41 protein-coding genes (1 of these 41 cut by a window edge) are annotated in these 57,671 nt (G+C 37.2%); 24 read left to right on the top strand and 17 right to left on the bottom strand.

Translation table 11 applies throughout. The features are described 5' to 3' along the window. Positions 1-1,317: the 5' portion of a PDZ domain-containing protein gene (locus CLV62_RS04390; RefSeq protein ID WP_110309577.1), read on the bottom strand. Its footprint begins 120 nt before the window's first position; 1,317 of the gene's 1,437 nt are visible here — the first part of the coding sequence; it begins with the start codon at positions 1,315-1,317; the stop codon falls past the left edge of the window. 338 nt (positions 1,318-1,655) lie between these two features. Here CLV62_RS04390 and CLV62_RS04385 point away from each other — a divergent pair, with 338 nt between their 5' ends. From CLV62_RS04385 to lpxA, 7 genes are all read left to right on the top strand, one after another. Continuing rightward, on the top strand, positions 1,656-2,258 hold the full coding sequence (locus CLV62_RS04385) for a riboflavin synthase (RefSeq protein ID WP_110309576.1): 603 nt from the start codon (positions 1,656-1,658) through the stop codon (positions 2,256-2,258). 313 nt (positions 2,259-2,571) lie between these two features. After that, positions 2,572-3,828: a dicarboxylate/amino acid:cation symporter gene (locus CLV62_RS04380; protein WP_110309575.1), complete on the top strand. Its 1,257-nt coding sequence runs from the start codon at positions 2,572-2,574 to the stop codon at positions 3,826-3,828. Positions 3,829-4,086: 258 nt separating this feature from the next. Further along, positions 4,087-5,358 carry a phosphoribosylamine--glycine ligase gene (purD, locus tag CLV62_RS04375; RefSeq protein ID WP_110309574.1) on the top strand — a complete coding sequence of 424 codons (1,272 nt, stop codon included), beginning with the start codon at positions 4,087-4,089 and terminating at the stop codon, positions 5,356-5,358. 145 nt (positions 5,359-5,503) lie between these two features. Next, positions 5,504-6,511, top strand: coding sequence for a hypothetical protein (locus CLV62_RS04370; protein ID WP_110309573.1), 1,008 nt, complete (start codon positions 5,504-5,506; stop codon positions 6,509-6,511). Between the two features lie 120 nt (positions 6,512-6,631). Further along, positions 6,632-7,687: a UDP-3-O-(3-hydroxymyristoyl)glucosamine N-acyltransferase gene (gene lpxD / locus CLV62_RS04365; protein WP_110309572.1), complete on the top strand. Its 1,056-nt coding sequence runs from the start codon at positions 6,632-6,634 to the stop codon at positions 7,685-7,687. A 38-nt stretch (positions 7,688-7,725) separates the two neighbouring features. Continuing rightward, positions 7,726-9,111, top strand: a complete 1,386-nt coding sequence (locus tag CLV62_RS04360; protein WP_110309571.1) for a bifunctional UDP-3-O-[3-hydroxymyristoyl] N-acetylglucosamine deacetylase/3-hydroxyacyl-ACP dehydratase — start codon at positions 7,726-7,728, stop codon at positions 9,109-9,111. A 15-nt stretch (positions 9,112-9,126) separates the two neighbouring features. Further along, positions 9,127-9,909: an acyl-ACP--UDP-N-acetylglucosamine O-acyltransferase gene (gene lpxA / locus CLV62_RS04355; protein WP_110309570.1), complete on the top strand. Its 783-nt coding sequence runs from the start codon at positions 9,127-9,129 to the stop codon at positions 9,907-9,909. Positions 9,910-10,022: 113 nt separating this feature from the next. Here lpxA and dnaG read toward each other — a convergent pair whose 3' ends face one another. The 6 genes from dnaG to CLV62_RS04325 all read right to left on the bottom strand — a co-directional run bounded on the left by dnaG (position 10,023) and on the right by CLV62_RS04325 (position 17,926). Continuing rightward, positions 10,023-12,023 (bottom strand): DNA primase, encoded by a 2,001-nt coding sequence (gene dnaG / locus CLV62_RS04350; RefSeq protein WP_110309569.1) that lies wholly within the window; start codon positions 12,021-12,023, stop codon positions 10,023-10,025. An 87-nt stretch (positions 12,024-12,110) separates the two neighbouring features. After that, complete coding sequence (locus CLV62_RS04345; protein ID WP_110309568.1) at positions 12,111-12,851, bottom strand: hypothetical protein; 741 nt, start codon at positions 12,849-12,851, stop codon at positions 12,111-12,113. Between the two features lie 85 nt (positions 12,852-12,936). Further along, a complete protein-coding gene (gene rplS, locus CLV62_RS04340) occupies positions 12,937-13,293 on the bottom strand; it encodes a 50S ribosomal protein L19 (RefSeq protein ID WP_110309567.1) in 357 nt (118 codons plus the stop codon). A gap of 170 nt (positions 13,294-13,463) precedes the next feature. Next, a complete protein-coding gene (locus CLV62_RS04335) occupies positions 13,464-15,131 on the bottom strand; it encodes a nucleoside kinase (RefSeq protein WP_110309566.1) in 1,668 nt (555 codons plus the stop codon). Between the two features lie 170 nt (positions 15,132-15,301). Then, a complete protein-coding gene (locus CLV62_RS04330) occupies positions 15,302-17,182 on the bottom strand; it encodes a YgiQ family radical SAM protein (RefSeq protein WP_110309565.1) in 1,881 nt (626 codons plus the stop codon). A 147-nt stretch (positions 17,183-17,329) separates the two neighbouring features. After that, positions 17,330-17,926, bottom strand: coding sequence for a porin family protein (locus CLV62_RS04325; protein WP_110309564.1), 597 nt, complete (start codon positions 17,924-17,926; stop codon positions 17,330-17,332). 222 nt (positions 17,927-18,148) lie between these two features. Here CLV62_RS04325 and porW point away from each other — a divergent pair, with 222 nt between their 5' ends. Together porW and CLV62_RS04315 are read left to right on the top strand one after the other, a co-directional pair. Beyond that, a complete protein-coding gene (gene porW, locus CLV62_RS04320) occupies positions 18,149-21,640 on the top strand; it encodes a type IX secretion system periplasmic lipoprotein PorW/SprE (protein ID WP_146212699.1) in 3,492 nt (1,163 codons plus the stop codon). A 194-nt stretch (positions 21,641-21,834) separates the two neighbouring features. Beyond that, positions 21,835-22,269, top strand: a complete 435-nt coding sequence (locus CLV62_RS04315; RefSeq protein WP_110309562.1) for a hypothetical protein — start codon at positions 21,835-21,837, stop codon at positions 22,267-22,269. A 30-nt stretch (positions 22,270-22,299) separates the two neighbouring features. Here CLV62_RS04315 and prmA read toward each other — a convergent pair whose 3' ends face one another. Next, positions 22,300-23,151 (bottom strand): 50S ribosomal protein L11 methyltransferase, encoded by an 852-nt coding sequence (gene prmA / locus CLV62_RS04310; RefSeq protein ID WP_110309703.1) that lies wholly within the window; start codon positions 23,149-23,151, stop codon positions 22,300-22,302. 487 nt (positions 23,152-23,638) lie between these two features. On the opposite strand from prmA, the gene CLV62_RS04305 reads away from it, so the two are divergent. From CLV62_RS04305 to CLV62_RS04280, 6 genes are all read left to right on the top strand, one after another. After that, positions 23,639-25,039: a hypothetical protein gene (locus CLV62_RS04305; protein WP_110309561.1), complete on the top strand. Its 1,401-nt coding sequence runs from the start codon at positions 23,639-23,641 to the stop codon at positions 25,037-25,039. Positions 25,040-25,130: 91 nt separating this feature from the next. Continuing rightward, entirely contained in the window at positions 25,131-26,693 is a 1,563-nt protein-coding gene (locus CLV62_RS04300) for an OmpP1/FadL family transporter (protein WP_110309560.1), read from the top strand. A 309-nt stretch (positions 26,694-27,002) separates the two neighbouring features. Then, positions 27,003-27,821 carry a 3-methyl-2-oxobutanoate hydroxymethyltransferase gene (gene panB, locus CLV62_RS04295; protein WP_110309559.1) on the top strand — a complete coding sequence of 273 codons (819 nt, stop codon included), beginning with the start codon at positions 27,003-27,005 and terminating at the stop codon, positions 27,819-27,821. Between the two features lie 109 nt (positions 27,822-27,930). Continuing rightward, on the top strand, positions 27,931-30,003 hold the full coding sequence (locus tag CLV62_RS04290) for a DNA topoisomerase 3 (protein ID WP_110309558.1): 2,073 nt from the start codon (positions 27,931-27,933) through the stop codon (positions 30,001-30,003). Positions 30,004-30,548: 545 nt separating this feature from the next. Further along, entirely contained in the window at positions 30,549-31,082 is a 534-nt protein-coding gene (locus CLV62_RS04285) for an NUDIX hydrolase (protein WP_110309557.1), read from the top strand. Then, on the top strand, positions 31,079-31,966 hold the full coding sequence (locus CLV62_RS04280; RefSeq protein ID WP_110309556.1) for a hypothetical protein: 888 nt from the start codon (positions 31,079-31,081) through the stop codon (positions 31,964-31,966). Before CLV62_RS04285 ends, CLV62_RS04280 begins: the two co-directional genes overlap by 4 nt. A 74-nt stretch (positions 31,967-32,040) precedes the next feature. Here CLV62_RS04280 and CLV62_RS04275 read toward each other — a convergent pair whose 3' ends face one another. The 3 genes from CLV62_RS04275 to CLV62_RS04265 are packed head-to-tail and all read right to left on the bottom strand — an operon-like array spanning position 32,041 to position 34,722. After that, a complete protein-coding gene (locus CLV62_RS04275) occupies positions 32,041-32,628 on the bottom strand; it encodes a hypothetical protein (RefSeq protein ID WP_110309555.1) in 588 nt (195 codons plus the stop codon). Positions 32,629-32,662: 34 nt separating this feature from the next. Then, positions 32,663-33,622 carry a hypothetical protein gene (locus CLV62_RS04270; protein ID WP_146212698.1) on the bottom strand — a complete coding sequence of 320 codons (960 nt, stop codon included), beginning with the start codon at positions 33,620-33,622 and terminating at the stop codon, positions 32,663-32,665. A gap of 56 nt (positions 33,623-33,678) precedes the next feature. Next, the gene (locus tag CLV62_RS04265) at positions 33,679-34,722 is read right to left on the bottom strand and encodes a DUF2027 domain-containing protein (protein ID WP_110309553.1); all 1,044 of its coding nucleotides are present in this window, start codon (positions 34,720-34,722) and stop codon (positions 33,679-33,681) included. A gap of 152 nt (positions 34,723-34,874) precedes the next feature. On the opposite strand from CLV62_RS04265, the gene CLV62_RS04260 reads away from it, so the two are divergent. Next, positions 34,875-36,098, top strand: coding sequence for an S-adenosylmethionine:tRNA ribosyltransferase-isomerase (locus tag CLV62_RS04260; protein WP_110309552.1), 1,224 nt, complete (start codon positions 34,875-34,877; stop codon positions 36,096-36,098). Here CLV62_RS04260 and CLV62_RS04255 read toward each other — a convergent pair. The 3 genes from CLV62_RS04255 to CLV62_RS04245 form a co-directional block, all read right to left on the bottom strand. Next, positions 36,025-36,729, bottom strand: coding sequence for a polysaccharide deacetylase family protein (locus tag CLV62_RS04255; protein WP_110309551.1), 705 nt, complete (start codon positions 36,727-36,729; stop codon positions 36,025-36,027). The two genes, CLV62_RS04260 and CLV62_RS04255, sit on opposite strands and share 74 nt — an antisense overlap. Positions 36,730-36,810: 81 nt before the next feature. Beyond that, a complete protein-coding gene (locus CLV62_RS04250) occupies positions 36,811-40,311 on the bottom strand; it encodes a glycosyltransferase family 117 protein (protein WP_110309550.1) in 3,501 nt (1,166 codons plus the stop codon). Positions 40,312-40,715: 404 nt separating this feature from the next. Further along, positions 40,716-41,129: a GNAT family N-acetyltransferase gene (locus CLV62_RS04245; RefSeq protein WP_110309702.1), complete on the bottom strand. Its 414-nt coding sequence runs from the start codon at positions 41,127-41,129 to the stop codon at positions 40,716-40,718. Between the two features lie 263 nt (positions 41,130-41,392). Between CLV62_RS04245 and CLV62_RS04240 the strand changes: the two genes are divergently transcribed. The 4 genes from CLV62_RS04240 (at position 41,393) to CLV62_RS04225 (ending at position 46,465) form a co-directional block, all read left to right on the top strand. Next, complete coding sequence (locus CLV62_RS04240; protein WP_110309549.1) at positions 41,393-43,546, top strand: S9 family peptidase; 2,154 nt, start codon at positions 41,393-41,395, stop codon at positions 43,544-43,546. 290 nt (positions 43,547-43,836) lie between these two features. After that, positions 43,837-44,679: a helix-turn-helix domain-containing protein gene (locus CLV62_RS04235; protein ID WP_110309548.1), complete on the top strand. Its 843-nt coding sequence runs from the start codon at positions 43,837-43,839 to the stop codon at positions 44,677-44,679. Between the two features lie 24 nt (positions 44,680-44,703). Next, a complete protein-coding gene (locus CLV62_RS04230) occupies positions 44,704-45,051 on the top strand; it encodes a hypothetical protein (protein ID WP_110309547.1) in 348 nt (115 codons plus the stop codon). 280 nt (positions 45,052-45,331) lie between these two features. Then, positions 45,332-46,465 carry an NUDIX hydrolase gene (locus CLV62_RS04225; protein ID WP_110309546.1) on the top strand — a complete coding sequence of 378 codons (1,134 nt, stop codon included), beginning with the start codon at positions 45,332-45,334 and terminating at the stop codon, positions 46,463-46,465. A gap of 69 nt (positions 46,466-46,534) precedes the next feature. Here CLV62_RS04225 and CLV62_RS04220 read toward each other — a convergent pair whose 3' ends face one another. Continuing rightward, on the bottom strand, positions 46,535-47,461 hold the full coding sequence (locus CLV62_RS04220; RefSeq protein ID WP_110309545.1) for a YeiH family protein: 927 nt from the start codon (positions 47,459-47,461) through the stop codon (positions 46,535-46,537). A 77-nt stretch (positions 47,462-47,538) separates the two neighbouring features. After that, positions 47,539-48,435, bottom strand: coding sequence for a LysR substrate-binding domain-containing protein (locus CLV62_RS04215; protein ID WP_110309544.1), 897 nt, complete (start codon positions 48,433-48,435; stop codon positions 47,539-47,541). A 523-nt stretch (positions 48,436-48,958) separates the two neighbouring features. On the opposite strand from CLV62_RS04215, the gene CLV62_RS04210 reads away from it, so the two are divergent. The 4 genes from CLV62_RS04210 to trxA all read left to right on the top strand — a co-directional run bounded on the left by CLV62_RS04210 (position 48,959) and on the right by trxA (position 54,859). Further along, the gene (locus tag CLV62_RS04210; protein ID WP_110309543.1) at positions 48,959-49,579 is read left to right on the top strand and encodes an HAD family hydrolase; all 621 of its coding nucleotides are present in this window, start codon (positions 48,959-48,961) and stop codon (positions 49,577-49,579) included. Between the two features lie 72 nt (positions 49,580-49,651). After that, positions 49,652-50,587 (top strand): riboflavin biosynthesis protein RibF, encoded by a 936-nt coding sequence (ribF, locus tag CLV62_RS04205; RefSeq protein WP_110309542.1) that lies wholly within the window; start codon positions 49,652-49,654, stop codon positions 50,585-50,587. A 149-nt stretch (positions 50,588-50,736) separates the two neighbouring features. After that, complete coding sequence (dnaE, locus tag CLV62_RS04200; protein ID WP_110309541.1) at positions 50,737-54,471, top strand: DNA polymerase III subunit alpha; 3,735 nt, start codon at positions 50,737-50,739, stop codon at positions 54,469-54,471. 70 nt (positions 54,472-54,541) lie between these two features. Continuing rightward, positions 54,542-54,859 (top strand): thioredoxin, encoded by a 318-nt coding sequence (gene trxA, locus CLV62_RS04195; RefSeq protein WP_050710478.1) that lies wholly within the window; start codon positions 54,542-54,544, stop codon positions 54,857-54,859. 165 nt (positions 54,860-55,024) lie between these two features. Here trxA and CLV62_RS04190 read toward each other — a convergent pair. Further along, the coding region (locus CLV62_RS04190; RefSeq protein WP_170120011.1) for a T9SS type A sorting domain-containing protein at positions 55,025-57,671 on the bottom strand (2,647 nt) is incomplete at its 5' end.

The raw sequence follows: 57,671 nt of genomic DNA, 5'->3' as shown, positions 1-57,671 counted from the left end.
TTTATTGAAGGCGTAAAGATAACTAAAACATGGCGTATATATACTCTCTTTCTTAAATAATTCTGCGATCTCCGGATATCTGTTAATACTCCAGTACATACAATCGGGGAAACCGTTAGCATCTATAAAGCGTGTTTTAGGGTTTCTTAGAGGCATCGATTCTACAATAAAACGCTTATATCCTTTTTCTAGATCAGAATTATTATAGTCGAATTTGATCTTGCCTATCTTCGAGATACGGTCACCGGCTTTAATTCCGGCCAGAGCAGCAGGCGAATTAGCATCCACATCCGTAACAACCGCAATATCTTTAGAGTCAAAATTTAACCCGGTGTAATTAAATCCTTTTTTACTCACAACATATTTAGCTGTATTTTTAGCTGATGAGTATGGGTATTGCATCATCAGTAAAGGTGCATGCATTCTGGCATATTCCTGAATGTCATAATCCTCGGTAAGGAATTCTCTTGAACGGCAATCCCATATTTGAGTCATCTTTTCTTTATTAATATACTTTCTGTCGAAGAAGCGAACCCCTAATTCCAGTATATATTGTCCCTTAGCTTCCGCATTCGTATCATCAGCAGACAAAATAGGCAATTTTACCATTTCTTTAGTCTCACTATCATATCTCCATGAATACAGGCTTTTGCTTTTATTTGTAGTATTGTATTTCAGATTAGGCTGATATGTGTAATAAGTCTGAACAATAATATCAGGATCCTGAGAACTTCTAACCAATCCTCTATCGATTAAAGCTTTTTCAATTTGACTATTGATATAGTAATCAACATCAGGTACGGAAGTTTCTTCTTTTAGAAAATCAAAAGTATGATAATCTGAAAAATCAACATTTGTATTAGGTTCTACTTTTAGCGGTAGCGAAAATGAACGTTCATTCGTATCTTCGAGACTATAGAAAGCATAGGCATCTGCTAAATGAAATTCGCTCAGTGCACTTACACTTTTGCAATCGCGTTGTATTTCATGCTCTTTAAAGTAAGTATCTACGTTTCGGACTGTTAATCTGATATCAGATGTCGTAGCATCAAAAAGCCAAGAAGCTATAGTAGGATAATTCCTCAAGTAGGTTGCAGAACCATTTACTTCCATTATAACATCGCCCACTTGCAAACCCGCTTTAGAAGCAGGAGAGAATGGTTCAACCGAAAGAATTACAGGTTCTCCATATCCCCAACTCGCATTATTACTAATTTCGAAAGTGATCCCAAAGTCACACAATCTACCTTTTGACTGGGCATTTGCCCCTACTAAGATGGTAGAAATAAAAAATAGGATGAGACTAATTTTCTTCATTTATCGTTAAATTATATTCGTATAAACCTAATTAATTATGATCAGTGTTAAAAGTATCGGTGTCTAAATAATCTGCAAAGATAAGTTATTCATTCTATTAGCAAATACCAATCTTAATAATATTTATTTAATTCTCCTATATTTATTTTATTTCCTACTTTTGTAAGAGTAGAATCCGTAGATGAAAGTATTTAAAAATATACTCTCCCTCACCTCCAACCCTCCCCCACCGAGAAGGAGAAATGAGAGAAGGAGTTGTTTCTCTCATTGGGGTCTATTGCATTACCAAGGAATAAAGAGGTCTGAGACCTTCAATCAATCATTTAATCAATATTTATATGTTTTCAGGAATAGTCGAAGAAGCTGCAAAAGTAGTAGCTGTGCGTAAAGAAAGCGAGAATATCCATTTAACAATTAATTGCTCTTTTGTCAATGAATTGAAGATTGACCAAAGTATAGCTCACAACGGAGTATGTCTTACAGTTGTAGATCTTACCGAAGACACGTACACCGTAACTGCAATTAAAGAGACTCTGGAGAGATCAAATCTGGGTCTTCTTAAAATAGATGATAAAGTAAATCTTGAAAGAAGCATGCTTATGAACGGCAGGCTTGACGGACATATCGTACAAGGTCATGTTGATCAGACAGCACGCTGCACTAAGATAGAGGAAGCGGATGGCAGCTGGTATTTTACTTTCGAATATGATTACGACAAAGAAATGGCAAAAAAAGGTTATCTAACCGTAGATAAAGGGTCAGCTACGGTAAATGGAGTAAGCCTAACCGTTTTTAATACTACCGACAATTCGTTCCAGGTTGCCATTATCCCTTACACTTATGAGCATACTAATTTTCACCAATTTGAGGTTGGAACTATTGTAAATCTAGAGTTTGACATTATAGGAAAATATATCAGTAGGATAGCAGCTATAAAATAATGATTATCAGAATCTATAAAGAATCGGGAATTAGAGTTAAAGCCTAGCTAATCGAGCACAAGCAACAATTAGTTCCTACCAAGTAGGATTACTATAAAATAGAATTATAGCCAGACTTATTATGCAATAGATCGTAGCTTAAAACAAAAGAGGGGACTGTCCAAAAGACGAGTCCTTTCTTTCATTTAAGACACATCAAAATATCACATATTTCAAAAAAAACACTCCTAAAATAAGCAAAACAAGAGATAATAAAACATTTTTCATACTTTTACGGCAAATTCACATCAATACAAACACCCAATAATAAATAATGGCAGTATCACCGGAAAGCAAATCAAACAACAATCTTCTATTTTATTATATCATAATAGCATTAACTCTCGGAGTAATAGTGGGTCAATGCGTACACAGTTTCTGCTCTCTGAAAACTATACTTATAGTTTCTGATAACATTAAACTGTTAGGTACTATATTTATCCGCCTGATACAGATGATTGTTGCTCCATTAGTTTTTTGTACGATTATTGTCGGCATTTCGAAAATGGGAGACATGAAAATGGTAGGCCGTGTAGGCGGAAAAGCCATGCTCTGGTTTATATCGGCTTCACTTGTATCTCTCACAATAGGCTTGGTGTGGATAAATATACTAAGACCGGGAGACACAGCAACTCTTGATCTTAGCAATACGGCAAATGCGACCGATCTTATAGCGAACAGCCAAAAACTTACTCTTGCAGAGTTTGTAAATCATGTTATCCCAAAGAGTTTGTTTGAAGCACTGGCACATAACGAGATACTTCAAATATTAGTATTTGCAGTAATCTTCGGTGTGGCTCTCGCATCTTTTGGAGAGAAAGGTGAACCTGTCAGCAAAGCTCTTGACATCATATCTCATGTTATACTCAAAATAGTAGGGTACATTATGTGGATCGCTCCGATTGCAGTATTCGGGACTATTACTGCTGCCGTGAGTTCTCATGGATTATCCATATTTAAGTTATATGCTCATTTTTTACTCGCCTTTGTTATAGGAATGGTCTCCTTATGGATTATACTGATATTTATAGGCTATCTTATTTTAGGCAAAAGGGTATTCGCTCTAATCAAGGCTATAAAAAGTCCCTTACTTATAGCATTTTCAACGACAAGCAGCGAAGCAGTATTCCCCAAGCTGATTGACGAACTGGAAAAATTCGGATGCAACCCTAAAATAGTATCGTTCATTTTGCCTTTAGGTTACTCATTCAATCTGGATGGCAGTATGATGTATATGACTTTCGCCAGCATATTTATTGCTCAATTATATGGGGTTGAAATGGATCTCTCCACACAAATAATAATGTTGCTTGTACTGATGCTTACAAGTAAAGGTATAGCGGGAGTTCCGCGGGCATCGTTAATAATTATAGTGGCAACATGCGCCATGTTTGGCATCCCCCCCGAAGGAGTAGCCCTACTTATTCCAATCGATCACTTTTGTGATATGGCTCGCAGTATGACAAATGTTTTAGGTAATGGGCTTGCCACAACAGTAGTCAGCAAATGGGAAAAAGGTCTGGATTCTTAATTATTCTCCAAATAAGGTCTCAGACCTTGTAAATTGAGCAGTATTTTTTTTATCACCATTTTCTAGTCTTTGTATATATACAGATAATAATTAAGATTATTATCTTTGCCAACTCATCATTATAAAAAGAAGAAGAACATATTTACCATATTAAGTGATAGTAACTATTTATTGTTACATTTTACAACTATAACTATCTCTCGCTATTATGGTTACCAAAGTAACAAATAGGTCTGAGGCCTTAAAAACATATCTTTTATGAATATTCTATTATTGGGAAGCGGAGGACGAGAACATGCTCTAGCATGGAAAATACTACAAAGTCCAAAAATCAATAAACTTTATGTTGCTCCCGGAAATGCAGGTATCGGGCAGATTGCCGAAGTCCTGAATATTTCACCTATTGATTTTGCTTCTGTAAAAGCTGAAGTTATTGATAAAAATATCGATATGGTTGTAGTAGGTCCCGAAGACCCATTGGTTAAAGGAATCTATGATTTCTTCATCAATGACAATGATATTAAACACATTCCCGTCATAGGACCCTCGAAGCTTGGAGCAGAACTGGAGGGTAGCAAAGATTTTGCTAAACGCTTCATGATGCGTCACAACATACCTACAGCCCGCTATAAAAGTTTCACATCTGAAAATTTAGAAGAAGCCTACACATTCCTCGAAGAATTAAAGGTACCCTACGTACTTAAAGCCGATGGTTTGGCCGCCGGTAAAGGCGTACTTATTATAGATGATTTGAATGAAGCCAAAACAGAACTGAAAGCAATGCTTGGCGGAATGTTTGGTGATGCAAGCAATACGGTAGTTATAGAAGAATTCCTTTCAGGGATAGAATGTTCTGTGTTTGTACTTACAGACGGTCAATCCTATAAGATTTTACCTGTAGCCAAAGATTACAAACGGATTGGAGAAGGAGATACAGGTCCTAACACCGGAGGAATGGGAGCCGTATCGCCTGTTTCTTTTGCAGATGATACCTTTATGAAAAAGGTAGAAGAGCGTATAATAATACCCACGGTGAAAGGGTTACAATCTGATAATATTATATACAAAGGCTTTATATTCATAGGGCTGATTGAAGTACAAGGCGAACCGATGGTAATTGAATATAATGTCAGAATGGGAGATCCCGAAACTGAGGTTGTAATGCTACGCATAAAATCGGATTTTGTAGAACTACTCGATGGCGTTGCTAAAGAAACACTGGCATCAAAAAGTCTTGAGATAGACAATCGCTATGCAACAACTGTTATGCTTGTATCAGGCGGATATCCCGGAGATTATGAAAAAGGAAAAACCATTTCAGGGTTAGCATCGGTAAAAGACAGTATTGTATTTCATGCAGGAACTGCTACTACTGACAGCTCAATCGTCACTAATGGAGGACGTGTAATTGCCATAAGTTCATATGGGGACAGCAAAAACGAAGCCTTAAATAAATCGTTCGCTAATGCCGACAAAATAGATTTCGAAGGTAAATATTACAGGAAAGATATAGGTTTCGATCTGAAATAAGGTCTTAGACCTTTTTATTGCTTTGGTAAGCATAACAGCAATAGTCTGTTATAATCAGAAAGTATATCATTAAATACTTTCATTTACTGAAGTAAAAAAAGCAAACAAGTGATAACTGTTGACCGATAACTGATAACTGATTTTAATGGATGCCATAAGACAATATAAAAAAAGTATAGTTGAAAATAAGAACCTTGTTTTATTTTCAATTATACTGACATTCCTTATACGTTTTATTATATTTTACCTCGTCAAGGAAGCTCCCGGCAATGAAAACATTGGGACCGGATATCTTTGGACAGGCATTTTAACGCAACTTCTATCAAACGGAACCATATCATTTATAGTCAGTACATTTTTTGTATTTTCAATATCTTTTTATGCGTCCCAATTGAATGCCAAACACGGGTTAATACGCAACCGGACTTATCTTCTGTATGTATTCGGAAGTCTTATTTTCAGTTCGCATCCCGTATTTATATACATGACTCATTATTATGTCTCGGCATTTGCATTCCTTATATGTGTAGACATCCTTTATTCCTCTTATCAGGATAAATCAGGTGGCAGAAATGCATATGCATTGGGATTTGTACTTGGCATAAGCAGTCTTTTTTCCTTTTTCACATTAATGTATCTACCTTTATTCTGGATGGGCTTCCGGATGATGCGTATTTTCAATTTCAAAACATTCATCATTTCCATTTTAGGTATTGCCACAATATACTGGCTATCCTTTGCTTTTTTCTTATGGCAAAATAATATCGCTGGTTTTTTAGAGCCTTTCAATCATTTATATCCGATATTGAATGGTTCGATCGAAAATACGTCATTTACCGGAGAAAGTTTATTAGTTGCAATAGCCTTGATTCTTCTCATCATTATCTCTCTGGATTATCAGACCAACTCTTTTCGGGATAAGATCAGAATCAGAGCTAATATTCAGTTTTTACATCTTGCCTCCTTATTTTCGATCCTTACATTTTTCTTTATCATCTTTGACCCGACACTTAATTTATATATGATCTCTTGTAGTATGTCAATTTTATTGGCTCATTTTTTCACATTGGTGGAGCAGAAATGGAAGGTTATAACCTTCTATATTTTGATATTAGTATACTTCTTGTGTTGCTTTTTAAATTTGTTGAATTAAGTAATAAAGAGTATATTAGTGGATTGGCTCGTATTTTCTGGGTAAAAAAACATCATTATTGGAAAATTATTCCTTATTTCGCAGTTTAAAACAATTTTCATCGAAATATTCGACTCATTTATGCAACTTTCATTCACGGCTCAACAAATTGCTGATTTTCTGAAGGGTACAATCGAAGGTGACCCGACTGTTAAAGTTAGCGATTTTTCTAAAATAGAAGAAGGGAAACCCGGCTCATTATCATTTTTGGCCAATCCCAAATACACCAATTACATATATTCAACTGAAGCAAGTGTTGTTCTGGTTAACAACGACTTTGTTGCAGAAAAACCCGTAAAAGCTACTCTTATCAGGGTATTTAATGCATATGCAGGTTTAGCTATGTTATTGGATATGGTAGAGAAATCGAAACCGAGAAAAAAGGGGATCGAACCCATGAGCTTTGTTGCCGATAGCGCAAAACTAGGCAGTGACGTTTACGTAGGTGCCTTTGCATACATTGCGGACGGAAGCATAATAGGCGACAATACGCTTGTACACCCTCAGGTATATATAGGTGAAGGTTGTACAATAGGCGACAATACGATATTATATCCGGGAGTAAAAATATATCCGGGATGTAAAATCGGAAACAATTGTATCATTCATGCAGGGGCAGTAATCGGATCCGATGGATTTGGCTTTGCTCCCGAAGGAGATATATACAAGAAAATTCCACAAATGGGCATCGTTATTATTGAAGACGATGTCGAGATAGGTGCAAACACAACCATAGACAGAGCTGTGATGGATGCAACTATTATTCGTCACGGAGTGAAACTGGATAATCTTATTCAGGTAGCTCACAATGTCGAGATAGGTGCAAATACTGTTATGGCTGCTCAGTCCGGAATCTCAGGCTCGACAAAATTAGGAAAACATTGTGTGATCGGTGGACAAGCAGGCCTGGGAGGGCATATAACCATTGGCGACAATGCTAGTATAGGAGGACAAGCAGGTGTTATAAGCAATATTAAGGAGAATGCTCAAATACTCGGATCACCTGCTATTCCGGTGAAAGATTTTTTCAAATCGAGCATCATATTTCCAAAACTACCCGACATGTATCGCCAATTGAATCAATTGGAAAAAGAAATACAGCAATTAAAAGAAGAACAAAACAAACAATCTAAATAAAAAAACATCCTCTAAGATGTTATATATGAGGAATTATAATGGAGAAACAAAAAACACTTAAAGAGAGTTTTTCTTTACAGGGAAAAGGATTACATACAGGGTTACCTATTACGATTAAATTTAATCCTGCTCCGGAAAATCACGGATATAAGATCAAAAGAATCGATCTTGAAGGAGAACCTGTTATAGATGCTCTTGCCGAAAATGTAGGAGGAACACAGAGAGGTACGGTCCTTATCAAAGGCGATGTTCAGGTAAGCACTGTAGAGCATGCAATGTCTGCCTTATATGCATTGAGCGTTGACAACTGCCTGATAGAAGTAGACGCCCCCGAATTTCCTATTCTTGACGGAAGTGCAATACAATATGTTCAAGCTATAAAAAACGTCGGGTTGGTAGAACAAGAGGCCGATCGCGATTTTTATATTGTTCGCAGAAAAATGGAAGTTTGTGATGAAGAAACAGGTTCTAAACTGATTCTGCTTCCTGATGAAAATTTCTGCATTAATTCGTTCATTGAATTCGAATCGACATATATACCAAATCAGTCGGCATCTTTGGATGATCTGAATGATTTCGAAAAAGAAATAGCGAGTGCAAGAACATTTGTTTTTGTAAGAGATATTCAAAAATTATTAGAAGCCGGTCTTATAAAAGGCGGCGATCTGGATAATGCCATCGTAATATACGAAAGACAAATATCGCAGGAAGCGTTAGACAAGCTGGGTGATCTTCTTGGAGTAGCACATAAAAATGCTTCAGAATTGGGATATATAAATAATAAACCAATCCAATCTCCAAACGAGCCTGCCCGTCACAAACTATTGGATATTATTGGTGATATGGCTCTTATCGGTAAGCCGATTAAAGGACGTGTAATAGCTACACGCCCCGGTCATAAGATCAACAACCAGATGGCTCGTATTATCCGTAAGCAAATCAAGCTAAATGATGTGCAACCGCCTGTTTATGATATAACCAAAGAACCTGTTCTTGACATCAACAAAATAAAGGAATTATTACCTCACCGATATCCATTCTTAATGGTTGACAAAATCATCGAGATCGGACAACAACATATTGTAGGTGTAAAAAACATCACAACAAATGAGCCTTTCTTTCAAGGACACTTTCCTCAGGAGCCTGTTATGCCCGGAGTATTGCAAATTGAAGCAATGGCGCAAATTGGAGGTGTATTAGTTCTGGCCAGAGTAGATGAGCCCGAAAGATATTCGACTTATTTTCTAAAAATAGACAACGTAAAATTCCGTCAAAAGGTAGTACCGGGTGACACTCTGATTTTCAGACTAGACTTTACATCTGAAATCAGACGAGGTATCGCAAACATGAAGGGTTATGCTTTTGTTGGGGAAAAAGTAGTTTCAGAAGCTGAGTTCACTGCCCAAATCGTAAAAAATAAATAATTTAAAATTTGATCCATGTCAAATATCTCGTCTAATGCATTCATACACCCTAATGCCCAAATAGGCAAAGATGTAATCATCGAACCATTTGCTTATATTGATGACAATACGGTAATCGGGGATGGCACATATATAATGTCGAATGCAAATATCAGATCTGGAGCTCGTATCGGCGAAAAATGTACAATTTATCCCGGTGCAGTGGTATCAGGAATACCTCAGGATTTAAAATTTCACGGAGAAGATTCTATTGCTGTTATTGGCAACAATACAACAGTGAGAGAATGTGTCACGATAAGCAGGGGAACCGATTCGAAAGGAAAAACTATTGTAGGAGACAACTGTCTGCTTATGGCTTATAGCCACATTGCGCATGATTGTATACTTCAGAATAATATTATAATAGGAAATGCAACCCAACTTGCCGGAGAAGTAGAGATAGATGATTTTGCAATATTAAGTGGGGGCGTTCTGGTACATCAATTCACGCGTATCGGGAAACATGTAATGATACAAGGCGGAACTCGATTGGGTAAAGATATTCCTCCATATATCATTGCAGGTCGCGATCCTGTTGCTTATGCAGGTATCAATCTGGTGGGCTTACGCAGAAGAGGCTTTACTAATGAACAAATAAATCAGATACAGGAGATCTACCGCTTGATTTATCAATCGGGATATAATTTCTCTGATGCGACTGCAAAAATTGAGCAGGAATTAGAGAAAACAGCCGAATCTCAATTAATCGTAGAGTTCATCAAGAACTCTCCACGAGGAATTGTCAGAGGTTATCTATAAGGAGAAAGATCTAAATCATAGAATAAATAACCCCTCGGAAATTAAGTGTTTCCGAGGGGTTATTATTTTTACTATTACTAATGAGAGACATCTCAGACATCTACTTTTCAACCTTAGTAGCGAAGTATAACTCTCTCCCCCAATACTTTTGCTAAAGTCTTTTTTATTCCGTCAAGTTCTTTCAACTGCTGCATAAGAACTACAGAGCCATCGAAGTCTCCTGCTTTCTGTGCATGTTTCATCTTCTCTTTGATAGTTTTCATCTGGTAAGAGATAAAAGCATCTTTTAATTCGGTAAGCACACGAGGAACCGATGTCTCCAGATGCTTTTCCTCAGCCATCGGAGTTTCCTCTTTTTTAACGTCACCATACTGTTTTGTATGAACTTTGCTTAATTCGTATCGATCTTCCAGCAAATTGGCTGTTAAACGGCTTATTTCCTGCTTAGGATGAGCTAAGAAATAACGGGCAGGAACAAAATTCTGATCCGCCATCATACTGATGGCTTCATCTAAAATTTCTTTATACAATGTATTCTGAAACCAAAGCCCATCACGTTCTAAATCAAATTTAATATATTCAAGCACGGTTATATCTTCGTGAGGCTCCTCTCCGTCTTCCGGCTCTCGCTGAATCATCTGTAATGCACCAAATCGGACAACATAATACAAAATAGCCAGTTCGAACTTATCGAAAGGTGATTTTGGAAGTATTTGAGGTTGAAATTCTTCCGGAATATTTAATGGGGGATAATCATCCTCCATAGGTGGCATATTATTCTGCTGAGGCTGCTTTTGCCCTTCTTTTTCAAGATAAGCCAAACGCTTCTTATTGATCTCGTTTATCAAAACCCGCTCATCCACTCCTAACAGTACGCTACAATCACGAGTATATACAGAACGGATAATACCATCAGGAATAATAGATATACTATTCACAATATCGGAGATAAGCGAAGCTCTTTTTATGGGGTCCTCACCTGCATCATCTAATAACAACTGTGTTTTGAAGCGGATAAAGTCTACCTCATGCTGTCTGATATAACCGGTGAATGATTCTGCATTTTGCTTTTGAGAGAATGAGTCAGGGTCTTCACCATTCGGTAAAAGAACTACCTTTATATTCATACCATCCTCCAAGAGTAAATCAATACCTCTCAATGCTGCTTTTATACCCGCTGCATCACCATCATAAATAACGGTTATGTTAGGTGTAAACCGATGAATCAGTTTTATCTGCCCCAGAGTCAATGCAGTACCCGACGAAGACACTACGTTCTCAATTCCGGCCTGATGCATCGAAATAACATCGGTATAACCCTCTACCAGAAAACAACAATCGGCTTTCGAAATGGCTTGCTTAGCAAAGTAAATACCATACAACTGATCGCTCTTGTGATAAATATCACTTTCGGGAGAGTTTACATATTTACCTGTATTCTCTGCCTTCTTAAGAATACGTCCACCAAAGGCTACGACCTTTCCCGACAAAGTATGTACAGGAAACATGACACGTCCACGAAAGCGATCGACCATATAGTTATCGCCTTCTATAGTCAATCCCGTTCTAACCAGATAGTCTTTATTAAATCCGCTTTTCAGTGCATCCTGCGTTAAAGCATCTCTTTGTTCGAGACTATATCCGAGTTGGAATTTTTTGATAATATCGTCTCTGAAACCCCGTTCTCTGAAATAACTCAGTCCTACAGTTTTTCCTTCGCTATGCTGATGAAGTGTATTTATAAAATAAGTCCGTGCATACTCATTCAGGATAAAAAGACTTTCACGCTCATTATAAGCATTTTTTTGCTCTTCGGTAAGTTCTTTCTCCTGTATCTCGATGTTATACTTTTTTGCCAGATAACGAAGAGCTTCATAGTATGAAAGTTGCTCGTGCTTCATGATAAAATGCACGGCACTTCCTCCCTCTCCACATGCAAAACATTTGCATATATTTTTGGAGGGAGAAACATAAAAGGAGGGTGTTTTATCGGAGTGAAACGGGCACAATCCGACAAAATTTATTCCTTTTTTCTTAAGCGTAACAAATTCTGCAACAACATCTTCGATGCGTGCAGCCTCCATTATCCTATCTATCGTAAGTTGATCTATCATCTTTTTTCCTCCAAGGAACGAAGTTAAGCAATAAACATCAAAAGTTAAGGTTAATAAATTATATAAGAGGGATCGCTTTTATACATTTTATTTATCCTTTGGCTTAATATATTTTATGTCTAATATGTTTCCAATTTTTACTATCTGTTTAGTTCTTCTCAGTTCATCTTGTTCTTCCTCCAAATTAGTATTAAGCCTCAGAGGATTACCTATTCTCTCATCCCAATCTTTTTTTGATAATGGTTTTAATTCTTCTCTTTTTAGAATATTTATAAGATCTTCTATGATAGACTCATAATCCGGATTACACCATTTGTATGGAACAAAACTAACAGCTTGATTTTGGAAGAACAGTTCTCCTATATTATATTTCCCGCTCATATTTTTCTCCTTCTTCTCCAAACAGCTTTCTTCATTAATGGTATAGAAGGTCTCAATAACATCGTAAGTCACATTTTTTTCTTTTTGTTTGTATATCGTTTGAGGATATAGTATAATATCAAAACCTTTATAGCTCCCCTTTAAAGTGAGATTCTCGGTAACTTCAAAACCTGCTTTGTCGAAATATAGATATTTAGCAGAGCTTAGTCTCTTCATTATCTGTTTAGGTTTGTAGTATTCTTCACTAAAGATAACCAAAGAAAAAATAAAACCATATAATAACCAAACAATTAGGGCAAACCAAAATGCAAATTCTACAGTATTATTGATTGTAAATAACAGAAATAGCACAAACGTAATTATACCTCCTATAAAAACAAAATTTTTCCTGATATTGTATTTTTTTAGACATTTAGCATCGAATATAGGTCTATCTTTTCCTTTCATGTTGATTGTATCATTTGCTACAAATATAGTGAAATAAAAAAGCACCTCAATTGCTTGAAGTGCTTCTTTATGAAGTGAGGAAAGATTAAGCGCGAGCCACTCTCTTTTCTTTAATTCTTGCTTTTTTACCTGTAAGAGCACGTAGGTAATATAGTTTCGCTCTGCGAACTTTACCAACTTTATTTACAGTGATACTGTCAATAAACGGAGACTCAAGAGGGAAGATACGTTCTACACCAATATTGTCTGACATTTTACGTACAGTAAAGCGTTTTTTAGCGCCGTGTCCGCCGATTTTGATAACAACACCACGATACTGCTGTACACGCTCTTTGTTACCTTCTTTGATACGATATGCTATAGTTACAGTATCTCCACTTTTAAATTGAGGATGTTCTTTACCTGTAGCAAATGCATCTTGTGCAATCTTCATTAAATCCATGACTATTATAGCTTTATATTGTAAAACAATACGCAATATTCACGAGTTTGTCTCGTCAGAGATTACGCAAAGCGGATGCAAAAATATAAACAATTATCGTAACTGACAAATACCCACGCATTTTTAAGCAAATTCATTTACTTAATTGTCGATATTATCAATTTACAGTCTTAATACTTGAAACTGCTTCCACCCATAAATTCTCTCAACAACGATGTCGGTGGCATTTCCGAATCATTTATATAGCTGAAATAACTAAGAAACTTAAGCAGACGGTTCGCCTCCGAGAACTCGGGAGCTGTCTTAGGAACCTGAATCAAGATCGGTTCGGCATATTTACGTAGTGCAGCCAGCTCATACATAATGGCAGAATTGAACATTACGTCTGCATTTTCCTGATAAGGAAAAATCCATTTTTCTTCGCCACGCCTTACACTATTCCATCTGGATATGGTATCAATAGCCGAATAATTCCTATAATTGAAGTCTCTTACCAAACGACGAATAAGGCGATTATCGGTAGTAGATATCCAGTTATGATCGTCTAAGGATATAGTAGTAAGAGCTGATACATATACCAAAAATTTCTTACTGTCATCTATAGACTTGGTCAATTCAGGATTCAGTCCGTGAATGCCTTCTATAATAATAACATTATTTTCGTCTATCTGTAATTCATGCCCATTATACTCACGTTGTCCTGTTGTAAAATTATAGGTTGGAAGTGATACTTTTTCACCCTTCAATAAACGTGACATATCATCATTGAATTGCTTTAGATCAAGGGAGTACAACGATTCGTAATCGTAATCGCCATTCTCATCCTTCGGTGTATCCTCTCGATTTACAAAATAGTCGTCCAGCGAAATTCCGACAGGCTTTATAAGATTGACCATCAATTGCACTTCAAGACGTTTTCTAAAAGTCGTTTTTCCCGATGAAGACGGACCTGATACCATCACAATACGAACTCCTTTTTTGAAACGACCGGCTATTTTTTCAGCAATATCACCTATAGACCTTTCTTGTAAAGCCTCAGCAACTTTCACCACATCCGACATATTTCCACTTTTGTTCGCTTTATTCAAGTCCGATACATTTTCCATTCCCAATATGTTCAGAAATCTCAGATGTTCGAGATAAACCTGTTGCATCTTCGGTTGTTCAATACGGGGTTCCAGCTCTACGGGATGATTTCGGTTAGGGACACGCAATAAAAAGCCGTTAAGATATGGTTCAATATCATACAACTTTATATATCCGCTTGAAGGAACGAGGTATCCATAAAAATAATCGAAATAGTCTCCTAAACGATAGTATTTCGAATAAACCGAATCCGATGCTTCCAACAGTGAGGCTTTGTCTTCAAACCCTCGTTCTCTGAAAAGCTCCACTACTTTATCTTTCTCATCCTCTAATGCCACAAAAGGAATATCCTCCTTAATGAGGTCATCCATTACGGCTTTGATCTTATTAATATCTTTTTCGGTAAGCTTATCCTTACCGCCTACTCTTCCGTAATATCCTTTAGAGATAGGATGTTCTATTCGCATTCTTGCATTAGGGAAAACTTCAGAGATAGCTTTCGCCAATATAAAACACAGCGAACGCACATAGGTTCTCATTCCCGACGACTCACTCATATCAACAAACTCGATATGCTTGGGTTGATATAAACGGTAATCGAGCGATTCTGTTTTATTATTTACCTTACAGTTAACTATCAGATAAGGTTTCTCTATTTTCATTAATTTCTGAGCATCAGCCAAAGTAATACCTAAAGGCAAATAATGATGCTGATTGTCATTCTTACAGAATACTTGAAAAATTTGATTCATATATTTTTATTTTAAGGTCTTAAACCTATTTATTGTCCGTTCAGTTAAGATAGCTCTGGTATACGTCTTTAAGGACTGTTCGTTATTAACAAAAGTAAAGTTAATAATTATATCTTATCCTCTGTAATAAGATTTTTTACCGAATAAAAATAAGATTTCTATTATTTGAATTATTTTCTTCGCTTATTAAAGTTCGGATTATAGCTTTTTGTCTTGTTAACAGTATTGCCCCCTATTCCTGCGGGGTATAACTTATTTAGTAAATCCTCTCTTTTCATTCCCTTTAACGATTTTATAATCTGGGGTTTATAATCGTTATTATACCAGAAGAAGAATTGTCGCTGAGCCAGTTTTTCATCCTTGGTTTTTGGCGTAAATACTTTTTCGAGAGTGTAAGGGTGATAGCCTGTATAATATATCTCAGTAGCCAGAGTCATGGGCGAAGGTGTAAAATCCTGCACCTGTTCCAGATTAAAACCAAGAGGTTTGGTTGTCACAGCTAATTCTGCCATTTCAACTTCGGTACATCCGGGATGTGATGATATGAAATAAGGTATCATCTGCTGCTTCATACCATAATCGTCATTCACCTTATCGAATATCTTCTTAAATGCATAGAACTGACTGAAACTTGGTTTACGCATAAAATTAAGAACTGTATCGGATGTATGTTCGGGTGCTACTTTGAGACGTCCCGACACATGATTCTTAATCAGTTCATGGGCATATTCCTCGGATACTTTATTCAATTTATCATCATCCGAGCGATGAAGAAGCATATCATATCTTACGCCGCTTCCTACGAACGATTTCTTTATTTTTGGGAGTGCATCTACCGATTTATATATATCCAATAATGCAGAGTGATCTACATTCAGGTTTTTACATATCTTTGGGTGAATACATGACGGACGCCTGCATTTACCACAGATAGACTCATCTTTGCCACGCATGGCGTACATGTTTGCAGAAGGACCTCCCAGATCGCTTAAATAACCTTTAAAGTCGGGCATCTCGGTAATTTGAGTTACCTCTTTAAGGATAGACTTTTTAGATCGAGAAGCTACAAATTTTCCCTGATGGGCTGATATGGTGCAAAAAGCACATCCTCCAAAACATCCGCGGTGCATATTTACCGAGAATTTAATCATCTCGAAAGCAGGGATAGTCTTTTCTTTGTATTTAGGGTGAGGTAACCGGGTATAAGGTAAATCAAAAGAGGCATCAATCTCGTTTTCCTTCATCGGAGGGTAAGGCTCATTGATTATCACATACTCTTTTTCCGATTGTTGTATGATCCGCGAAGCATTTACCATATTCGACTGCTCTTCCACAACTTTGAAGTTCTTGGCTTGCTTGAGCTTATCTTTCAGACATTCTTCGTGTGGAAAAAGAACGGTATCTTTCTCCCGTTCATCATAAGACCCGGTTAAATAAACTGTTTGCTTAATATCTTTCAGATCGGGGATTGATTGTCCGTCATTCAATCGCTTTACAATTTCACGCAGAGGTTGTTCTCCCATTCCATAGACCAATATATCGGCTTTTGCATCGAACAATATCGACTTGCGAAGCACATCGTCCCAATAATCATAATGAGTTATCCTGCGTAGAGAAGCTTCTATACCTCCCAAAACAATAGGAACATCAGGATATAATTCTTTTAGGATATTTGTATAAACGATGGATGGTCTGTCGGGACGCATGCCCGATTTACTATCAGGAGTATATGCATCATCCGAGCGTAAACGTTTATTTGCTGTATAATGATTTATCATCGAGTCCATGGCTCCTGCCGTAACCCCAAAGAATAAACGTGGTTTACCCAGTTTCTTAAAATCACGTAAATCGTCACGCCAGTTGGGTTGTGGTACAATAGCCACTTTTAATCCTTCGCTTTCTAGTATTCTGCCGATCACAGCAGCACCAAAAGCAGGATGATCTACATAGGCGTCACCCGAGAAGAGAATAACGTCCAGCTCTTCCCATCCTCTCAATTCTATTTCTTTCTTGGTTGTAGGCAACCAATCTGTTAATCTGTATTCTTTCATTTGGACACAAAAATACACCTTTTTACTCTATTTGCAGAAAACTAGGAAGTTAATAATAGAATAAAGCTGATAGACTCTATTTATGCCCAATAAAAAAAGCTTCTGTTTCCAGAAGCTTTTTTGTTATTTGTATTTTTTAGAAATACCTTAGAAATAGACAGCAGCAGTAGCAGACCAAGTTCTGTCTTTTACCTTGTAGTTTCCATCACTTTCTTTATAATTGTCAGTCATAGCTAAACCATAATTGACACCAATCTGTAAAAACTTAAAGAGTTCTATTCCTCCTCCAAAATTCAGTCCGGCTCCAAAGCTTTGCGCTTTCCATTGATCATCTATATCACCCGAAATAGCAGAAAAATTGTCATCACCTGATACTTTGAAACTAATATAAGGTCCTGCATTTACAAAAGGTGTAACTGTTTTCGAAACAGGGAATTTCACCCTCACATTGACAGGTATATCTATATAGCCATTTTTATTTCTGTCACCGCCTCTGAATTTCATTCCTCTTTCCGAGTACAAAAGTCCACCTTCAAGTCCATATCTTCCCTTAATCATCCATTCCAAAGATGCACCAAGTTGAAAACCGGTTACATTTTTGTCTACAAATTGATTTACCCCGTCATTACCTGAAACCGATACCCCCGAAAGATTCACACCTCCTTTTGCTCCAAAACGAAGTTGTGAATGAGCCGATAATACAAATACACTTAGACAAACAAACACGAAAAAACACTTTTTCATAAATTAGTTAGTTGTTTATTGAAACTAAAAAACACAGCAACCGAAAATCTATTTCTTGTTATTGCGGCTACAAGTATATTACATTTTCTCAGTTATTACAATAGCTTCTTTCACTTTTATTAAATACAAAAATTCCAATGACCAATAATTCTGCTACTTTTGTATTAAATAATTTGCTGTAGCAGAATAACGTATAGAAAACTTATAAACTTTTAAATCAGAGTGTTTAGGTACAAATTCATTATAGGGTCTGTCATTATCCTGACCATGTTGGGGTGTTCTTCTAAAAAGAATACATCAAAAACCCGTATGTACCATGCCATAAACACAAAATACAATATCTACTTTAATGCCAACGAAGCATATAAAGAATCCCTAAAAACGAAACAATCGGGATATCAGGATAATCTTTCTCAAATCATTGCCATATATCCCAGTCCGCCTGTAGAAGAAGAATTAAAACAAAATCCGGGAGGAAGTTTTAATGTAACTGTAGACAAAACGACAAAAGCCATAAAAATTCACTCCATCCGCACAAAGCCCGAACGTGATCCCGGTAAAAGAAAAAATCAGGAATATCAGGCATGGCTAAAACAACAGGAATTCAATCCCTTCCTTAAGAATGCATGGCTATTATTGGGAAAAGCCGAATTTCAGAATGAAGATTATCTGCAAGCCGTATCTACTTTATTATATGTAACACGCCTATATAAAGGAGACAATGATGTAGTGGCCGAAGCACGAATCTGGATTGCCAAAGCGTATACCGCTATGGGCTGGTATTACGAAGCGGAAGATATATTTCATAAAATCAAACTCGCAGGAGGAGTTCCCGATAATTTAACTGCGGAGTACAATAAAGTATATGCTGATTTTTTAATCAAAAGAAAAGAATACGAAAAAGCGATACCATTTCTCGAACAGGCTATAAAAGACGAAAGTGATAGTTTTCAGCGAACCCGCATGAGGTATCTGTTGGGGCAACTATATGCTTATACCAAAGATCAGGAAAAAGCATATCGGGCATTCGAAAGTGTAATTGGGCTTAATACTCCATACCTTTTCTCTTTCAATGCAAAGATGCAACAGGCATCGTTTGTTAACAGCTCCAATAAACAAGAAGTATTGTCTCTGCTCAACAAAATGAGTAAAGATCCCAAGAACAAAGAGTATCTGGATCAGGTACATTATGCCATCGGAAATATTTATCTGAATAACCAAGATACAGTAAAAGCAGTAGCCGAATACGAAAAAGCAGTCAAAGCAAGCATACGCAATGGCTACGACAAAGCCCTCAATCTGATTGCACTGGGCGACATTTACTTTGCACAACAAAAGTATGCAAAAGCTCAACCCAACTATTCGGAAGCATTAGCTTCTTTAAACAAAAAGCACGAAGCATATCCAAGGGTTAACCTCAGATCCGAAGTATTAGATGAACTGGTAGTGCACATCGAAGCTATCCATTTACAGGACAGTCTTCAATATCTGGCACAAAAGCCTTACGATGAACAGTTACTGGTTGTCAATAAAATAATAGCAGACCTGAAAAAGAAAGACGAGGAAGAAAGACGAGAACAACAAAGGCTCAATAGAGAAAATAACTCACAATCCTCTCAGAACCCAAATACCCCATTATTCGAACAAACCTCACCTAATATTCCATCAGGACCTGCTATTTTAGGAGGTAATAGTACATCTTTTTATTTCTACAATCCTCAATTAGTAAATCAGGGAAAAGTAGCCTTTCAGCGCAAATGGGGAAACAGAAAGCTAGAAGACAACTGGCGCAGGCGCAATAAACGTGTCACTACTTTTGATGAAGGCAATATGCAGGAAGAGGAAGAAAAAAAGCCTGACGACCCGAACGCCCCAAAAGACCCTAAGGACGAAACGCAAAACCAAACAATTGTTCAGGATATTTACTCACCTGAGTTTTATTTACAACAAATACCACTGACTCCGGAGGCCATAACAGCATCTAATGAGATCATTGAGAATGCCTATTTCAATTTAGGAAAGATATATAAGGATAAACTCGAAGATTATAATCTGGCAATAGATGCCTTCACAACCAATCTTTCTCGTTTTCCCGATGGCCCGAACAGAGAGGAAATATATTATCAATTATTCTTGATTTATTTGAGATTAGGCAACAGAGAAATGACGGAGTTATACAGACGCTATCTGTTGAACTCGTTCCCTAAGAGTTCTTATGCTGCTGCGTTGGCTGATCCAAATTATGAATGGAACCTCCGAAACATGCACCAACTGGAAGGCAATCTTTATCAACAAACGTATGAAGCATATCTCGCCGGAAACATAAAGACGGTTAGAACAAACTTCCAATCGATGACAGAAAAATATCCACTATCGGTATTGATTCCTAAGTTTATGTTTTTGAATGCGCTTACATATGCTCAAACGAACGATCCCGAAGAATTCAAAACGCACTTGCGTGCCCTGATCGAAACATACCCTAATGCAGATGTTACACCATTGGCTTCAGATATGCTGAAAGGTATTTTAAGCGGAAAATCATTGTCTTCCGATTCATCTCCTGCCCGTGGTATGATATGGGATATCAGGTTTGGAACAGGTGAAAATCCAGAAGAAATTGCGGGAGTAGACTTTATTGCCGACCCTGAAGCAGAATATATGCTGTTATTCATCTACAAATCTCAAACAATTGATAAGAACCAATTGATATATGATGTAGCCAGTTATAACTTCTCGAACTTTATTTATCAAACATTTGACCTAAGCTTCACCGAGGCTAATTCGTTAGAGATGTTACAGGTTAAAGGATTCAATTCGCTTGATGAAATAGAATTTTATATAGACAAAGCTTTTGATAAGAAATCGTTGATGGATGAATTAGATCCTTCTATTATTCCTCTGCCCATATCAACCGATAACTTTGTTGCATTGATGAATGGCAAGAGCCTCAATGAGTACTTCTTATTCTTTGAAAAGAATTACACCAAAGAAATGGTAAAACTGATTATGTACTGGAACCAACAACGAACCAGGAGTGCAGCACCCGTTGAAGAGAAGCCTCAACCGGAAGATACGGCTCCCGTAATTAAAGAAACTGAGCCCGAAGTGAAACCGGTTGAAACAGTTCCATCAAGACCCATAGCTCCTCCCGTTAAAGAAACTAAGTCCGATTCTAAAGAAGAAAATAAAGAAGTCGGTGTATCTGATATTCTGTCTGACGATCAGATACAAATCGCAGATGAAGTAATCAACAGAACAATTGACATAATAAATAACCCTGTGGATGGATTGAAAAATCTATTCAACTCTTCAAGCAATAAACCGAAACTGAGTAAAGAAGAGAAAGCTGCCCAAAAAGCTGAGAACAAACGACTCAAAGAACTCGAAAAACAAAGGAAAGCTAAGGTTAAAGCCGAAGAGCAAGCTATAAAGGATGCAGAGCAGGCACAACAAAACTCTATAGCCAATGCTGAGAAACAAAAACAAGCCGAAGAGCAAGCAGCAGCAGATACAAAAGTAAATGACCAAAAGAATCTGGTAAAAGCACGAGAAGATGCACGCAAGCAGCGTCAACTGGAGTTGAAGGAAAAAGAAAAAGCTCAAAAAACCAGATTGAAAGAACGTGAACGTGAGCGTAAAGAGCGCCTCAAAATAATTGAAAAGGAACGTAAAGAAAAAGAACGTCTGGCTAAAGAGAAGCGGAAACAAAAATAAGGTCTCATATCTTTTTATTACTTTGGTGTAGGGGTGAACCTATGTGTTCACCCACAAAGGACAGACACATAGGTCTGCCCCTACAAATAAAACATAGCATTAAATAGTTGAAATTCCTGTAAATATCCAAGTAAGATAAACAAATAGAACTCACCCGATGTTAATCAATAAAAATAACTAACAAAACAAGAAAGATGGGAACAACAACCGGCTCGTGGAAAAAAACATTTACTAAAATATTTATTGTCGTTATCATATTAGTAATAGGAGGCGTAATTGCATACTTTTACTTTCCTTTTGCCAGCAGCAGTGTAAAAGCCGGACAGCTTAATTACGTAATGCACAAGGGAATCATATTCAAAACATATGAAGGAAAACTAATACAGACCGGTATAAAGACAGGAACTGTAGGCGGTCTGCAATCTAACGAATTTGAATTCTCTATCGAAAACAAAGAATTAGCTCAGAGGCTTATGAATCTGACCGGACAAAACGTAAAACTACACTACAAGGAATATTTCGGTTCTTTACCATGGAGAGGTTATACCCGTTTCATTGTAGATAGTATTATCTCGGTGGAAGAAGCTCCCAATCCGAATATAAATCCCAACTATCCGATAAATTATTAAGATTTAAAATAAATAATAGAAAAGGACTGGTTAAACCAGTCCTTTCTTTATAAATTTCACATTCGCCCAATTATCCTTGTTATTAGAATGGACGAAGGTCAAACCATGTTTATTACATTCGTCAGTTAAAGCGGGAATATCTTCCGTATAAAAACCACTCATAAATAATATACCCTCAGGATTCAATACAGATGCGTACACATGTATATCATTCAGCAGAATATTCCGATTGATATTTGCCAGTATAACATCAAATGTCTGAGCTCCCGTCAATAGATCAGCACCTCCGATTTGAACATCAATGTTAGAGACTTTATTTAAATCGAGATTTTCTTTTGCATTATCATATGCCCATTCGTCAATATCTATAGCCAGAATAGGATCAGCACCTCTCATTGAAGCGAGGATACCTAAAATAGCAGTTCCACAGCCCATGTCTAAAACCGATTTACCGGTAAAATCCATATTCAAAATTTCACGAATCATCAATTCCGTAGTCTGGTGATGCCCTGTACCAAAAGCCATTTTAGGATCGATGTATATATTATATTCATAAGAAGCCGGTTCGTTATGAAATGTACTTTGTATGATACACCTGTCATCTATGATAAGAGGTTTAAAGTAATTTTTTTCCCATTCTTCATTCCAATCTCTACCTTCAATCAAACTAACAGTATAAGTTATTTTCGACTCCAACGGGAAATTTTCCAACACCAAATCTATCGCCTCTTTATTGTAAAGACTCTCTTGAATATAAGCAGTTGACCCTGTTTCAGTATCTACAAAACTCTCGAAACCAATATCCGCTAGTTCGGCAGATAATACTTCTGTTATAATTTCACTATGAGGATTGCAAAGAAACACCGCTTCAATATAATTCATCTTATCACTTTTTTTATATATCATAAATAATCTTTTTCACACAAAACAAGAACATCCTGCTTCAATATTATCCGGTCACATAGACGTATATAATTAGCTCTTCTTGTTATTTTCAACAAAAATATAGTTTTTACTTCAATAAGTTTCTAACATTCTTGCTTTTCAGCTTTTTTTATTGTCGATTATTCCCTTACTTTTTTATAAAATTTTGTTTCTTTACAAAAAGAATTGCATTTTTCCAGAACAAACATTAAAGTTCAAATGTTTAGGATTCATCCGATTGAGCGTAGACCTGATAAATGCGATTTTCGTTTTTAGATTTGTTAAGGATATCACGAGCAACAGAGTCTTATTTTTTGCATCTTTGTAATGAAAAAAAATAGATTTTATTAAAGTGTCTATTAAACCATTTAGTAGTTTAGCTAGTCTAAGAATAAATGAGTAAAAAATTGAATCGAACTTATATAATTAGAGAGGAGATAAAATAATGAAAAGGAGTAAATTGTTATTATTAGCAGCGTTGTTGCCATTAGTGAGTTTCTCTCAAAATTGGGGTGATGACATCTACGGATCATCTCCTACCAGAAGACAAAACAGGAATTCACAATCCAATACAACTCAGCAACCGACAAGAGTTTATATAGAGAACGCCAATAATAATGTGAATATTTCCACCAGAGGAGATGTTTCAATAGATGTTGATGAAAATAGCAATGCCAATATAAACTGGGAAGAAGATACCAACCCGTTCAACCTAAGATACGAAGATCCCAATAGCGTAAGAATATCAAGCGATGACAACATCAATGTCTTTATCCTGAACGGTTCTTTTGACGACCACAACGCCAATAACCTAACCACTAGCATGGCTTGGAGAAATGACCCTTGGAACGACCCTTGGAATAACTGGGGCTGGAACATGGGTATGGGCATGGGCTGGGGTATGCGTCCCTGGGGCATGGGTCCCGGTTGGGGCATGGGCTGGGGCATGGGCGGCATGTGGGGCGGCGGTATGTGGGGTATGGGCTGGGGCGGTGGCATGTGGGGTCCCGGTTGGGGCGGTGGTATGTGGGGTCCCGGTTGGGGCGGTGGTATGTGGGGTCCCGGTTGGGGCGGCGGCTGGGGTGGCGGCTGGGGTCGTGGCCCGAGGATGACCAATAACCGACCCGGCAGAACTACCGGACGGAATAACGGCAACAGAGGCTCAGCTGCCGGAGGAAGAAACAACAACCGTAACTCTTCAGCCAGAGATGCAACCGGAGGACGTGGCTCTGCATCAGGTAGAGATGCTACTACAGGACGTGGTTCTGCATCAGGAAGAGAAGCAACGGGAGGAGGACGTACCTCAACCGGAAGAGATAACTCTACCCGCACCGGAACCGGAAGATATGAAGGTACACGCGGTAGCACTACCAGAGATAATTCGGGACGTACTTCGACCAGAGAATCAGGGGTAAACACCAGACCTGCAACTAACAATGGTACAACAGGAAGAGGCGGATCTGCTTCCGGCAGAACATCTGTTAACAGAGACGCTACTTACAATCCAAATACCGGCAGAATTGTAACTAATTCGCCAACAAGAAATACAACAGGCAGCACAACAAACAGAGGTGGTGCAACTACCAATAACAGGGGTGGAGCTACTACGAATAACAGAGGAGGTGCTGTAAGCAACCAAGGGTCTTCAACAAACAGATCTTCGGGAACAAATGCAAGACCTGCGACTAATAATAGCAACAGAAACTTCAATACGGGAAGCTCATCCAACAGATCGTCCGGATCATCGGTACAAAGATCATCTTCCGGCGGTAGCCGTCCATCAGGCGGTGGCGGAGGTGCACGTTCTTCAGGCGGCGGTGGTCGTAGTGGCGGCGGACGTAGATAAAATTGAAACAAAACAATATTGAATACAAACAAAAAGCTATTTTAGCTGTTTAAACTAAAATAGCTTTTTTTTAGAAATAAAAACAATAACTATGAAACGTATTTTTATTCTTGCTTTACTTTCCACTTCTTTCATAGGATCTGCACTGGCACAAGGAGAGATGGATGCTTTCAATTTATCTTATACAGGATTGAAGGGAACAGCTCGGTCTGTTGCAATGGGGGGTGCCTTTGGTGCTCTAGGAGGTGATATTTCGGGGATTGCAATCAATCCGGCGGGAATAGGTGTGTATACGACATCGGAGATAGTAACAACAATGAATTTTGCCAACACTAGAACCAGAACAGACTTGTATGACAGTAGAACTAATGATAGCAGATTCAAATTCAGTTTTGATAATTTTGCATTCGTAGGAACAGTTCCTCTACATAGCGATGTTGCTCCTCTCATTAATTTCGGTTTCTCTTACAACCGTGTGCAATCATTTGATCGTAAATACACGATGAACGGGCACTTTGTAGACGAATCCCAAACCAGATATATTGCAGACCGCGTAAATCGTTTCGATGGAAACAGAGGTATACCTTCAACAGACTTGGAATTAGCTCAGGAACCGTTCTTCGACAGACCATCTGTATATTGGCTGGGAGCCCTTGCTTTTAATACAGGAATGATAACACCCAAATCAGGAGGAAGGCAGTATGAATCGGTTTTAACCAAAATGGAAGATCCCACTATTGATAATTACCTGCATGTATTCGAAAGAGGATCTGTAGATTCTTACGATTTTAATATGGGTACTACTTTTGCAGATATGGTTAGTGCAGGTCTTACAATTTCTGTAACAGACCTTAGTTATAATATATCGTCACTTTACAGCGAAGCATTTTATGAAGATGCAAGCAATATTCCCAAACATGAGTACGATATGGAAAATCAATTGAGAACAGATGGATCAGGCTGGCAGGTAAAAGCCGGGCTTATCTTCAAACCAATTCAGGAATTAAGAATCGGGGCTGCCTATCACTCTCCGACATGGTATAATATGACTGATTCATATACTGTGCTTATGGATGCTTTCAATGGAAGACCTAATGTTTCTTCGAGACGTGAAGAAGGGCTTGTTTTTACAGATTATAAATTCCGCACACCGGATAAGTGGGTATTCAGTTTAGCAGGAGTTATTGCTAAAAGAGCGATAATAAGTGCAGACTATGAGCTTACCAACTATGGACGTATGAATTTTCAGGACGTAAATGGCTTCGCTTTTGAAGAAAACCAAGATATTAAAGAGTCTTTCCGTAATTCATCAACTTTACGCTTAGGTGCTGAGTTTCGTATTACTCCTCAATTTTCGGGACGTGTAGGTTACATGTGGCAACAAAGTCCGGTTAAAGATATTCTTGTAAATGGTAGTGCAGACGGTACACACACCGCTCTTACTGCAGGAACTATAACTCACTTTTCGCTAGTAGGAGACGCTAACTATTTCACTTACGGGCTCGGTTACAGGTTTACACCTCATTTCTACACCGATGTGGCATTTGTAATGAATAGTCGTACTGACGATTTGTATAGCTTTGCCGGCTCAGACAAAGCTGAACTTAAAACAAATCTATTCAGCGGATTACTTACTTTTGGTTATAGATTCTAAGAACAAAAGATATAATATATCAAAAAGCTGTACTAACTGATTAGTACAGCTTTTTTGATTTAAGGTCTCAGACCTTTTTGTTGCTTTGGCTAGGCATAATAACTACAGGCAGTTATTATGCCGATAAAACATCGCATTAAATATTTAGCGTTACTTATGATACTGATTACCGTTTGCTTTTTATACATTTGCAAAGCTAATAATATCAATAAAGGTCTCGTACCTTTTTATTATCAATCTTAAGTATAACTGTGATTGTCAGTTATTATTTTAAGATACCAAATTAAGTTCTAACTTTTACTTAAAACTATGTCAACTTATACAGAAGATAACCGCAAAGTAACGACTCATCGTTTGCAGGAAATGAAGCAAAGAGGCGAAAAAATCTCAATGCTTACGGCATATGATTATTCTATGGCTTCGATAGTAGATCAGGCAGGTATGGATGTCATTTTGGTAGGCGATTCTGCATCCAATGTGATGGCAGGGAATACGACTACACTACCTATGACTCTCGATCAGATGATTTATCATGGCAAATCGGTAGTAAACGGCGTAAAGCGCGCTTTGGTTATCGTTGATATGCCATTCGGCAGTTGCTCGGGCAATCCGACACTTTCCTTAGAAGCAGCTATCAGAGTGATGAAAGAAACCGGAGCCGATGCTTTAAAGATAGAAGGAGGCAAAGAAATAATTGCGGACATAAAAAAAATAATAGATGCAGGTATTCCTGTTATGGGACACTTGGGATTAATGCCTCAGTCAATTAATAAATACGGAACTTATGCTGTACGTGCCAAAGACGGAGCCGAAGCCGATAAACTGATGGCAGATGCTACACTTCTACAGGAAGTCGGATGTTTTGGAATTGTGCTGGAGAAGATTCCTGCAACATTAGCAGAACAGGTAGCTAAAGAATTGGCGATTCCTATGATAGGCATCGGAGCGGGAGGAGGCGTTGACGGACAGGTATTAGTTATTCATGACATGCTGGGTATCAATAAAGACTTTTCTCCAAAATTTCTTCGTCGCTATGCCGATCTTCATACCATGATGAGCCAAGCCGTACAATCGTATATAAAAGACGTGAAGGAATCTGATTTCCCGAATGAAAAAGAATCTTATTAAGGCTTATACCTTTTAGCAAATAATAAAAAGGTCTGAGACCTCATCACAAAATAAAAATAAAATATGCACAGCATGTCTGTTTGAATTATCGCAGACATGCTTCTTTAATATGAAAGTTTGTATAGCCGAAAAGCCGAGTGTAGCCAGAGAAATAGCCAATGTTCTAGGAGCGAAAAATAAGAAAGACGGGTATTTTGAAGGAAACGGATACCAAGTAACATGGACATTCGGGCATTTCTGTACCCTAAAAGAGCCACACGAATATTATCCCCAATGGAAACGCTGGTCATTGGATTTACTTCCGATGATTCCTCCCCGATTTGGTATCAGACTAATAGAAAATCAGGGAATAGCCAAGCAATTCTCGGTGATAGAAACCTTATTCGCAAGTGCCGAAGAAATAATCAACTGCGGTGATGCAGGGCAGGAAGGAGAACTTATCCAACGCTGGGTAATGCAAAAAGCTCAAGCAAAGTGCCCTGTTAAACGTCTTTGGATTTCGTCCCTTACCGAGGATGCAATACGTGAAGGTTTCCAGAATCTAAAGGAACAAAGCGATTTTGACAAACTGTATGAGGCAGGATTGTCGCGTGCCATCGGCGATTGGTTACTCGGAATGAATGCAACAAGGCTATATACCATAAAATACGGTCAGAACAAATCTGTACTATCTATTGGCAGAGTTCAGACTCCGACTTTAGCTCTTATCGTAAACAGACAATTAGAGATCGAAAACTTCAAGCCTGAGCCTTATTGGGAATTGAAAACGATCTATCGAAACACTACCTTTTCGGCAACTAAAGGGCGATTTACTACGGAAGAAGAAGGGGCGCAGTTTCTCGAAGTAATAAAGCTGGCCGATTTTGAGGTTACAGATGTAACAATCAAAGCAGGTGAAGAACTGCCTCCCCGATTATTCGATCTTACCTCATTGCAGGTAGAATGTAATAAGAAATTTGCCTTTTCGGCAGAAGATACCTTGAAAACTATACAATCACTTTATGAGAAAAAGCTCACCACTTACCCTCGTGTTGACACTACTTTTCTGAGTGACGATATATTTCCCAAAGTGCCCGCCACCCTAAAAGGTTTGATGGGTTACGAAGATTTGGTAGCTCCTATACTGGCATCTAAAATCAAGAAATCGAAGAAAGTATTCGATAACAGTAAAGTAACCGATCACCACGCTATCATCCCAACGGGAGTGAGAGCCAATGCTCTTACCGAAAATGAACGTAAGGTATACGATATGGTAACCAGACGCTTTATTGCAGTATTCTACCCGAATTGTAAAATATCAACAACTACTGTCTTGGGGGAAGCTTCGAAAGTCGAATTTAAAGTAACAGGAAAGCAAATCTTAGATCAGGGATGGAGAGTTGTTTTCGAAAAACAATCGAATAATTCCTCTGCTGACGACTCCGAGACTAATGATAAAGATGAAGAAAATATACTTCCTTCTTTCGAGAAAGGGGAAAGCGGAACGCATGAACCGTCTTTAACCGAAAAGTGGACTTCTCCACCTAAATATTATACCGAGGCAACCTTACTTCGGGCAATGGAGACTGCCGGAAAATTTGTAGAAAATGATGAGCTTCGGGATGCTCTTAAAGAAAACGGAATAGGTCGCCCATCTACGCGTGCTGCCATTATAGAAACCCTGTTTAAGCGCAATTATGTTCGCAAAGAAAAGAAGAATCTTCTGGCTACAATTACAGGAGTACAATTGATACAAACTATTCAGGAGGAATTACTCAAATCGGCTGAATTAACAGGTATATGGGAAAATAAACTTCGCCAAATAGAAAGAAATCAATACGATACAAAAATATTCATAGATGAGCTAAAACAGTTATTAACTCAAATAGTTATGAATGTAAGGAACGACTATTCGAGAAAATCTATCGAAGTAGAAGAAGTAAAAGAGCCCGAAATTAAACCGGCAAAAAAATCTTCTCCCCGAAAGAAAAAAGAACCGGCAGAAAAGAAAGAAGAGAAAACTACAACCCCAAAACCTGAGGAAGCGGTATTATGCCCACTCTGCAAAAAAGGAAAACTTTTGAAGGGAAAGGCAGCCTATGGCTGTTCGGAATGGAAAGTGGGATGTACATTTCGTTTACCATTTGACGGCAATGTGGAGAATCTCAATAACGATGAGTTACAACAATTTCTAAGCAAATAGAGTTTCTTGCCTCACCCCACCCTATTTTCTTTTGAGAGGGAGTAATAAGAGGAAAATTATCTATCAATAAGAAAGTGGCATGGTCGCACAAAAGATGAAAAGAAACAATAAAGATAATAACCTGAAAAGTGTCACCTTTTGGAACAGCAGTCAGTCAACAATTATCAGTCAGCAGTAGAGCAGAGGCTCTGCTTTGCCCGAATTTAGTAAACAGTAAACAATAGAAAATAAAACAGTAAAAAAGTGTTACTTTTGTTACCTTTGTAACCTTTTGAATCATGTTCAATTGATTTACAGCAGATTACAAAAACACACAAAGTATACAAAAAGTGCTTACTTTGTCACCAAACAGTATAACTAAATGTATACGATGTAACTTTATTGTAACTCACAATCTATACAAGTAAATGAAAGTATTTAATGATATACTTTCGATTTATAACCAACTATTGCTGTTGTGCTTGCCAAAGCAACAAAAAAGGTCTATGACCTTAAATAGACAATGTAAAAGATGAAGCACTGTTCATTTATCTATATATAAAATTATGCAAGAAGAAATATTTCCCTTAGTAGACGAACAAGGTAATATAATAGGTAAGGCAACGCGTAGTGAATGTCATAGTGGCTCTAAATTATTGCATCCGGTAATACACCTTCATGTATTTAATGAAGAAGGGAAGTTGTATCTGCAAAAGAGATCGGCTACAAAAGATATACAGCCCGACAAATGGGATTCGTCAGTAGGAGGACATATCGACTTAAATGAAACTCCTCAGCAAGCCGCCTTACGTGAAGCCTCCGAAGAAATAGGGCTGCAAAACCTGAGCATACATTACATAGACAAATATATTATAGAAACGAATGTCGAGAGAGAACTTACATACTGCTTCTATACAAAGACCAACCAAATTCCGAAGGTAGATATGAAAGAAGTTTCCGACGGACGTTTTTGGGACATAAGTGAGATTAAAGCACAATTAGGGAAAGATATATTTACACCGAATTTCGAACTTGATTTCGGGCATTTTCTATCCGAAGGATTCGAGCACTTAAATAATTACAAAACAATAACCAAATGATACAGTTCAAACTGATTAAGGACGGAAGCAGCGTCCGCAAACACGACGTAGAGGTACTTAAAGCAACAATATGTAGTCTTACTGAGGATGAAGACAGCTATATCATTCTGGAGCCTAAAAACCCCATAGAAAACAGTATTTACATACAAGCTATCAAACAGAACAATGAGTATTATGCTGAAATACGATTTGTATTCGGTTCTGATAATAACTTTAAGCATTACAGCAGAACATATACCACTCAGAACGAAATAATAAATCTATTCTCTCAATACTATGCAGAAGGCAAAGTCCCTAATGTAAGTGAATGGAATGACGACACAGCCATAAATGAAGAAGAGACCGATGCTAAGATGATGAAGCTTTACAAGCAATCGGGAGGCACTACAAGGTATTTTGAAATATGGATAAATGAAGATAACACAATCACTATTCATAAAGGAATATTAGGAGAAGTTGGAGAGACTGAAACGATAGAAACCAGAAAGAACGATCTTCCATCAAACATTACATTGGCAAAATATGTAAGTGAACAAAAACAGATAGGCTATGAGGAACATGAAGATCTAACCGAATTTATTGTTCAATATTCATACGATAAAGATGCTAATCAAACAGAACTAACAGAGAAAAGAGATTATCTCGAATCGCTATTCAATAATTGCCTCGGATGGACAGGTAACGGGCATTGCGATGGCGGAGATATAGGATCGGGAACGATGAATATTTTTTGCTATGTAGTTGATAAAAATATAGCAGTGCATACGATATTAGAAGTTCTGGAGGAAGAAGACCTTATGGATAATCTTAAGATTGCATATGCCGACGAAAGCACAGAAGAGTACATAGGACTTTATCCTCCATTGACTGATTTTATGCTATAAACAATCACATATATACACAAAAAAAGAACCGGTTAATCAGATTGACTAGTCGGTTCTTTTTGTTTTCTGACTCCTTATTTACCTCCAAACGTGAAGCTTACCGGAAAATAAACCGGAGAAGTAATAGGTGTACCACCAATCATAAAGGTTGGTTTGATTTGCACCTTTACATTAGACTTAGTGTCGCCTATTCCGATAAAATTCTTAGCAATATTCTCTACTGCCGATTTAGAATTGTTAGTCATTAGCGTTGCAAGATCAACACCAATATTCAAAGGTAGAACCTGAGTTGTTCCCGCTGCAATATTCATCGTCTGATCAACATGTCCTGTTGTAAACTGTATATCATCTATACTTACAATATATTGCAGACCATTCATGATCGCAGCTGTTGTATTTGGATTTTTCACATTTAGATTTAGAGTAAAATTCATTGGAATAGAAGATGCTGTTCCTCCTAAAATGCCTAATAGTTTAGGAACACTCAGAGGCGATATTCCATTCGACAAGTTTACTCCTGATACCGTTAAGTTAGAAATAGATTTATAATCATACTCACACTTTGTTACATTATAGGCGCTGGTTAGATCGTTAGTAACACCACAGCCCGAAAACATTACAGCTATACATATTAGCAATAATGCAGATAGTTTTTGTTTCATTCTATATTTAATCATTAAAAAATTATATCCTTTTTCATAAGTTCAACATTTGCTTCTTCGTTAGCATATAACTTTGCTTTATTGCACGCTCTATATCCGAAATATACAGTTTTACTTTTTTACGATCATCCGATTCAAATAGAAATATCGATTTATTGTCCTCTTTATTTTTCGCAAACCCTTTAATAATATGATCATGTTCCAAAACCAATCGAACAGAATCTATATTAAACGTACATTGTAAAAAGCACATTTTATCCTCTCGCCGTTTACTTATGTAGGCATTGAAGCCATTGGGTTTAAAAACGATATTTCGAGTAGGTAAATCCAGATCAAAAACCAGATAACCATAAATATCTTTTATCGTATCTACCAAATTGGGGTGAAGTTCTCCTGTTTCTTCTATATTATAGAATAATTCTCCTTGCAGAACAATATCCTCCAAAATCTCTTTTTCCAGAGTCTTATCTGATAAACCTAACTCCTCACGACAATAATCAGCAAAGCGAAAAACAATCTGCTTGTCCGAAGAGTCTAAATATAAGGTTTGCGTTTGAGGCGAATAGTTATTAGTTACAATCTCATAAAAAGCTTTAAACTCGTTTATGGTTTTATCATTACCTATCATCATCATTTTTGCGAGAAGAAATTCCAATTGGGTAATCTCCGATCGGTCTAATTTAATTTCAGCACCGTCTATCTGCTTTTCAAAAACACCCTGTAGAGTATCTATAACCTGATTGTATAGAGTTATTTTCTGTTCAAATACCTTTTCACTGCGACTTTTCTCTACTTCGGTTTCAGTTTGTTTATTCAACAAAACCATCGTAATTACGGCAGCAAAAATAGTCCCAAAAGTAGCAGCAGCAAACTCTTGCGAGGCTTTTTGTCCTAAGTGCTCAAAAAGAGGTTCAAAAGCCAAGAATGAAGAAAAAGCAATTACAAATACAAATAATGCACTTAGCAAATTCTTATATTTTTTTTGAAACTTCATAGCCATACTTTTATATTTTATTACCTCAAAAAGAACCTTTAAGACTTCATTCCATATTATTTAATCGTAATCATTGTCGCTCCAAATCCATATTCTTTAAAGGATGCATCCTGATAATTCATCATACTATATCTAGTCTTCAAATCACTTAAGATAGCTTTCTTTAAAACACCTTCTCCTTTACCATGAATAAAGACAATCTTCTGACCCTTCTTTGCCTTGTTTTCATCCATTATCTCTCTAAATTTAGTAATCTGATATTCAAGAATATCTTTAGCATCCAATCCAACTGTAGAATCTATCAGTTCTTCAAGATGCAAGTCTACTTCAATAATAGAAGATGATGTATCTTTCTTTTTAAGAGGCTGTGGTTGTTGACGATCTAATTGCTTCTTCTCTTTCATCGCTTCTTCAATAACCTCCGCCGATACAAACAATTCTCTTTCTGTCAAATCATTTTTCATCAGATAATAGATGATAGCATCATCGTCAAAGTAATCATTCTCTTTGAAACTATGCAATTTGTAGAATTTAACTGTATCAATTCTAATTTCCGAAGAACAAGGGTTCTTCAAGCTGAAAGGCTTATCTATCTTATATGGAATAAACTGAACACAGACCTTTTCTAAATCATTCAAATCGGTCTTCGTGAATTCTTCCAGAAAAATCTTCGTATTGGGTTCTATAGTTCCTACGGCACGACTTATCCATCCTTTATCCGATCTGCTCATATAGTTATAAGATAGATAAAAATTACTATCATTAACCAAATAACACTCATAGCTTGTTGTACTCAAAGTCTTTATATCAAGAGGCAGATAAGCCAGACAAGCAGTAATACGCTCTCCTTCTTTAGTCTCCGAAACAGAAACTCTCTCAATCTTTGGTTCTTTCTGATATGATGTAACTTCGTGTGCCTTCGGTTTTACCGACTGACTCACCTGAGCCTCATTTGCAGGTTCTATAACTATACACTCCCGAATAAGTATCGGTGTATCAAATCCGTCATCGTCCACTATTACTATATCTTTACCTTGAAAACCTTTTACTATTCCGCCTCCCGTTGTATTTAGAAAACGTACTTTATCTCCTACTTTCATAAAATATGATGTTTGAGGGTCTCAGACCCATTTATTCTTTCTATTTGCAGAATCTATTATTCTACAAAATACGAAAATAAAAAGGTCTGCAACCTTAATACTTTCATATTCATACAAAGTTGATTAATTTTGACGGATAAAAAAAGAGAATAATGGAATTATCAGACCCTCGTCACATACATATTAAAGATTACAACTACGATCTGCCCGATAATAAGATTGCTAAATATCCACTAGAAGGGCGAGACAATTCGAAGTTATTGGTTTACAAAGACAAATCTATTACAGACAGTCACTTTTCGTCTATTACAGATTATTTACCTGAAGACAGCCTAATGATCTTTAATAATACGAAAGTGATACAGGCACGTCTCCACTTTAATAAATCGACAGGAGCTCAGATAGAAATATTCTGCCTCGACCCATATCTTCCTCACGACTACAATCTGATATTTCAAGCCACAGAAGAGTGCTCATGGCAATGCATGATTGGCAACTTAAAGAAATGGAAAGAAGGCACACTTGTGAAAGAGGTGAAAATTGATAATCAGACAATATTACTAAAAGCTGACCGAATAGAATCGGCAGGCAATACACATATTATCAAATTTGAATGGGATAATCCTCAATATACATTTGCAGATATTCTTGATGCGGTTGGCGAACTACCTATCCCACCCTATTTAAACCGTGATACCGAAGAAAAAGACAAGGAAACCTACCAGACATTATATTCTAAGATAAAAGGCTCAGTGGCGGCTCCTACTGCCGGATTGCATTTTACAGAAAAGGTATTTGAGAAACTTAAGAAAAAAGGCATCGAAACCAACGAAGTTACTTTACATGTTGGAGCAGGAACATTTAAACCCGTTAAAAGTGAAGTGATAAACGACCACGAGATGCACTCCGAGTTTATTTCTGTAAAGAGAGAAACCATAGAACATATACTTTCGCACAAGGGGAATATAATTGCGGTAGGCACAACATCTGTGCGTACTCTCGAAAGTTTGTATCATATTGGGGTTGCTTTGGAAAAGAGTCCAAATCTGAATACACTGAAAGTAGAACAATGGCAGCCTTATAACAGTTCTTTTGACAATAATATTACAAAAGAAAAAGCCCTAAAGAACATCTTAGACTATCTGGATAAGCATTCAATAAATACTTTACTTGCCGATACTCAGATAATGATCGTTCCGGGCTACACATTTAAAATAGTAAGCGGCATAGTTACTAATTTTCACCAGCCGCAAAGCACTTTATTATTATTAGTCTCCGCCTTTGTCGAAGGCAATTGGATGTCTATCTATAATCACGCACTAACTCACGAGTATCGCTTTCTGAGTTATGGAGATTCGTCTCTATTGCTTCGTTAGCAGTTTCAACTAAACCTTCTTGAATAGTTTTGAAAACATACCCTTGCTCTTTGAACCATTCGATAGCCAAAGGCAATGCATATTTCATATTCTTTTCAGCTTTAATTGAATCATGAAATACAATGATAGAACCATTGCGTCCATAATGTTTCACATTTTCTAAAACCTCTTCCGGGGTTTGCTTATTACTATAGTCACGTGTTACCACATCCCATAATATAATCTTATATTTCTTACGAAGTTTAAAAAACTGAGGCAGGCGCATATGTCCATGAGGAGGTCGGAATAAAGGAGAGTCGATATACTCCGAAGCTAGTTCGGCATTCTTCATATAGTTTTTTGTGCGGCTTTTTATACCTTGTATATGATTGAATGTATGATTACCGACATTATGCCCGCGGTCTAAAATATCCTGATAAATTTCAGGGTATTTCCTAACATTGTCACCAACACAAAAGAACGTAGCTTTTATGTCATACTTATCTAACAAATCCAATACCCATGGAGTAAGCTCCGGTATAGGTCCATCATCAAAGGTCAAATAAATTACTTTCTCGTTTTTGCTAGGTAGTCTCCAATGTCCTCCCGGAAAAAGAAGTCTATAAACTAACGGCGGTTGTTCTATCAACATATCTATAAAAAAATAACATCATCATCTATAGTCACAGAAAGCAAAAATCGTGCCTTCCATGACTATAGACGCAATATTATCTTAATTGCTGCTTTGACTTGTATATTCTTTTAATAATCCGGGACTAAATTGTTGCATCAAAGCCATTGACTGTTGAGCCAGTCCCTCTTCAAGCTTCTGTATTTCAGAACCTTTCTCTGCAATATAATATCCTCGGATCGATGTATCAGTAATATTTTTTAAAGCATAATTTCCTAATGCAGGTACCCTGTTTGTGAAATATAACTGAGCATAGCCTTGTAATTTCTCAATTAAAGCTTTGTATTTTGCCATATCACCATGTTGTTGATACACCATAGCAATACGCAAGATGTTATCAAAATGGTTTCTTATATCACTTGCTGAACTTGACATTTGTTCAGGCTTCAAACGGTGGTACCAATTTAATGACTGTTCAGATCTATCCAATATAATCTTAATTACTGCTTCTGCTTTTTCCGGTTGACCTATTGCAAAATATGCATCAGCAAAAGAAACCGATTCGCCACCCATAGGCACTGTGTTAGCAGGAATTACTTTCAAACAATAATCTAATGCAGAAAGTGCTTTATCATCTTTTCCTTCGTTAATAAGAGCACTTATCAATTTATTAAACATGATTCTGAATGTCTTACACATTCTCATATTGTTTTCATCCAGGTATACTCTTGGATCATCAATATTACCCCATTTGAACTCATTAACCATATTGTTATAAGTAACCTCTGTGTTTACACCTGTCGGACTGATCTTTCCCGGAGTAATACGGTATGCCAAACCTTCGAGCATAAAATGATTATCTGCCAAGTTCATATACATGTCATCACCTACAGTAGTTGCAAAATATATCGGGCGCTTCCATCCTTCTTTATTGATGTTGTTCAGCATTTCAAGAATCATAAGCTCCTGACGGTACAATACATTCTTATTACCCAGATTAACCAGCATATGAGCAGATGGTTGAGCACTTAATGCTTTCCAATCGACAAGTGTAGTATCTACGGGCATATATAATAAATTACCGGGTATGATAAACTCACTGCCCGAGCTTTCTATAAATGGATTCTTAGGTACATAGCTATCCTGTGTTCTCAGGATATTCATAATATAATCCAGAGAAACAGTATCGGTAAAAGCATTCTTATCATAATAATTTGTCAGATCGATATTCTGCTCATTCTGAACCTTATCCATCCACGATGAACCTGAACTTTTTTCAAATTGTTGTTTCAGCACATTCTCAATCTGCTCTTTTGTAATAACGTAGGCATACATACCTTTATCACCGATGTAGCGAGATTTATCCCATTCAATAGGCAAAGGCTTAGAATCATACGCTTGACGACGCATTTGGTCGACGTACCAGTCGGTTTGCAGGTAACTCAAGTTGGCAACACGCACATCTGTACGGAAACCTTCAACTTCCTGAGCATACCACAAAGGGAATGTATCGTTATCGCCGTTCGTAAATAGAATACCATCTTTTTCAACACTCTTCAGATAATTCATTCCGAAGTCACGCATTGTATAACGGTTAGAACGATCATGATCGTCCCAGTTCTGAGAAGCCATTTGCACAGGAATCAACAATGCTACAACAGTAACGACGGCAGCAGCAACAGTTTCGGGAACATATCGTTTGAGTAATACCCAGAGAGCAGCTACACCTAACCCAATCCAAATACTGAATGCATAGAACGATCCGGCATAAGCATAATCCCTTTCACGAGGTTCGTAAGGTTTTTGATTCAGATAAAGCACAATAGCCAAACCAGTCATAAAGAATAACATGAAAGTTACCCACAACTGTTGTTCGCCTTTTTTACCTCTGGTCAATTGGAAGAATATACCACATAACCCTAAAATAAGAGGCAACATATAATAAACATTGTGTCCTTTATTATCAGCGATATCCGGAGGTAAATTATCTTGAGGCCCTAATCCTAATACATGCTCATCGATGAAGCTAATTCCTGTAATCCAATTACCGTTACTCATTTCACCCGACGATGGAATATCATTTTGACGACCTGAAAAATTCCACATAAAGTATCTCCAATACATAAAGTTTATCTGATATTTAAACAGGTATTGCAAATTTTCGAAGAATGTAGGAGGAACTTTAACATCTGTGATGCCACCCCAGTTTTTATATCCTTGAGTATGGCGATACTCATCCGAATACATACGAGGAAACAACATCGTATTAGTATATTCATACTTAGGCACTTCACTGGCTACAAAATAACGGTCTTTTTCATCAGGAGATTTCTTCACTATTTTATCATATCTCGATTTTTTTGAAGACTCAATAGCTTTGCCACTAGCATCTCTCTTTACTTCCGAAGCATAGGTACGTCCATAAACCAAAGGAGAATCACCATATTGTTCACGATTCAAATAATCGGTCAAAGAAAATACATCTTCGGGCGAGTTTTGATCCATCGGTGTATTAGCGGCGGAACGGATAGGAATTATGGCGAAAGACGAATACCCTATCAGAATTACCAGCAAACACAAAAGACTTGTATTAACTAATCTGAAAGTCATCTTTTTCCCTTTAAAGCAGAAGAATATCAATCCGCCTAACAACACGATCCATAACAAAACATTCGATCCGATAAATGTAATTCCGGATAGAGCCATTGTTAAGATAAATGCTATTTTAGCCCGTTGCAAGCTACCCTTAGCAGCAAGAGTTTCATAAAGTCCCCAAATAAGAGACAAGAGAAGAACTATCAGGTAAAAGAACACTCCACTATTATAAGATAATCCCAATGAGTTCACAAAGAATAACTCGACGGCTCCCCCCACTTTAGTAAACCCGGGAATAACACCATACATAAGTACGACAATTAATCCCATCGAACCAAGAAGAGCTAATAAGATTCCTTTAAAATTAGGAGTTTCGGTCTTTTTAAAATAATAAACCAATACAATTGCGGGAATGCAAAGTAAGTTCAACAAGTGAACTCCTATTGAAAGTCCCATAGTATAAGCGATCAGAACCAGCCATTTATCCGAGCCCTGTTTATCCGCACGATTTTCCCATTTCAAGATTAACCAGAATACCAAAGCTGTAAACATCGAGGAGTAAGCATAAACCTCTCCTTCGACAGCCGAAAACCAGAAAGTATCTGAGAAAGTATATACTAATGCACCTACAAGACCCGATCCGATGATAACAATCATTTGCCCCAAAGACATTTCTTTTTCGGTATCAGTATAGATGAGTTTTTTAGCGAGATGCGTTATTGTCCAGAACAGGAAGAGAATGGTTAAAGCACTCAATAATGCGGACATGGTATTGACCATCTTAGCCACCTGAGTCACATCAGAGGCAAATAAGGTGAAAAACTTACCGGTCAACATGAAAAAAGGAGCACCGGGAGGGTGTCCCACTTCAAATTTGTATGCAGAAGTAATAAACTCCCCGCAATCCCAAAAACTTGCAGTAGGTTCGATTGTCAACAAATAGGTAATTGCTGCAATAATAAAGCTTAACCACCCAAAAATGTTATTGACTAAGTTATACTTTTTCATGTTGAATAGTAGATATTTATTGTGAAAATGTTTGTTTAAAATTCTTTGCCTATGTGAACAAAGTTGCAAATATAGTTAAATCAAAGAAGATAAAGGTGTTCATTATTTTTTTTTAAGGTAACACCCATTCAAGTATCAAATGAGGCGGACTTCAAATAAGGTGACATTCGTTACAAAAGTTCCAAAAAATAATCAATAAGGTGACAAAGGTGACTGCCGGATGTTACTTTTAAGCATTTACTAATCCACTTAATATCAAACACTAACATTTAAAAAGGTTACAAAAGTGACAAAAGTGACACTTTTTTTACTGCTTTATTTTTTCTTGTTTCCTGTTTACTAAACTCAAACAGCACAAAGCCCAAACCCTACTGATGCCTGCTCACTGATAGATAAAAAGTATCTCAGCCCTCGTGTTCAAACTTTCTCTCGAGAATAATAAACTGATGACCGTCCTTTTCAAAAACCTGATCGGTTTCCATGAATTCGAACTTTTTATAAAAATCGGTCTTTTCAATTCTCGAATTACACCACACTCTGTCAAATTTCATATCCTTTGCATAATCCAATACCCATTTCAACAATTCCGATCCGTAACCCTGCCCCTGATATGCAGGCAATGTCGCAAACTTCCGAAATTGTAATTCCCTATTCTTTAAAAATAAAGATAACACACTCACCAATAAACCCTCTTTGTAGTATCCGATATGCAAACCGGTATCATCATCCGGTAATATTACATAATCCTTATCTTTATCAGGATACATCACTTTATGGCGGATTTCTAATACATCCGAATAAGCTACTTCATTTATCATGGCAATCTGTTTTTTAGGAAACGAAGTTAATGATTCTATATCGAAAGAATGTATATTTGTAGTGTATAACCAACAGAAAACAGTCAATGTCGTATTTCAGAGTCATAACTAAGGTCTTAGACCTTTTCATTGCTTTGGTAAGCATAACAGCAATAGTCTGTTATAATTCGAAAATATATCATTAAATATTTTCATTTACTTATCAACTGTTAATACACCTGTCAATGCAATAAATAGGTCTGAGACCTCAAAATATGTAACCTATGAGAAAAGTTTGTTTTTTACTCGCTGCAATACTGATTTCAGCATCCATCTTTGCCCAGACATTAAATCTTAGAGATATTACAGATGGTAAATATAGAGCCAAAGGAATCCCATCCGCAGTATCTTCTGTCGACGGCGAATTTTACTTTCAAGCAGATCAAGCCCGAACCAAAATTATAAAGTATTCATACAAAACAGGTCAAGCCGTCGAAACGGTATTCGATATACAATCTGCCAGAGACTGTACGATTCTCTCTTTTCAAGGATTTATAATGAGTCCCGATGAAAACCGCCTTATCGTATATACCAACAGCGAACCTATATTCCGTCATTCTTTTAAAGCGGACTATTATTACTTTGATATACGCCGCAACCTGATACGTAAATTGACCGATAACAAGTCGAAACAGATGGCTCCCGTATTTTCACGCGACGGACGCATGCTTGCCTATGTATGTGAGAATAATATATGGCTGTCGAAATTTGACTTCGGGACAGAATCACAAATCACTAAAGACGGAGAGGTTGGCAAAATTATCAATGGAGCTACAGACTGGGTCTATGAAGAAGAGTTCGGGGTTACACAGTTGATGGATTTTTCTCCAGACAATAAACTATTGTCTTTCATTAGATTTGACGAAACGAATGTTCCTGAATTTGCTTTTCAGAATTTCAGACAGCAATTATATCCTGATTTCATTTCATTCAAATATCCAAAAGCAGGGGAAGCTAATTCGAAAGTAACATGTAATATCTTTGATATTGAATCGAAAACCATCAGACCTATTAATTTCCCTGCGAATACCGAATTCGAATATATCCCCAAAATTGTATTTACACCGACTTCTCAATTGGCTGTAATGACATTGAACCGCAATCAAAACGATTTCAATATGTACTTTGCAGACCCGAGAAGCACCATTGCCAAATTAATCATGAGAGAACAGAATGACAGATATATCAATTATGACTTCTTTAACTCCATCAATTTCATAGGAGATCAGTTTACCTATATAAGTGAAAAAGACGGTTATAGTCATATATATATGTATTCACTCACAGGTGTTCCTCAAAAACAACTGACTTCCGGCAATTACGATGTCATGGAGGTTCTGGCATGCGACCCTATAAGTAAAACCGTTTATTATCAGGCTGCCGAAGAAAGCCCCCTACAACGAGCCATATATAAAGTAGACATAGTAAAAGGGGTTAAAACCAAACTATCAACCAAAACAGGTTACAATACAGCTTCTTTCAGTGCTAACGGTAAATACTTTATCAATAACTGGTCGAATACCGAAAACCCTACTGTAATCACAATGAATGATGCAGCAGGTAAAGAATTAAGAGTTCTTGAAGACAATAAAGAGCTAAAAAGCAATTTGGCTTCACTGCGTCTTCCTAAGAAAGAATTCATCACTGTAAAAGGAGCGGATGGCACTTCACTAAATGCCTGGATATTGAAACCTGCGAATTTCAATCCGAATCAGAAGTATCCTCTATTAATGGTTCAGTACAGCGGACCCGATTCACAAGAGGTTCTCGATCGTTTCACTATTGACTGGACAGATTATCTTACTACTCAAAATTTCATCGTGGCAGCAGTAGACGGACGAGGCACAGGTGCCAGAGGTCAGGAATTCAGAAAATGCACCTATATGAACTTAGGCATAAAGGAGTCTGATGACCAGATTGCAGCCGCACGATACTTCGGGACATTACCATATATAGATGCCTCAAATATTTCGATCTGGGGCTGGAGCTATGGAGGATACAATGTACTAATGAGTTTGAGCAGAGGAAACGGCGTATTTAAATCGGGTATCGCAATAGCACCCGTTACCAATTGGCGTTTTTACGATTCGGTATATACCGAACGGTATATGCGAACCCCACAACAAAATGCATCCGGATATGAAAAGGGATCTCCAATCAGCCTTGCCTCCTCATTATCCGGAAAGCTGCTATTAATTCATGGATCGGCAGATGATAATGTTCACTTTCAGAATACCATAGAATATACATCGGCACTGATAAAAGCTGACAAACAATTTGAACTTTTTGTCTTTCCCGATCAAAACCATTCCCTACCGGGAAGTCTTAATAGAAATTATTTATATACAAAAGTTATTGATTTTTTGAAATTTAAATAAGGCTATAACGCAGGAGAAAAAAACTCCTGCGTTTTTACTTTATATAAGTATTGAAAATTACATTATATCATATATATTTACACCTGTGTGGAACAACGACGAGTTTATCACAGTTCATTCGTTTATTAAAATAAAGTTGCCTTGACTTTTTATTTACTGAATATTTTGCTAGCAAAACGATAACTGAATGCTTCAAAAGATTTAGAGCATTCTACTTTTTTTCAAAGTCAGGACAAGCCCTTATTCAAAATAGATTAATGTAACAAAAACTCTATTAATGATAATTAAATATGAGTATACTTTATCTGGAAGAACATTCTTCATGTAGTAATTATATTTCCGATTTTTGTTCAAGCTTTAAACATTATATCCTTAATAAAGGTAGATTCCTTTATTCTAAGGAGAAGGGATATCATTGCATACTATTCATGCTACATGGCAAAATTAGTGTTAGCATTGATTCTCAAAGATATATTTTAGAAAAAAACACCAGTATATTCATTCCGTTACATTCTGCTTACCAAATAAGTACTCTTCTTGATTCGACATTTATTATCAGTTATTTTGATAAACCTATTGACTTATGTGAAAAAACAGCATTGGAGAGTCTTAAATTTACAGAACCGGAGCCTTGTAATACTTCTCCTGTCTTAAAATTGAAAGAACCTTTTGAGTTATTTTTATCTTCATTAGAATTATATCTTAAAGAGGGAGCTTCCTGCAAGCACTTTCATGCAATCAAGCAAAAAGAAATGTTCTTTATTTTTCGTTACTTCTATACAAGAAATGAAGTTTATTCTTTTTTCAAAACAATCATTTCAAGAGATTTAGATTTTAAGAGTACTGTTCTGCAGAATTATTCAAATGTAACATCCGTAAAAGAATTGGCTGAAAAATGCAATTATTCATTAAGTTCATTTAATCGTTGTTTTAAGGACAACTTTAATGAAAGTCCATCGATTTGGCTTCAGACACAGAAAATAAAGCATATTAAAATAAAGTTAAACAATAAAAACATATCGTTTAGTCAGATTATTAATGAATTCAATTTTTCCTCTCCGAGCCATTTTACTGTTTTTTGTAGGAAACATCTTCATCTGACACCTTCCGAATATCGCAAATCATTGAGGTAATATTGGATTATCAAGATTAAATATATGTCATCAAAGTTTGGATATATAAAAAATTGGATTGAATATATAATACAACAAAGAACCAATATGTTTAATTTTGTAGTATACGAAGTTGAACATATTAACATTAAAGATTCTCTCCGAGAGTTGTTTACAACTTTAGAAATGGCTCATATTATTGTTGATGATTTATTTATAAATGTCGATTCTGAATTTAATTCCAAAGAATTTAAACGAATCCGCCTAGGTAAATCGGTAGTTGCCAATATTGATTTCAATAAGAGGAATGGAGAATTTAACTATGAAGAACTACCGGATAAATATTGCTTTACAATGAAGAATATAGCATTAAAAGAACAAATATATCGTTGAATAACTTTAGAACATATTGAATCGTTTTGATATTACTATGTCTAGTTGGGAGAGCTTCAACTACATAGCATTTATAGTCTTCTACTTAAGAAAATTTATAAAAATAAAAAGTCAAAATGGCTTCATCGTATGAATCAATTACCCAATAAACAAATCTTATTGAGAGTTGTTTTAATATAAATCCTGATAATAAGGTAGTAAAAGCTTTAGTATTCAAAGATAAAAGAATAGTAACAGGCCAATAAACTTAAGGATTTAACCACCTGTATTTATGTAATTTATGATTTCAAAAGGAGCAAAAAAATATTTAGTAAATCCTTCCTTGGGACTACTGGCAAGTATACTATATATAGTATTATTTACCACAACAGGAAATATTGGCTATTCTTTGATAATCTCTGTACTCTTTTCGGGAGCGTTAGATATTATTCTGAGATTCTATACAAAAGCCAATGCGTGTGGACTAATGTTCATTCTAAACTTTCTGGCATTATTCTTCACGCTTATACTTTGGTATATCCTGCACAAGACTTCCATACCCGGACTGATGTATCTCGTATTTTTCGAGATAACATTCGTCACCCTTCTTTTTATAACCAGATTGGGCAAGGCGTATATAAACATGTACTTAGGTAAAAAGAAAAGCATTATTCAAAAGACTTATTTAGGTGAGTTTTTTGATATTGCAAAGTTGGCTCAATATGGGTTAACATATCATTTATTTCTCCTTATATTATATCAATTAAGCAGAATAAATTCAGAGGCAAGTCTATTGGCAGACACCATATTCTATAGTGTAATACCAGTAATTATACTTGCTACGATTATTATATATGAGGAAATTAAAACCCGCAATATTGTAAAGCAACTAAGAAAAGAAGAATGGCTACCTATAGTAAATGAGTCAGGAGAAGTTACAGGGCGTATAGCAAAATCGGTATCTTCTAAAATGAGTAAACGCTTTATGCACCCGATGGTGCGTATCGCCTTAATACATAACGGGGAGATCTACATACAGAAAAGAACCGGTAATAACCTCATCGATCCTTCAGCTTACGACCATCCTTTCGAGAAACTGATGCTTTTCAATCACGAAATAAATATCTCTGTAAGAAACAGTATTTCAAGAGCTTTGAATATGCAGGAATTACCCTTCACTTTCTTATTGAAATATGTCTTCGAGAACCAAGATGTAAAACGTTTAGTATTTCTATTTGTATCGAGGATAGAAAACGAAGAGCAACTTAAGAGCATAAGCCTGCTAGATGGTAAATTCTGGACTCCACGGCAAATAGAAGAAAGCCTTGCGGAAGACAATATATTCAGTGAATGCTTTCAACTGGAATATGAGTATCTAAAAAATACTGTTATTCAGGCTGATATTCTAAAAAGAGAAGTATCACACAAAGAGTAAATATCCGATAAAAGAAAAAGAGCAGATATATCTGGAATATATTTGCTCTTTTTCTTCTATATAGAAACCTTAAATATTCAAGATCACCACAAGCGACATTACAGAAATAAACACCCATAATATTATCCCTTGAAGAAGCGGCTTTATACCAATATTCTTCAAAGCCTCTTTACTCAATCCTGCACCAATTAAGAAAAGTGTTAGAGTTAACCCTCGCTTAGCAACCATAACAATAGCAGGAGACACGTATTGAATAGCAGGGACAAATGTATTGATGACCATTGCAATTACATACAAAAAGATGAAGTATGGAATGGATACTTTTCCTTTCCTATAAAGTAAAGCAGTCACAAAAGACAAAGGAATTATCCAAAGAGCACGTTCCAGTTTTATTGTTGTTGCTATTTTGAGAGCCTCCTCTCCATATTTATGAGCTGCTCCAACAACAGAGCTTGTATCATGTATAGCAATAGCAGACCAAAGCCCAAACTGTTCCTGTGTCATACTTAATAAGTGACCTATTACGGGAAATATAAACAACGCTACCGAATTCAATACAAAAATAACACCCAGAGAAACTGAGGTTTCCTCTTCATTCGCATCTATAATCGGCACCATTGCGGCTATTGCACTACCACCACAGATGGCAGTACCCGATGAAACCAAAACACTTGTTTTCTTAGATATATGAAATAGCTTTCCCAATAACAAACCAAACCCCAGAGTTAGCACAATAGACGATACGGTAAAAATGAGACCTTCTTTACCAGCTTCCATGGCTTCGAAAAGATTCATACCAAAACCAAGCCCTACGACCGATGCCTGTAAGAGTATTTTGGTAGCCTTACTATTCAGATGGAGGTAAGGATGCCCGATAGTAAAAGACAAAATAAATCCGGCTAAAAGTGCAACCGGCGGCTCTACAAATGGGAATAGGCACAATATAACAAGTAGAATAAAAACAGCCTTTTTCAGAAATTTCGAGTCAAGTTTCATTTATTTGATATTTAATTTTCTGATACAAAGATCAGCCAAAAATAGACGGATTGTATATGCAAATATATTATAGCCTATTACTTGCGGTTATAGTAACTAAGCGCATACTGAATAAACATTTCTGTGAAACCTGAAGGCACGCCGTGCAGATGAATAAAATAAAAGTTTCTCTCCATCTCAAAATTTGCTATATCAATAATTTTAAACTCGCCATTCGCAATCTCTTTACTCACCGCATTAATAGAGATAAGCCCTATACTGTTAGAATTAGCAAGAAATGTCTTTATACTTTCGGTACTCCCTAAATGCATTACAACATTCAAGTCCTTCAATTTTATATCTTTCTGCTTCAACTTATCAGTAATTACCTCCAAACTGCCCGATCCTATTTCTCTCAAAACCAGGGGTATACTTTTGAGTTCGTCCAAAGTAATCTCATCTTTTTCAAACAAGGACTGAGAAGAATGCGCAACTGCTACAATTTCATCTTTAAGAAAAGGAATATACTTCAACTGGTTATTCTTAGAGTTGCCCTCGACAATGCCCAGATCAAGCAACTTATCGATAAGAGCAGTTTCTATTCTCTGAGTATTATCATTCAATAATGAGAGTTCAATATCAGGCTGCTCCCTCTTAAACTGCGCAAGAATAGCAGGTAATACATATTGCCCGATAGTGGTACTGGCTCCTAATTTAAGATCGCCTGCGAACTTCTGTTTCAACACTCCCAGATCGAACATAAACTTTTTATCCAAAGTCAAAACATGTTCAGTATAGTGAAGCAGGAGCCTTCCTGCCTCAGTAAGAGTTATTTTATTAGCAATCCTGTTAAAGAGCCGGATACCCAATTCGGACTCCAGTTCTTTGATATTTTTAGTGACAGCCGGTTGCGTTATAAACATTTCTTCGGCAGCCCTTGTAAAGCTGGAGAATGTAGCAACAGAATAAAAAACACGTAAACGAAAATTGAGCATATTATTATTTATAATATAAGAAACCTACAAATTAACGAATTATCAATTTATTAGACATGAATAAGGACTTAAAATAAGGTAACAAAGTATACATCAGTTGCACAAAAAGGTAACAAAAACAACAGAAAGGAACAGATACAGTGCACTTTTGACACCCTAATAAACCACTGATAACCAGCGAACAAACAAAAAAAAGGTTACAAAAGTAACAAAAGTGACATTTATTTTGTTGTTTTCTACTTTCTCTCATAGTATATATATTCTAAAGGCTATGATCCTTATATGGATAGATAAAAAAAGAAAGAACGAAATTTAAAACAGACTCTAAATAGAACAAATCTATAGAATATTAACACCCTTAATCTATTTATCATATTTGTAACACTTAAGCTTACAATCTATAGAGAACAAATAGGAAATTCGCTGATATTTTAAAGTACTTATACATAAATTCGACAGTAATATTTTTTAAATGATTAACTTTGCACTCTCAATAAATAGAAACAGTTAAACTCTATAGAATATGGCTGATTTAAACGGAATAAAAAATTTACTTTTCGATTTTGGAGGTGTAATCGTTAGCATTAATAAAGACAATGCAGTAAAACGTTTCAAAGAAATAGGTGTAGATAATATCGAAGATTTTCTGGGTGAGTTCCGTCAGGAAGGAATTTTCTTACAACTGGAAGAAGGAACTATAAGCAAAGAAGAGTTTTATGATGAATTGCGTAAGTTAGCAGGAAAACACATTTCAAATGAAGATATAGACTCAGGATGGCTGGCTTTTTTGACAGGAATACCCGACTATAAATTTCAATTATTAAAAGACCTTCGTAAGAAGTACAATGTATACTTATTGAGCAACACCAATCCCGTTATTATGGGATGGGCAGATACCAAAGATTTTTCACCATCAGGAGAACCTATTTCAGCATTCTTCGACCAAATGTTCTGGTCGTATAAGATGGGACATACAAAACCATCTAAAGAGTCATTTCAAATAGTAATAGATGAAGCTCGATTAGACCCTAAAGAGACACTGTTTCTGGATGATGGACAATCAAATCTGGATGTTGCAGAACAGTTCGGATTTAAAACCTATTTAGTAGATCAAGAGGAAGACTTGAGAAAAGTTTTTGAATAATACAAAGCCTTGTTTGCCCCTCTAAGACGGACATAAAAATCCTCTTATAAAATATGCCAATAATATAATTGAATGGACTTAATAAATTCTCCATATAATACACAACATCAGCCATTAGTTGCAACCATTGGTTTCTTTGATGGCGTACATACAGGTCACCAATATCTTATTGAGCAGCTCAAAATTGAAGCTAAAAAAAGGAATCTCCCCTCGGCCGTCATAACCTTTCCGGTACATCCCAGAAGGGTATTGAGCAGCGATTATCAGCCTGCTTTACTATGCGGTTATGAAGAAAAAGTAAAACGTTTGGCAAATACGAACGTCGATTTTTGTGTGCCTCTTGATTTTACAAAAGAGATGTCAACATTAAGTGCCCGCGAATTCATTCAACAGATTCTTAAAGGTAAATTGAATGTACAAACTCTCTTAATAGGATACGATCATCGCTTTGGTCACAACAGAGAAGACGGCTTTGAAGAATATCAAAAATACGGACAGGAAGTAGGCATAGACGTAATTCAAGCCTGTGAATTGGATTCCTCCAATCACGTAAGTTCATCACGTATACGACGTTTATTAGGAGAAGGAGATATTGTTAAAGCAAACCAATTACTAGGGTATAACTATACTATTTCAGGACAAATTGTCGAAGGTTTTCAGGTCGGACGTACCATCGGTTTCCCGACTGCGAATATAAAAATATGGGAGGACTTTAAAGTTGTCCCTGCATTTGGAGTATATGCTGTATATGTTCTGATCGATGATGATCAACACGAAGGTATGCTCTATATAGGAAAAAGGCCTACTCTGCATAATGGGGATAATATAAGTCTGGAAGTTAATATTCTTGATTTTGATCAGAATCTGTATGGCAAATCTCTTTCTGTCGAATTTATCGAATTTATGCGTCCCGATGAAAAATTCAAGGATCTTGAAACTCTTGTTAAACATATAAAACAAGATAAAATAAACGTAGGTAATCTCCTTCGAAAGTTAAGAAAGAACTAAAAGCACTAATCACACTCATGGCTTTTGTTAAATAATTGAAGTATAACGCTGATACTTTTCATGTTGAAAAGTCATTGATACTTTCGATAAAATATAGGTGTCTTTTTTTCGATAAAAGAGATACCTTTATAGGATAAATTCAGAGATATATGCAACCCTTTATACATTTACACGTACATTCTCAATACTCCCTGCTCGACGGGCAGGCCAGTATTTCACGCTTGGTTGACAAAGCTAAAGCCGATGGAATGAAGGCTCTGGCATTGACCGATCACGGGTCGATGTTCGGGATCAAGGAATTTTACAACTATGTAAAGAAAAAAAACGGACCCATATTCTCCGAAATAAAGAAAATAAAAGCGGCAATAGCCGAAGTCGGAGAGAATGGAGCTCTTTTGGATGAATTAAATAAAAAACTTCAGGAAGAAGAATCTCATTTATTCAAGCCTATTTTGGGCTGTGAATGCTATGTAGCTCACCGAAACCGCAAATTAAAAGAAGGAAAACCCGATATGAGCGGCTGGCACTTAATTGTGCTTGCAAAAAATCTGCAAGGCTATAAGAATCTTATCAAAATGGTATCGCAAAGCTGGACCGAAGGTTTCTACATGCGTCCGCGTATAGATAAAGAGCTACTCGAGAAATACCATGAAGGATTAATCGTATCGACTGCCTGCTTAGGTGGTGAAATACCTAAAAAGATAACAAGAGGAGAGCCCGAAGAGGTCGAAAAATCGATCGAATGGTTTAAAAATATTTTCGGTGAAGATTTCTATTTCGAACTCCAACGGCACAAAACCAGTCGTCCCGATTCAAATCTCGAAGCATACCCACTTCAGGAACGGGTAAATCAGGAGTTACTCAAACTGAGCGTAAAACATAACGTAAAAGTTATCGCAACCAATGATGTGCATTTCATCGGCGAAGAAGATTCGGAAGCTCACGATCGTCTTATCTGTTTAAGTACAGGTAAAGATCTGGATGACCCGAAGCGAATGAGATACACCAAGCAGGAGTGGCTAAAAACCACTGCCGAAATGAACGAAGTATTTAAAGACGTTCCTCATGTCCTATCCAATACATTGGAGATAGCCGAAAAAGTTGAATACTATTCGATAGATTCCGATGCACTGATGCCATTTTTCGACATTGATCCTTCTTTCGGAACAGAAGCAAGTCATAGAGAAAAATTCAATGAAACCGATCTCATCACTGAGTTTGGAGAAAAAGAATACCACCGTTTAGGTGGATACGATAAAGTTATCCGTATCAAGCTCGAAGCCGACTATTTGAAGTACCTGACAATGATAGGTGCAGAGAAACGTTACGGAAAGGATATGGACGATGATACCCGTGAGCGTCTCGATTTTGAGCTGGACGTCATGAAGACAATGGGATTTCCCGGATACTTCCTTATTGTACAAGACTTTATTGCAGCTGCCCGAAGAATGGGTGTGGCGGTAGGACCGGGTCGGGGATCGGCAGCAGGTTCTGCCGTAGCATATTGTTTGGGTATTACCGATATAGACCCCATAAAATATGACTTACTTTTCGAACGTTTCTTAAATCCAGACCGTATATCGATGCCCGATATCGATATCGACTTCGATGATGATGGTCGAGGTGAAGTCTTGCGTTGGGTAACCGACAAATACGGACAAGAAAAAGTAGCCCATATTATCACATACGGTACCATGGCTACCAAATCGGCTATAAAGGATGTTGCCCGTGTTCAGAAGCTACCCCTGTCTGAATCTAACCGTTTAGCAAAACTAGTTCCTGATAGAATTCCTGATAAAAAGAAAGTAACCCTCAGAGATGCCATTGAATACGTTCCCGAACTGAAAGAAGCATCCAACAGTCGAGACCTGATTACCCGTGATACGCTGAAATATGCACAAATGCTTGAAGGTAATGTGCGAAACACAGGAGTACACGCTTGTGGTGTTATTATAGGTCAAAGTCCTATTTCAGACACAGTACCGGTAAGTACAGCCGAAGACAAGGAGACAGGAGAAACAATGCTTGTTACTCAATATGAGGGATCGGTTATCGAAGAAACAGGTCTTATCAAAATGGACTTTCTGGGTTTAAAAACCCTGTCGATTATAAAAGAAGCCCTCGAAAATATAAAACAAACAACCGGCGAAGATGTAGATATCAGTACTATTTCGCTCGAAGATACTAAAACTTACGAATTATATAGTCAGGGTAAAACCACAGGAACATTCCAGTTTGAGTCTGCCGGTATGCAGAAGTACCTGAAAGAGCTTCAGCCGACCAAGTTTGAAGACTTAATCGCCATGAATGCCCTGTATCGCCCGGGACCGATGGATTATATCCCATCCTTTGTCGCCCGTAAGCATGGCCGTGAAGAGATAGCCTATGATATCCCTATCATGGAAAGATATCTTGACGACACATACGGCATTACGGTATATCAGGAACAGGTCATGCTTTTGTCCCGTCTGCTTGCCGATTTCACCCGTGGTCAATCCGATGAGCTACGTAAAGCGATGGGTAAAAAACTTATCGACAAAATGAATGCCCTAAAAGAAAAATTTCTTGCAGGAGGAAAGAAGAACGGGCATGCCGAAAAAACCCTGAATAAAATATGGGCTGACTGGGAGAAATTTGCGTCATATGCTTTCAACAAATCGCATGCAACCTGTTATTCATGGATAGCTTATCAGACAGCATGGCTTAAGGCCAACTATCCGTCGGAATATATGGCTGCCGTTCTATCACGAAATTTATCGAATATTACGGAGATCACGAAGTTTATGGACGAATGCAAGTACATGGGAATGAATGTACTTGGACCGGACGTAAACGAATCGTATCTTAAATTTGCGGTAAATAAGGCCGGAGATATACGCTTCGGACTTGCCGCTATCAAAGGCGTAGGAGGAGGTGCCGTAAATGATATTCTTAAAGAACGGACTGAAAATGGTCCTTATTTAAACATATTCGATTTAGTAGAACGCGTCAACCTATCGTCTTGTAATAAGAAAAATATAGAATCATTAGCTCTTGCCGGAGCATTCGATAATTTTCCGGAAATAGAGCGCGAACAGTTCTTTGAAACCAACGAAAAAGGCGAAACATTTATAGATCAACTTGTGCGTTATGGGAATAAATACCAAATTGATAAAGCACAGGCAACAAACTCGTTATTCGGAGAAGATATTTCGTATAAAACAAATCCACCGGATATTCCCAAAGCCGAAAAGTGGTCGGATCTTGAAAGATTAAATAAAGAACGCGAACTGATTGGTATTTATCTATCAGCCCACCCATTGGATGAATTCGCTATTGCTCTCAAATATGGCTGCAATGTAGGGATGGCTGACATAGAAGACAAGGAAGCCCTAAAGAATAAAGAAGTTACATTCGGGGGACTTGTCTCTGCGGCACGGGAAGGTATTACCAAGAACGGTAAGCCGTACATGATTATTAAAATTGAAGATTTCACCGGGAGTGGAGAAATACCCTTGTTCGGTGATGACTATATCAACTTTGGTAAATATGGGCGCTTAGGTCTTTATGTATATGTAAAAGCACGTGTTCAAGGACGTAGATTCAATGAGAATCAACTCGAGTTGAAAATCGTATCAATTCAACTTCTGCCTGATGTAAAAGATCAGGTTATTGAAAAAATAACAATCACACTACCCATCCACGAAATGAATGCCCAGATGGTAGAGGAGCTTTCGACTCTGACTAAAAACAATGTGGGTAATTCGTTGTTATATTTTGAGATTGTTGATGGTGAACGGAATATGAAAGTTGAGCTTTTTGCTCGGGGTCTTAAGATTAATATCCGCAAAGAATTAATAGACTATTTGGAGCAAAACGAAAACATCGTATTCAAGGTTAATTGATTTTCCGTATCTCCGAGACTTTGGTTATATTTGTTATAAAATTAAACGAAACATAATAAACATTAGTAGTATGGCACTTGAAATTACAGATGCAACTTTTGAAGAAGTTTTAAAATCAGACAAATTAGTCGTGGTTGATTTTTGGGCAGAATGGTGTGGCCCATGTCGTATGGTAGGTCCAATTGTAGAAGAATTGGCTGTTGACTATGCTGACAAAGTAGTAGTAGGTAAAGTAGATGTTGATAACAATGACGAGATTACATCTAAATTCGGAATCCGTAATATTCCTACAATTCTATTCTTCAAAAACGGAGAAATTGTTGACAAACAAGTTGGAGCTGCTCAAAAATCGGCTTTAGTAGAAAAAATTGATAAGCAATTACAGTAACTTATAAGTAACAGTACTAATCTAAGACAGGCTTATTTAATTATAACTACCGGTTATAATTCTTTGGTCTAAGTTATAAAAAGGTCTGAGACCTTATTTGCTGTAAATGTAAAAAAGCGACTAATTACTTAGTCGCTTTTTTGATGTATATAATGATCAGTTTTTTTATTTCTTGATCATCTTATGGGTATATATCTTACCTTCGATTTGAAGTTTCAATACATAAGTTCCACCTGCTAGATGTCCAACATTGATGGATGAGCCTACATTAGCTTGCTTGAACACCATCTTACCGTTTGTACTGTAAATCTGAACTTCTGAGACGGCTTTGTCCGAGTTCAGATAAAGATTGTCTGATACGGGATTAGGATAGATGCTTACAGGGCTGTCTTCTAATGTTTCTGCTTTTGCGACACGGAATTCAGGGTCCGCTGCTGATATACCGGCTATCCAAAGGAATGGGTTGACCTGAGCGATATCAATCAAATCGGAAACTGTTTTACGGGGTGATGGATTATCCAAAATGTATTGAACATAGAAGCCTCGGATGTAACCGCGGGGTAATTCGTTATAACCGCTCGGTGCCGATTCATTCAGGCCTAGTTTGATGATCGAGATATCTGCTTTGTTCACTCTTCCGAGTCTTACTTTTTCTAATAAGACTTCTTCTCCGGAACGTTTTCTGTTAGCATATTGTTCTCCAACCATCGCGGCATATATCACCATTGCGGATGCGGGATAGTTTACGCCGCTCATATCCTGGTTGATATAGAGTTTGTAACCTAGTTCTTCATCGCTAAGGGCACGGCACCATCTCATGGGGATTGCGTCCGCTGATGGGTACTGACCATAGCTGATAACAGGATGGTCTCCTAATTGGAAGGAGGTAAAGATGCGTGATTCGATATTCAGGGCGTCTTTGTCTTTGTCGATAATAGGCAATGTGAGGGCTTGGTTTAAGCCTGCTCCTACCAGTTCGTCTACGGCGACATTGGTCAGGGTGACAAAGCCTCCTTCGTTTTTAACGGTCAGGCTGTTTTTTTGTACTCCCCAACGGAAACCGTTAGGGACGATATTCATGCCGTATTTATTGGTATTGGAACTGTCGAATACATCAGTAGGATAGGTCGGGGTAGGGAAATGTATGCTGTTAGGGTAGAACCAATCCATGCCGGGGGCTACAATAGCGACCGGTACTTCTTTTTCTTTGAAAGAGAGGTATTGGCGTACTTCGGGCATGGTGCCGTGTCCACACATACCGATAAGTTGCAGTACATCGGCAGCGGTGGGTAAATCCCAGTATTTGGTTTGTACGACTGAACGGATGCCATCCCAGTAATGGTTTACGATGTCTTGTCCGACCAGTGTTCCATTGATCTTTTCTTTGATGGAGCCAAATCGGCGTACGTAGCTTAGTTTGTTGATACGGTCTCTATTCATGGTATAATAGGTACCGTAGTATTTTTGGAACTCGGGCAGCAGTACTGTTGTGATCTGAGATTCGGTAGGATTGGGTATTCCCATTTGTTCTCCTAAATAGTTCCAATAGGTACGGGAATCGGGTGATGTGCTTTGTTTGTTGAACATGCCATAGGTATCATGGGCATAGTCGATTTGTGCCTTGGTCACGGGTATGTCTGTGGGATTATTGAAATTAGTATTCATCCAATAGTATTCACCGACTCTTACGCCTTTGTATTCGCCTAAAACCGTAACGCCGCCGTCTTCGCTATAGACTAGGTCGATTGTTGCAGGCCTTGGTATTTCAGGCTCTTCGGTATCTTCTCCTAAAGTTACAAAGAGGGGTAAACGATCCACAAGAAATGCTTTTTCAGTTAATCGCTCTACATATACATTATTTCCTGCTATTACTTGGTAAGGAATCAGGTTATATTTTGCATCCGCCAAAGCAGTTGGGACTTTACAACTAAAGATATTCCCGTCTACCGATTGAGTAATATCACTTACCAATACTCCTGTTATAGGATCAAACAATCCTATTTTAATGGCTGATGTAGGGTTTGCGTATCTTACTAATACTTTAAATATGTTACCTGTAGCTACCTCGAGTAAATCTTCTTGTCCCGTACTTACTAGAATATGGTTATTGAGTTCTGCTTTTGCACTTCTCAACGAGAACTCATCCCAATTATTTTTCACTGTAATCAGTAATCGGTCAATTATGTGTGATCCGGTTTTACGGGAGACTACTTTCTTTTCACCTTCTTCTACAATGTAAGGTTGTATAATATAACTTCCACTTACCTGGTTTGTTGAAACTTGACTGGTGTAGGTGTTATTATTGATACTTGCGACTATATCTTCTGCAAAAATTCCATTACTATAATAAAGCCCCAGACGTACATCAGACATCAAATTTGCATAGACTGATATATCGAAATTTTCACCTGTCTTTACTTGATACAGATTTTCACCTGTTGATTTCTTGAATATAAGATTATCAATTAATGACACGTTGTATTCCTCGATCAAAAAGTCTTTCCATTGGGCAGCGGCTTGGTATAGTTCTACACTGCCTTTAGGGACGTATAGTTTGCAGGTAGTTTTGTTGACTCCTGTAAAAACTGTAATTCCTAATGTGGGGGGTATAGGGTTTAAACTGACAAGAGTCTCAAGTTTGGTGCAGTTGTAAAAACCAGAGTTTCCAATTGAGTTAAGAGAAGCTGGTAAAGTGATTTCTTTGATTGAGCTTCCTTTAAAACAATTATCTCCGATAACTTTAATACCTTCATGCAGGCTAACGCTGCCGGTAAAACCCTCAAACATACAAGTCGGTAAAGAAGTCAGGTGT

The organism is Indolivaga alginatilytica (genome assembly GCF_003201355.1).
In the GTDB taxonomy this organism is placed as follows: Bacteria; Bacteroidota; Bacteroidia; order Bacteroidales; family Dysgonomonadaceae; genus Dysgonomonas_A; species Dysgonomonas_A alginatilytica.
The sequence above is the reverse complement of the archived record's forward strand: the minus strand, read 5'-3'. Positions and strand labels throughout refer to the sequence as shown.

Coding starts and splice junctions, on each gene's coding strand:
- CLV62_RS04305 (WP_110309561.1), top strand. CDS start 23,639: ATGAAAAGGAGTAAATTGTTATTATTAGCAGCGTTGTTGCCATTAGTG.
- CLV62_RS04245 (WP_110309702.1), bottom strand. CDS start 41,129: ATGATAAATGAAGTAGCTTATTCGGATGTATTAGAAATCCGCCATAAA.
- ribF (WP_110309542.1), top strand. CDS start 49,652: ATGGACTTAATAAATTCTCCATATAATACACAACATCAGCCATTAGTT.
- CLV62_RS04240 (WP_110309549.1), top strand. CDS start 41,393: ATGAGAAAAGTTTGTTTTTTACTCGCTGCAATACTGATTTCAGCATCC.
- prmA (WP_110309703.1), bottom strand. CDS start 23,151: ATGAATTATATTGAAGCGGTGTTTCTTTGCAATCCTCATAGTGAAATT.
- CLV62_RS04280 (WP_110309556.1), top strand. CDS start 31,079: ATGATACAGTTCAAACTGATTAAGGACGGAAGCAGCGTCCGCAAACAC.
- CLV62_RS04315 (WP_110309562.1), top strand. CDS start 21,835: ATGGGAACAACAACCGGCTCGTGGAAAAAAACATTTACTAAAATATTT.
- CLV62_RS04220 (WP_110309545.1), bottom strand. CDS start 47,461: ATGAAACTTGACTCGAAATTTCTGAAAAAGGCTGTTTTTATTCTACTT.
- CLV62_RS04380 (WP_110309575.1), top strand. CDS start 2,572: ATGGCAGTATCACCGGAAAGCAAATCAAACAACAATCTTCTATTTTAT.
- CLV62_RS04215 (WP_110309544.1), bottom strand. CDS start 48,435: ATGCTCAATTTTCGTTTACGTGTTTTTTATTCTGTTGCTACATTCTCC.
- CLV62_RS04250 (WP_110309550.1), bottom strand. CDS start 40,311: ATGAAAAAGTATAACTTAGTCAATAACATTTTTGGGTGGTTAAGCTTT.
- CLV62_RS04265 (WP_110309553.1), bottom strand. CDS start 34,722: ATGAAAGTAGGAGATAAAGTACGTTTTCTAAATACAACGGGAGGCGGA.
- CLV62_RS04385 (WP_110309576.1), top strand. CDS start 1,656: ATGTTTTCAGGAATAGTCGAAGAAGCTGCAAAAGTAGTAGCTGTGCGT.
- CLV62_RS04325 (WP_110309564.1), bottom strand. CDS start 17,926: ATGAAAAAGTGTTTTTTCGTGTTTGTTTGTCTAAGTGTATTTGTATTA.
- dnaE (WP_110309541.1), top strand. CDS start 50,737: ATGCAACCCTTTATACATTTACACGTACATTCTCAATACTCCCTGCTC.
- CLV62_RS04345 (WP_110309568.1), bottom strand. CDS start 12,851: ATGAAAGGAAAAGATAGACCTATATTCGATGCTAAATGTCTAAAAAAA.
- panB (WP_110309559.1), top strand. CDS start 27,003: ATGTCAACTTATACAGAAGATAACCGCAAAGTAACGACTCATCGTTTG.
- CLV62_RS04335 (WP_110309566.1), bottom strand. CDS start 15,131: ATGAATCAAATTTTTCAAGTATTCTGTAAGAATGACAATCAGCATCAT.
- CLV62_RS04210 (WP_110309543.1), top strand. CDS start 48,959: ATGGCTGATTTAAACGGAATAAAAAATTTACTTTTCGATTTTGGAGGT.
- CLV62_RS04330 (WP_110309565.1), bottom strand. CDS start 17,182: ATGAAAGAATACAGATTAACAGATTGGTTGCCTACAACCAAGAAAGAA.
- lpxD (WP_110309572.1), top strand. CDS start 6,632: ATGCAACTTTCATTCACGGCTCAACAAATTGCTGATTTTCTGAAGGGT.
- CLV62_RS04230 (WP_110309547.1), top strand. CDS start 44,704: ATGTCATCAAAGTTTGGATATATAAAAAATTGGATTGAATATATAATA.
- purD (WP_110309574.1), top strand. CDS start 4,087: ATGAATATTCTATTATTGGGAAGCGGAGGACGAGAACATGCTCTAGCA.
- CLV62_RS04260 (WP_110309552.1), top strand. CDS start 34,875: ATGGAATTATCAGACCCTCGTCACATACATATTAAAGATTACAACTAC.
- CLV62_RS04270 (WP_146212698.1), bottom strand. CDS start 33,622: ATGAAGTTTCAAAAAAAATATAAGAATTTGCTAAGTGCATTATTTGTA.
- CLV62_RS04300 (WP_110309560.1), top strand. CDS start 25,131: ATGAAACGTATTTTTATTCTTGCTTTACTTTCCACTTCTTTCATAGGA.
- CLV62_RS04290 (WP_110309558.1), top strand. CDS start 27,931: ATGAAAGTTTGTATAGCCGAAAAGCCGAGTGTAGCCAGAGAAATAGCC.
- CLV62_RS04360 (WP_110309571.1), top strand. CDS start 7,726: ATGGAGAAACAAAAAACACTTAAAGAGAGTTTTTCTTTACAGGGAAAA.
- CLV62_RS04235 (WP_110309548.1), top strand. CDS start 43,837: ATGAGTATACTTTATCTGGAAGAACATTCTTCATGTAGTAATTATATT.
- rplS (WP_110309567.1), bottom strand. CDS start 13,293: ATGGATTTAATGAAGATTGCACAAGATGCATTTGCTACAGGTAAAGAA.
- dnaG (WP_110309569.1), bottom strand. CDS start 12,023: ATGATAGATCAACTTACGATAGATAGGATAATGGAGGCTGCACGCATC.
- CLV62_RS04285 (WP_110309557.1), top strand. CDS start 30,549: ATGCAAGAAGAAATATTTCCCTTAGTAGACGAACAAGGTAATATAATA.
- CLV62_RS04225 (WP_110309546.1), top strand. CDS start 45,332: ATGATTTCAAAAGGAGCAAAAAAATATTTAGTAAATCCTTCCTTGGGA.
- CLV62_RS04370 (WP_110309573.1), top strand. CDS start 5,504: ATGGATGCCATAAGACAATATAAAAAAAGTATAGTTGAAAATAAGAAC.
- CLV62_RS04275 (WP_110309555.1), bottom strand. CDS start 32,628: ATGAAACAAAAACTATCTGCATTATTGCTAATATGTATAGCTGTAATG.
- CLV62_RS04255 (WP_110309551.1), bottom strand. CDS start 36,729: ATGTTGATAGAACAACCGCCGTTAGTTTATAGACTTCTTTTTCCGGGA.
- lpxA (WP_110309570.1), top strand. CDS start 9,127: ATGTCAAATATCTCGTCTAATGCATTCATACACCCTAATGCCCAAATA.
- trxA (WP_050710478.1), top strand. CDS start 54,542: ATGGCACTTGAAATTACAGATGCAACTTTTGAAGAAGTTTTAAAATCA.